57 protein-coding genes, 1 tRNA gene, 1 other RNA gene and 2 pseudogenes (1 of these 61 running past the window's edge) are annotated in these 57,671 nt (G+C 41.9%); 7 read left to right on the top strand and 54 right to left on the bottom strand.

From position 1 onward, the window contains the following. The 4 genes from HMPREF0850_RS03790 to HMPREF0850_RS03775 form a co-directional block, all read right to left on the bottom strand. Positions 1-46, bottom strand: the start of a protein-coding gene (locus HMPREF0850_RS03790; RefSeq protein WP_000388666.1) for a prolyl-tRNA synthetase associated domain-containing protein. The gene continues 443 nt to the left of window position 1, outside the view; 46 of the gene's 489 nt are visible here — the first part of the coding sequence; it begins with the start codon at positions 44-46; its stop codon lies beyond the left edge, outside the window. Positions 47-187: 141 nt separating this feature from the next. After that, on the bottom strand, positions 188-457 hold the full coding sequence (locus HMPREF0850_RS03785; protein WP_000144781.1) for a hypothetical protein: 270 nt from the start codon (positions 455-457) through the stop codon (positions 188-190). A 31-nt stretch (positions 458-488) separates the two neighbouring features. After that, on the bottom strand, positions 489-1,802 hold the full coding sequence (locus HMPREF0850_RS03780) for a DUF6630 family protein (RefSeq protein ID WP_000159361.1): 1,314 nt from the start codon (positions 1,800-1,802) through the stop codon (positions 489-491). Positions 1,803-1,854: 52 nt separating this feature from the next. Beyond that, complete coding sequence (locus tag HMPREF0850_RS03775; protein ID WP_000185156.1) at positions 1,855-2,112, bottom strand: metal-sensitive transcriptional regulator; 258 nt, start codon at positions 2,110-2,112, stop codon at positions 1,855-1,857. Between the two features lie 182 nt (positions 2,113-2,294). Between HMPREF0850_RS03775 and HMPREF0850_RS03770 the strand changes: the two genes are divergently transcribed. Genes HMPREF0850_RS03770 through HMPREF0850_RS03760 form a run of 3 tightly spaced genes read left to right on the top strand, consistent with a single transcriptional unit; the run spans position 2,295 to position 4,832 of the window. Beyond that, complete coding sequence (locus tag HMPREF0850_RS03770) at positions 2,295-2,915, top strand: GTP pyrophosphokinase (RefSeq protein ID WP_025168361.1); 621 nt, start codon at positions 2,295-2,297, stop codon at positions 2,913-2,915. Between the two features lie 9 nt (positions 2,916-2,924). Continuing rightward, positions 2,925-3,599, top strand: coding sequence for a response regulator transcription factor (locus HMPREF0850_RS03765; RefSeq protein ID WP_000698157.1), 675 nt, complete (start codon positions 2,925-2,927; stop codon positions 3,597-3,599). Continuing rightward, positions 3,600-4,832 (top strand): sensor histidine kinase, encoded by a 1,233-nt coding sequence (locus HMPREF0850_RS03760; protein ID WP_000488866.1) that lies wholly within the window; start codon positions 3,600-3,602, stop codon positions 4,830-4,832. It begins immediately after the preceding gene. A gap of 106 nt (positions 4,833-4,938) precedes the next feature. Here HMPREF0850_RS03760 and HMPREF0850_RS03755 read toward each other — a convergent pair whose 3' ends face one another. The 9 genes from HMPREF0850_RS03755 to HMPREF0850_RS03715 all read right to left on the bottom strand — a co-directional run bounded on the left by HMPREF0850_RS03755 (position 4,939) and on the right by HMPREF0850_RS03715 (position 13,878). Continuing rightward, the gene (locus HMPREF0850_RS03755; RefSeq protein ID WP_000220454.1) at positions 4,939-5,793 is read right to left on the bottom strand and encodes a VOC family protein; all 855 of its coding nucleotides are present in this window, start codon (positions 5,791-5,793) and stop codon (positions 4,939-4,941) included. A 110-nt stretch (positions 5,794-5,903) separates the two neighbouring features. Continuing rightward, positions 5,904-6,941 carry an aldose epimerase family protein gene (locus HMPREF0850_RS03750; RefSeq protein WP_000649398.1) on the bottom strand — a complete coding sequence of 346 codons (1,038 nt, stop codon included), beginning with the start codon at positions 6,939-6,941 and terminating at the stop codon, positions 5,904-5,906. A 145-nt stretch (positions 6,942-7,086) separates the two neighbouring features. Further along, positions 7,087-8,082 carry a tagatose-bisphosphate aldolase gene (gene lacD / locus HMPREF0850_RS03745; protein WP_009013801.1) on the bottom strand — a complete coding sequence of 332 codons (996 nt, stop codon included), beginning with the start codon at positions 8,080-8,082 and terminating at the stop codon, positions 7,087-7,089. Between the two features lie 10 nt (positions 8,083-8,092). After that, positions 8,093-9,259 carry an SIS domain-containing protein gene (locus HMPREF0850_RS03740; RefSeq protein ID WP_000936005.1) on the bottom strand — a complete coding sequence of 389 codons (1,167 nt, stop codon included), beginning with the start codon at positions 9,257-9,259 and terminating at the stop codon, positions 8,093-8,095. Between the two features lie 210 nt (positions 9,260-9,469). Beyond that, a complete protein-coding gene (locus HMPREF0850_RS03735) occupies positions 9,470-9,874 on the bottom strand; it encodes a PTS sugar transporter subunit IIA (RefSeq protein WP_000045700.1) in 405 nt (134 codons plus the stop codon). Between the two features lie 3 nt (positions 9,875-9,877). Then, positions 9,878-10,699 (bottom strand): PTS system mannose/fructose/sorbose family transporter subunit IID, encoded by an 822-nt coding sequence (locus tag HMPREF0850_RS03730; protein WP_000185288.1) that lies wholly within the window; start codon positions 10,697-10,699, stop codon positions 9,878-9,880. Then, entirely contained in the window at positions 10,686-11,591 is a 906-nt protein-coding gene (locus tag HMPREF0850_RS03725) for a PTS mannose/fructose/sorbose/N-acetylgalactosamine transporter subunit IIC (RefSeq protein ID WP_000616994.1), read from the bottom strand. The genes HMPREF0850_RS03730 and HMPREF0850_RS03725 overlap by 14 nt, the downstream gene beginning before the upstream one ends. Positions 11,592-11,617: 26 nt before the next feature. Further along, positions 11,618-12,094, bottom strand: coding sequence for a PTS sugar transporter subunit IIB (locus HMPREF0850_RS03720; RefSeq protein WP_000156968.1), 477 nt, complete (start codon positions 12,092-12,094; stop codon positions 11,618-11,620). Then, a complete protein-coding gene (locus tag HMPREF0850_RS03715) occupies positions 12,091-13,878 on the bottom strand; it encodes a glycoside hydrolase family 35 protein (protein WP_000196630.1) in 1,788 nt (595 codons plus the stop codon). Before HMPREF0850_RS03715 ends, HMPREF0850_RS03720 begins: the two co-directional genes overlap by 4 nt. Positions 13,879-14,194: 316 nt before the next feature. Here HMPREF0850_RS03715 and HMPREF0850_RS03710 point away from each other — a divergent pair, with 316 nt between their 5' ends. Together HMPREF0850_RS03710 and strH are read left to right on the top strand one after the other, a co-directional pair. Beyond that, positions 14,195-14,911, top strand: a complete 717-nt coding sequence (locus tag HMPREF0850_RS03710) for a GntR family transcriptional regulator (protein ID WP_001007184.1) — start codon at positions 14,195-14,197, stop codon at positions 14,909-14,911. A gap of 300 nt (positions 14,912-15,211) precedes the next feature. Next, positions 15,212-19,222, top strand: a complete 4,011-nt coding sequence (gene strH / locus HMPREF0850_RS03705; protein WP_000764164.1) for an LPXTG-anchored beta-N-acetylhexosaminidase StrH — start codon at positions 15,212-15,214, stop codon at positions 19,220-19,222. 57 nt (positions 19,223-19,279) lie between these two features. On the opposite strand, the gene purB is transcribed toward strH, so the two are convergent. The 29 genes and pseudogenes from purB to HMPREF0850_RS03575 form a co-directional block, all read right to left on the bottom strand. Then, positions 19,280-20,578: an adenylosuccinate lyase gene (gene purB / locus HMPREF0850_RS03700; protein ID WP_000610729.1), complete on the bottom strand. Its 1,299-nt coding sequence runs from the start codon at positions 20,576-20,578 to the stop codon at positions 19,280-19,282. 250 nt (positions 20,579-20,828) lie between these two features. Then, entirely contained in the window at positions 20,829-21,563 is a 735-nt protein-coding gene (locus HMPREF0850_RS03695; RefSeq protein ID WP_000888883.1) for a hypothetical protein, read from the bottom strand. Continuing rightward, complete coding sequence (locus HMPREF0850_RS12645; RefSeq protein WP_083791279.1) at positions 21,563-21,814, bottom strand: AAA family ATPase; 252 nt, start codon at positions 21,812-21,814, stop codon at positions 21,563-21,565. The genes HMPREF0850_RS03695 and HMPREF0850_RS12645 overlap by 1 nt, the downstream gene beginning before the upstream one ends. After that, positions 21,781-22,758 carry a hypothetical protein gene (locus HMPREF0850_RS03690; protein WP_000057530.1) on the bottom strand — a complete coding sequence of 326 codons (978 nt, stop codon included), beginning with the start codon at positions 22,756-22,758 and terminating at the stop codon, positions 21,781-21,783. The genes HMPREF0850_RS12645 and HMPREF0850_RS03690 overlap by 34 nt, the downstream gene beginning before the upstream one ends. Before the next feature lie 56 nt (positions 22,759-22,814). Continuing rightward, the gene (locus HMPREF0850_RS03685; RefSeq protein WP_000590469.1) at positions 22,815-23,042 is read right to left on the bottom strand and encodes a hypothetical protein; all 228 of its coding nucleotides are present in this window, start codon (positions 23,040-23,042) and stop codon (positions 22,815-22,817) included. A 9-nt stretch (positions 23,043-23,051) separates the two neighbouring features. After that, positions 23,052-24,143: a 5-(carboxyamino)imidazole ribonucleotide synthase gene (purK, locus tag HMPREF0850_RS03680; RefSeq protein ID WP_000099051.1), complete on the bottom strand. Its 1,092-nt coding sequence runs from the start codon at positions 24,141-24,143 to the stop codon at positions 23,052-23,054. Beyond that, positions 24,130-24,621, bottom strand: coding sequence for a 5-(carboxyamino)imidazole ribonucleotide mutase (gene purE, locus HMPREF0850_RS03675; RefSeq protein WP_000165485.1), 492 nt, complete (start codon positions 24,619-24,621; stop codon positions 24,130-24,132). Before purE ends, purK begins: the two co-directional genes overlap by 14 nt. A gap of 22 nt (positions 24,622-24,643) precedes the next feature. Next, positions 24,644-24,763 (bottom strand): phosphoribosylaminoimidazole carboxylase, encoded by a 120-nt coding sequence (locus HMPREF0850_RS13075; RefSeq protein WP_083791278.1) that lies wholly within the window; start codon positions 24,761-24,763, stop codon positions 24,644-24,646. Between the two features lie 89 nt (positions 24,764-24,852). Next, the gene (gene purD / locus HMPREF0850_RS03670; protein ID WP_000772243.1) at positions 24,853-26,115 is read right to left on the bottom strand and encodes a phosphoribosylamine--glycine ligase; all 1,263 of its coding nucleotides are present in this window, start codon (positions 26,113-26,115) and stop codon (positions 24,853-24,855) included. Positions 26,116-26,632: 517 nt separating this feature from the next. Beyond that, a complete protein-coding gene (locus HMPREF0850_RS03660) occupies positions 26,633-27,277 on the bottom strand; it encodes a DUF4435 domain-containing protein (protein WP_009013799.1) in 645 nt (214 codons plus the stop codon). Positions 27,278-27,293: 16 nt separating this feature from the next. Next, entirely contained in the window at positions 27,294-28,766 is a 1,473-nt protein-coding gene (locus HMPREF0850_RS03655; RefSeq protein ID WP_001128286.1) for an AAA family ATPase, read from the bottom strand. Positions 28,767-28,882: 116 nt separating this feature from the next. Further along, the gene (gene purH / locus HMPREF0850_RS03650; RefSeq protein WP_000166542.1) at positions 28,883-30,430 is read right to left on the bottom strand and encodes a bifunctional phosphoribosylaminoimidazolecarboxamide formyltransferase/IMP cyclohydrolase; all 1,548 of its coding nucleotides are present in this window, start codon (positions 30,428-30,430) and stop codon (positions 28,883-28,885) included. Positions 30,431-30,456: 26 nt separating this feature from the next. Further along, complete coding sequence (locus tag HMPREF0850_RS13000) at positions 30,457-30,630, bottom strand: hypothetical protein (protein ID WP_164496992.1); 174 nt, start codon at positions 30,628-30,630, stop codon at positions 30,457-30,459. Beyond that, entirely contained in the window at positions 30,631-31,176 is a 546-nt protein-coding gene (gene purN / locus HMPREF0850_RS03645; RefSeq protein WP_000717496.1) for a phosphoribosylglycinamide formyltransferase, read from the bottom strand. Next, entirely contained in the window at positions 31,173-32,195 is a 1,023-nt protein-coding gene (purM, locus tag HMPREF0850_RS03640) for a phosphoribosylformylglycinamidine cyclo-ligase (RefSeq protein ID WP_000182566.1), read from the bottom strand. Before purM ends, purN begins: the two co-directional genes overlap by 4 nt. 44 nt (positions 32,196-32,239) lie before the next feature. Then, positions 32,240-33,682: an amidophosphoribosyltransferase gene (purF, locus tag HMPREF0850_RS03635; RefSeq protein WP_000220609.1), complete on the bottom strand. Its 1,443-nt coding sequence runs from the start codon at positions 33,680-33,682 to the stop codon at positions 32,240-32,242. 12 nt (positions 33,683-33,694) lie between these two features. Beyond that, positions 33,695-37,420, bottom strand: a complete 3,726-nt coding sequence (locus HMPREF0850_RS03630; RefSeq protein WP_000361226.1) for a phosphoribosylformylglycinamidine synthase — start codon at positions 37,418-37,420, stop codon at positions 33,695-33,697. A gap of 37 nt (positions 37,421-37,457) precedes the next feature. Next, positions 37,458-38,165, bottom strand: a complete 708-nt coding sequence (purC, locus tag HMPREF0850_RS03625) for a phosphoribosylaminoimidazolesuccinocarboxamide synthase (protein WP_000038498.1) — start codon at positions 38,163-38,165, stop codon at positions 37,458-37,460. 167 nt (positions 38,166-38,332) lie between these two features. Continuing rightward, positions 38,333-39,682 carry a competence pheromone export protein ComB gene (comB, locus tag HMPREF0850_RS03620; protein ID WP_000801571.1) on the bottom strand — a complete coding sequence of 450 codons (1,350 nt, stop codon included), beginning with the start codon at positions 39,680-39,682 and terminating at the stop codon, positions 38,333-38,335. Between the two features lie 12 nt (positions 39,683-39,694). After that, positions 39,695-41,848 carry a peptide cleavage/export ABC transporter ComA gene (comA, locus tag HMPREF0850_RS03615; RefSeq protein WP_000668326.1) on the bottom strand — a complete coding sequence of 718 codons (2,154 nt, stop codon included), beginning with the start codon at positions 41,846-41,848 and terminating at the stop codon, positions 39,695-39,697. 165 nt (positions 41,849-42,013) lie between these two features. Beyond that, positions 42,014-42,208: a hypothetical protein gene (locus tag HMPREF0850_RS13070; RefSeq protein WP_000756557.1), complete on the bottom strand. Its 195-nt coding sequence runs from the start codon at positions 42,206-42,208 to the stop codon at positions 42,014-42,016. A 397-nt stretch (positions 42,209-42,605) separates the two neighbouring features. After that, positions 42,606-42,785 (bottom strand): annotated as a pseudogene (locus HMPREF0850_RS13065) (hypothetical protein). 80 nt (positions 42,786-42,865) lie between these two features. Further along, a complete protein-coding gene (locus HMPREF0850_RS13240; RefSeq protein WP_009013797.1) occupies positions 42,866-43,081 on the bottom strand; it encodes a hypothetical protein in 216 nt (71 codons plus the stop codon). Between the two features lie 3 nt (positions 43,082-43,084). After that, the gene (locus HMPREF0850_RS03605) at positions 43,085-43,258 is read right to left on the bottom strand and encodes a hypothetical protein (protein ID WP_001056923.1); all 174 of its coding nucleotides are present in this window, start codon (positions 43,256-43,258) and stop codon (positions 43,085-43,087) included. Positions 43,259-43,488: 230 nt separating this feature from the next. Continuing rightward, positions 43,489-43,683: a class IIb bacteriocin, lactobin A/cerein 7B family gene (locus HMPREF0850_RS03595; protein WP_000180816.1), complete on the bottom strand. Its 195-nt coding sequence runs from the start codon at positions 43,681-43,683 to the stop codon at positions 43,489-43,491. 452 nt (positions 43,684-44,135) lie between these two features. After that, on the bottom strand, positions 44,136-44,372 hold the full coding sequence (locus HMPREF0850_RS03590; RefSeq protein WP_000136453.1) for an acyl carrier protein: 237 nt from the start codon (positions 44,370-44,372) through the stop codon (positions 44,136-44,138). Positions 44,373-44,376: 4 nt separating this feature from the next. Then, complete coding sequence (gene plsX / locus HMPREF0850_RS03585; RefSeq protein ID WP_000717430.1) at positions 44,377-45,369, bottom strand: phosphate acyltransferase PlsX; 993 nt, start codon at positions 45,367-45,369, stop codon at positions 44,377-44,379. After that, positions 45,366-46,136, bottom strand: a complete 771-nt coding sequence (gene recO, locus HMPREF0850_RS03580; RefSeq protein WP_000616139.1) for a DNA repair protein RecO — start codon at positions 46,134-46,136, stop codon at positions 45,366-45,368. The genes plsX and recO overlap by 4 nt, the downstream gene beginning before the upstream one ends. Next, positions 46,133-47,302 carry a pyridoxal phosphate-dependent aminotransferase gene (locus HMPREF0850_RS03575; protein WP_000366331.1) on the bottom strand — a complete coding sequence of 390 codons (1,170 nt, stop codon included), beginning with the start codon at positions 47,300-47,302 and terminating at the stop codon, positions 46,133-46,135. Before HMPREF0850_RS03575 ends, recO begins: the two co-directional genes overlap by 4 nt. 151 nt (positions 47,303-47,453) lie before the next feature. Between HMPREF0850_RS03575 and HMPREF0850_RS03570 the strand changes: the two genes are divergently transcribed. Next, positions 47,454-48,464 carry a YeiH family protein gene (locus HMPREF0850_RS03570; protein ID WP_000009122.1) on the top strand — a complete coding sequence of 337 codons (1,011 nt, stop codon included), beginning with the start codon at positions 47,454-47,456 and terminating at the stop codon, positions 48,462-48,464. Between the two features lie 28 nt (positions 48,465-48,492). Here the strand turns inward: HMPREF0850_RS03570 and HMPREF0850_RS03565 are convergent, their stop codons facing one another. From HMPREF0850_RS03565 to tadA, 8 genes are all read right to left on the bottom strand, one after another. Then, the gene (locus HMPREF0850_RS03565; protein WP_000076498.1) at positions 48,493-48,930 is read right to left on the bottom strand and encodes a CoA-binding protein; all 438 of its coding nucleotides are present in this window, start codon (positions 48,928-48,930) and stop codon (positions 48,493-48,495) included. Positions 48,931-49,050: 120 nt separating this feature from the next. Next, positions 49,051-50,019 carry a ribose-phosphate diphosphokinase gene (locus tag HMPREF0850_RS03560; RefSeq protein WP_000010181.1) on the bottom strand — a complete coding sequence of 323 codons (969 nt, stop codon included), beginning with the start codon at positions 50,017-50,019 and terminating at the stop codon, positions 49,051-49,053. Between the two features lie 213 nt (positions 50,020-50,232). Beyond that, on the bottom strand, positions 50,233-50,727 hold the full coding sequence (locus tag HMPREF0850_RS03555) for a beta-class carbonic anhydrase (RefSeq protein WP_002876632.1): 495 nt from the start codon (positions 50,725-50,727) through the stop codon (positions 50,233-50,235). A gap of 72 nt (positions 50,728-50,799) precedes the next feature. Continuing rightward, positions 50,800-52,161 (bottom strand): DNA repair protein RadA, encoded by a 1,362-nt coding sequence (gene radA, locus HMPREF0850_RS03550; RefSeq protein WP_083791277.1) that lies wholly within the window; start codon positions 52,159-52,161, stop codon positions 50,800-50,802. A 13-nt stretch (positions 52,162-52,174) separates the two neighbouring features. After that, the gene (locus HMPREF0850_RS03545) at positions 52,175-52,690 is read right to left on the bottom strand and encodes a histidine phosphatase family protein (RefSeq protein ID WP_000691232.1); all 516 of its coding nucleotides are present in this window, start codon (positions 52,688-52,690) and stop codon (positions 52,175-52,177) included. A 1-nt stretch (position 52,691) separates the two neighbouring features. Then, complete coding sequence (locus HMPREF0850_RS03540) at positions 52,692-53,135, bottom strand: dUTP diphosphatase (protein WP_000701981.1); 444 nt, start codon at positions 53,133-53,135, stop codon at positions 52,692-52,694. Between the two features lie 59 nt (positions 53,136-53,194). Next, positions 53,195-53,288, bottom strand: an RNA gene (gene ffs, locus HMPREF0850_RS12625) — signal recognition particle sRNA small type. Between the two features lie 32 nt (positions 53,289-53,320). After that, on the bottom strand, positions 53,321-53,788 hold the full coding sequence (gene tadA, locus HMPREF0850_RS03535) for a tRNA adenosine(34) deaminase TadA (RefSeq protein WP_000386762.1): 468 nt from the start codon (positions 53,786-53,788) through the stop codon (positions 53,321-53,323). A 265-nt stretch (positions 53,789-54,053) separates the two neighbouring features. Here tadA and HMPREF0850_RS03530 point away from each other — a divergent pair, with 265 nt between their 5' ends. Then, complete coding sequence (locus HMPREF0850_RS03530) at positions 54,054-54,599, top strand: hypothetical protein (protein ID WP_000976886.1); 546 nt, start codon at positions 54,054-54,056, stop codon at positions 54,597-54,599. 483 nt (positions 54,600-55,082) lie between these two features. Here HMPREF0850_RS03530 and HMPREF0850_RS03525 read toward each other — a convergent pair whose 3' ends face one another. The 4 genes and pseudogenes from HMPREF0850_RS03525 to HMPREF0850_RS03515 all read right to left on the bottom strand — a co-directional run bounded on the left by HMPREF0850_RS03525 (position 55,083) and on the right by HMPREF0850_RS03515 (position 57,666). Beyond that, positions 55,083-56,369, bottom strand: a complete 1,287-nt coding sequence (locus HMPREF0850_RS03525; protein ID WP_025168358.1) for an adenylosuccinate synthase — start codon at positions 56,367-56,369, stop codon at positions 55,083-55,085. Between the two features lie 237 nt (positions 56,370-56,606). Continuing rightward, a complete protein-coding gene (gene comW, locus HMPREF0850_RS13060; RefSeq protein ID WP_000939517.1) occupies positions 56,607-56,840 on the bottom strand; it encodes a sigma(X)-activator ComW in 234 nt (77 codons plus the stop codon). 264 nt (positions 56,841-57,104) lie between these two features. Next, positions 57,105-57,408, bottom strand: a pseudogene (gene tnpA / locus HMPREF0850_RS03520) (IS200/IS605 family transposase); the annotation flags it as partial. 184 nt (positions 57,409-57,592) lie between these two features. Continuing rightward, positions 57,593-57,666, bottom strand: a tRNA-Asn gene (locus tag HMPREF0850_RS03515). Positions 57,667-57,671: the final 5 nt, after the last annotated feature.

Below are 57,671 nucleotides of genomic sequence, written 5' to 3'. Positions count from 1 at the left end.
TATCTAGCCCATTTAGCATTTCTACTACTTTTTCGTATGCTTCCATTTGCTGGCCTCCTTTAACTTGTCTTGCTACCTTTAATTATACCATTGGAATGCATTTTCTTCCAATTTCCATCTAAGCCTCTCTAGGTTTCTTTAATTTTCATACAAGTTATCTTAGACAGAACTCCAACTGTTAGGAAGGTCATGATTTCCAGCCAGCAAGCCCATCTTTTCTTTCCACCGCGTAGCCACAAGGCATATCCGCGACTTGTCCGATAGATGCATCTAGTTTAAATGCTTCAGCTAGGGAAATGAGGCGTGCGTCCTCTCTACTGTGGTCTTCTGAACATAGAAATTGCCACATACCGTCTTCTTCATCGTGGGAGATAAAGGTAATCGGATTTTTCCCAGTCAAGACATGGTGACAAACGATACAGGCTGTGTTGGGTGCATCCTTAAACACAAAAGTCATCTTGAATTACCTCCTTAAAATACACTAGCAATTACATATTTTTTGCATGGCCGAAACGCTGATTGATTGTGTGACTCAAGGTGACTAATTTTTCCAGAATATCCCTCTTGCAGATAAATAGCACATAACTATCGCTATTAATATCCATACAAGCAAGACAGAAATCGTGTCCAACCCATCTTTCATCCAAAATCTTACACCAAGTAGGGATGTCATCATCCTCGTCGAACCAATTCTCCTCCAAATCAAGAGTTTGTTTAGCTGCCAGAGGCTCTAGTTGGTACAAGAATTCTTCCTTATCTGTCTTCCAGTCTAACTCAATGACTGCATCCACAGCGAGCAGTTCATCAGCAATAGCAAGCCATTTTATCGTAGCTTCATTGACTTCTTCGCCTATGCCCCGCTCGTCATATCTCTCTGCATACTGCTTGAAATAGGCTTTCGGTGATTCAAAACAGGAGGTCAAACGAGATCGTACCTCACTATCATCTGTTAGCAGTTGGGTTATTTCCTGATAGATTGCGATATTTTTCTGCTCATCTGTCCGCATATCTAGTACAATTTCCCAGTCTTCTAGCTCTGATGTGACTCTGTTCTCCAAATATGTCCGAAGCATGTCTTGAGTTTCTTTCTCGCTCAGACCATTTTTTTCGTAGATTACATTCTCGTCGATCCGTTCAGCATCGGCAACACTGATTTCAAAATGAAGACCGTCCGAATCTTCATCCTGACAAACCTGTACAAAATCCGATACAAGCTGACTCCCCTTTAGTTTAACTGGTTGCTGAGGTATTAAAGTGAGAAAATCCCTATCACCATCTTGGACAGCTGCCAGTTGCTGCCATACTTCCTCAAGTTCAAAGCCATTTTGTTCCTTCTCACCATCATCTAGCACCCAATCCGCAAAGATTCTTCCTGAAATGCTCGCAAAATCTGCTCCCTCATCTCCATCTAGATAAGGCTGATCACTTGTAACAGGGGGCATCACTTTGACTACCTTTTCAGCTTCTTTTTGAATCCAACCTTGTCTAAAGAAATGGGCAACAACACTAGGAAAGATCAAGACAGGCAGACAAATAAGAGTCCCTGCAAGTGCGAGACCCTTATATCGATTTTTTGTGGGGCTCCCTTCTGATAGCTGATTTAGAAAGTCCGCTACTTGATTGAACAGTTCGCCCCCAGTGAACCAGAATAGGAACAAACATTCCACACCAAGTAGGCCAAGCCAGATAAACGCCATTCGCTTCGCTGCCTGACTACAGATCTCCATTTTAGTTTGTATAGGAATAGCTTCTGCCTCAGGAACACTCTGAAACCATTTTTCTGCTCGTTCTTCTTTTGTCATCTTTCCCACCTGTGATCTACTTTCTTATCTTGTTCTATCACATAGAGAACTACTATTTTCGTTTGATTAGGTACTGAACAGCCTTTTCTAAGCGCTCTTTTTGAGCCTCAGGGTCGTCTAGGGGTTGGTTGATGCAGGCTGTGAGATTCTCGGTAATGATCATCTCAATCACGCGCTCCACACTCGAACGAACCGCTGTCAACTGGGTAATGATATCTGCACAATCACGATCTTCATCGATCATCTTTTGAATTCCACGCAACTGCCCCTCTGAACGTTTCAGGCGTGTAATATACTTTGAGTTTGTCATCTTCTTATCCTTGGTCGATTTTTCTTCATTATATCTCGAATGGACTCCTTTGTCAAAATTCTCGTTCCCTCTTTATCAATAGAATCTCACCCTGCTATCGCTTTCATGGTATAATAGAATGACAAATACTATTAGAATCTATGCTCGTAGCAATACGAGTCATTCTTAGAATGGACCAGCCTATGAACTCTATCTATGGCCCTTGCGAAGTCTACTTACCCACTATCTTGCAGACCTTTATTGAAGATATGGAAGAGGTCGCAGCTAATTACAAAAAAGAAACCTCCCTCAAACTATATGAGCATTTGCATGCACGCATCAAAACAGAAAAAAGTATGCGTGAGAAATGCCAACGCAAAGGCCTTCCTCAGACAAGTCAATCCGCTCTTAAAGAAATCCGTGATGCTATCGGTGTTCGGATCATCACAGGCTTTACAGATGATATCTACCGCATCGTAGAGTATATTCGTCAGATGCCAAGCATCCATATTTTCAAAGAGAAAGACTATATCCGTCAGGTCAAACCTAATGGCTATCGTTCTTACCATCTGATTCTAGAGGTGGCTACCCCCTACCCAGACTGTCTGGGGAATGACCAGGGTACCTACTTTATCGAAATCCAGCTACGCACGATTGCCATGGATTCCTGGGCCAGCCTTGAACACCAGATGAAGTACAAGAAAAACATCCAAAATCCTGAACGAATCACACGCGAGCTCAAACGCTGTGCCGATGAGCTTGCTTCATGCGACTTGACCATGCAGACCATCCGTGATTTGATTCAGCGATCTGACCAAGACTAAGGAGAACCTATGAAAATCCTACTTGCCGAAGATGAAACCCAACTAAACCGCGTCATTACCGTAGCCTTAGAACGCGAAGGCTATACCGTTGACTCGGTTTTTAACGGACAAGATGCTGTCAAAAAGGCTACAACTAACCACTATCACCTCATGATTTTTGACATCATGATGCCGATTAAGACAGGAATAGAAGCCCTCAAAGAAATTCGCCAGTTGGGCAATACGACCCACGTTATCATGCTGACAGCTATGGCGGAAGTAGATGACCGTGTAACCGGACTCGATGCAGGTGCTGACGACTACTTGACCAAACCCTTCTCTCTCAAAGAACTATTGGCCAGACTTCGTTCTACTGCCCGCCGTCTGGAGGACTATACCCCAGATACGGTCCAATTAGGTAACACCTGCTTAGATATTGATGAGCAAGAACTAGTGGCTGCAAACAGCATTCGCTTGGGAAAGAAGGAAACCCAACTCTTGACCCTCCTCATCCAGCATGCTAACCAAGCCCTCAGTTGTCAACAACTACTAGAGCAAATCTGGCCAGATGAGTTGGAAGAAAGTGATCACGATCTCGTTTTTCTCTATATTTCCTACCTACGTCAAAAGCTTCAAAGTGTTCAGTCCAATCTGCAAATCTTAGGATCTGCAGAAGGGCCTTTCCAACTGATAGGAGGAGACTAGATGTTTCGAAAACTACGTATCAAGTTCATTGTTACAGCCACTGCTGCTATCGCTCTAATTCTTGCATTCTTTCTGGTCTTGATGAATAGCATCGTCTATACTCAGACAGAGGATAATATCCAAACCGTCCTATCCATCTTGTCTAAAAATGAAGGCGAACTCCCAATCACAGACGAAATCAAGGAAAGTTTCACCAAAAAGAACATCCAAGAAGGGATTATTTACAATTTTCAGTACTTCTCTGTCAGAGAAAAGGGAGATGACTACGCGATTTCTCTAGGCAATGTCCAATCACTGACCGAAGCAGACGTTAGAGACTTTATCCAAAAAATCCTCAAAAAAAAGGAAACCCATGGCACGATTACTCGCAACGGGCGCTACTTCACCTACCAGATTAGTCAGACAGCTTCGGGCAAGCTCCTAGTCTTCTTTGAAGCGACCAACTACATTCGCGAACGGGACACCCTCTTTCAAGTCTCTATCTGGTTATCACTGGCTAGCCTATTTCTCCTTGCTCTGCTCTTCACCTTGATTTCTGGGATTGTTATCCGTCCCTTCGTCAAAAACTATGAAAAACAACGGATGTTTATCACCAATGCAGGGCATGAACTCAAAACACCGCTGGCTATCATCTCGGCCAATACCGAGCTGCAGGAGTTGATGGAAGGAGAAACTGAGTGGAGCGTCAGCACCAAGGAACAGACCGAGCGTCTCAACCATCTGATTGGAAGACTGATCCGACTTGCCCGACTCGAGGAACAAGAGGATATCAAACTAGCCCCTCAAAATATCTCCGTCATCGCTGAAAAGGTCGCCTCAGACTTTGCTCCTCTCTTTACCAAAGAGGATCAAAAATTTGAAAGTCTGATTGAAGCAGACGTTATGGAAAAAGTAGCCCAAGAGGAATTTTATGAGCTTCTTAGCATTCTTCTTGACAATGCCCGCAAATATTGCGATCCCGCTGGAACGATTCGCTTGACGCTTCAACGAAAAAATTATCTCCTACGCAAACGCACCTGTATCACTGTGTCTAACGATTACAAGGATGGGCAAGCAGCTAATATTAAACGTTTCTTTGATCGTTTTTATCGTGCGGAGACCTCTCACAACAACCAAACCATATCTGGACATGGAATTGGTCTCTCCATGGCTCAGCATCTCGTCAGCTTGTTTAGAGGCAAGATCTTTGTCAGCTACAAAAAGCAGGTGATTACCTTTACAGTTTGGATATAATGGCTTCACTCTTTATCATTTCATACAAAAGCGAACAAGTCCGCATTCTAAAAACAGTATGCGAGCCTGTTCGCTTTTTCTATGTCTATGATATGTTTTCCTCGTCTCATCGTTCCAAGCGAATGCGGGTCACAATCCCGTCTGGGTCTAGAAGATCCACTTCACTCAAATGTAGCCATTTAATCGGTGCTTCTAGCTCTTGTGCTTGCTTAACGATGACTAGGAGTTCTTCCTTGCTTTCGACTTCAAGGACATAGTAAGCCAAACCTGGCAAGCCTTGCTCACGCGGAGCTAGCCCTTTCCCAGCCCATTCGTTGAGAGCCAGGTGGTGATGGTACTGACCAGCCGCTATCCAACTAGCACTAGGAATGTTAAATTTATCTTCTAGTCCTAACACCTTTTGATAAAACTGGCTCGCCGCACGACTATCCTTCACCGATAGATGGATATGCCCCATTCTCGTCCCTTCAGCTAGGATAAAGGGATCTACCTTTTCTCCTAACTCATAGATGTCCTGTGCCGCAAGGGCTTCGGTCACACCAATAATACGGCCGTCTTCTCGAATATCCCATGAAGAAACTGGCTTATCACGGTAGAGTTCAATGCCATTTCCTTCCAAATCCTCTAGATAAATAGCCTCGCTGTATCCATGATCTGCTCCCCCGACCAGAGGAGTCCGCAAGTCACTTAGGTGTTTCAAGACATCTGCCAAAGCTTTTCGTGTTGGCAACAAAATCGCCAGATGGTAGAGCCCATAATGCTCCCTTACTTCCCCGGCCTTTTCTGCCTGAATCAAGTGGACCAAGGCTTTTCGACCAAGTCCCAAAATCACTTCTGTCTCCGTTTGAGATAAAATCTCCAAGCCAATAATCTGGTGATAAAAAGCCGTTTGACTCGTCAAATCCTTGACATTTAAAACCGCCTCTGCTAGGTAAATGTGGCTTTGGTATGCATAAGTCATAGGGTGTCTCCTTTTGTTTGTTGTAACTTTGTTAATTACATCAATTATACACTATTGAGATAAAATGTCAACGAAGACAACTCAAAAGAGCTGGAAACCAGCTCTTCTTTTTATTTTACAACAAGCTCGTAGCGAGTTTTGCTAGTGAAAGTTTCCCCTGCTTTGAGAATGACCTGGTCTTTGAGGTCACTGTGAATGGCATCTGGTAAAGCTTGCGCTTCAAGGGCAATCCCATTGTGCTGTACCATTGGTTGGCCTCCGATGAGCACACTCTCATCCACAAAGTTTGCTGTGTAGACCACAAAGCAAGGGGCCTCTGTCTTGAAAAGTAGGAAGCGACCTGAGTTTTGGTCATAAAGGAAACCAGCATTGTCATGACCGGCGGGAAGAGCAAATGGGTGATCCAAACCAGATACCAACTGGATTTGCTCATCTTCCTCTGCAAAGATGTCCTTCAACAAAGCACCATTGTAGATATGTTTAACCACATCACGAGTAGCGTCTGGAGTCTTAGCTGGGACACCGTCGGGAGCGATTGGGTAAATGCCCTCTGTGTTTAGTTGGAATACATGACGGTCAACCGTCTGCGTGAAATCACCAGACAAGTTAAAATAGCTGTGGTTGGTTGGATTGACAAGCGTATCCTGATCTGTCGTCACCTTATAGCTGACTTCGTAGGCACCAGTTTCTTCCAAGTGATAGCTGATCCAGATCTTGAGGTTACCAGGGAACCCTCCTGTCCCGTCTGTACGCTCTGTGTAGAGGGTCAAGCCATGGTCGCTCACCTCGACCAATTCAAACAAGCTCGAATCCCAACCTGTTGAACCACTGTGGTTACAGTTGCTAGCATTGTTGACTTCAAGGTCATAGGTCTTGCCATTGAGCTCAAATGTCGCACCTGCAATACGGCCCGCTACAGGACCTACACTTGCTCCATGCTTGGGACTATTGCCTACATAGCTATCAAAATCATCAAATCCCAAGATAACATTGGCAAAATTTCCAGCCTTGTCAGGTGTGACATAGCGCAAGATGGTTGCACCATAAGTCATAACTTCAAGCTGGTAACCACCATCAGTCTCAAAGCGATAGGCCAAGACATCCTTGCCCTCATGATTTCCAAATACACGCTCTGTGTATGCTTTCATTCTTCTCTCCTTTGATTCATTTCTCTTAAGTAAACAAACCATAGAGAGTGTCTCACCATCTATGGTTGTAGTTTCTATTTTCAGAATCCTTTGTCAGAAAACCTTAAGTATTTTCTTAACAAAAGGGGATTCTTCTATTCTTGTTTTATGCTTCTACACGTTCAGTCCATGAAGTCGCTGTTGTTTGAAGAACCTTGTTGAGTTCGTCAATGTTCTCAAATCCAGTTGTACGTAGCCATTCACGAGCTGCTGCTTCACCATCTTTGATGTAAGCTTCAACTGATCCAGCCCATGTAGCACGGCCACAAAGAACACCATTGAAGTTTGCGCCTGATTCGTGGGCAAATACAAGAGTATCTTGGAAGAGTTTGGCTGATACTCCCGCACTCAAGTAGATGTATGGCAAGTTAGTTGCTTCATCTTGTGCTTTGAAGAAGGCTGCAGCTTCTTCGCGAGTATGGACGATTTCACCATCGCCAAAGCCTTCAACGTATTTGACGTTGACTGGAACTTCCACTTTCAAGACATCGATGTTGAAACGTGGGTCTGAGAAGACCTTCATGGCACCGATAACCTTGTGTGGTTTTACTTTTGCGTATTCTGCAGAACCTGCGTCAGAGATTTTTTCATCATAGGCAAGAATTTCAAGGAAGAAAGGAATGTCTTCTGCCACACACTCTGAACCGATGCGTTCGATATAGGCTTGTTTTTGTTGGTTGAGTTCATCAGAGCTGTCTACGTCATAGTAAAGCAAGAACTTGACAGCATCTGCACCTTGTTCTTTGATACGTTTGGCAGACCAAACATCCAAGCAGTCAGGCAAGCGTTTAGTGCTAGTTGTGTCATAACCCGTTTTCTCATAAGCAAGGAGAAGACCAGCATTGGCATCAAGCGCTTTTGTAGCTGGAAGACCATACTCTGGGTCAAGAAGCATAGAGGATGCGTATTTAGTCAATTCATCTGCTACCAATACTTTGAGTTCTTCCATTTGAGCCACTGTTGGCTCTTCTGCTTGGTATTGAGCCATGAGGCGTTTCAAAGCACCACGTTGGTCAAAGGCAAGAGCTGAGATAATGCCGTTCTCGTCAGAGAGTTTTTGCAAGCAAGCTACTTTATTGGGACTTAATTGTAATTTACTCATAGATACTTCCTTATTTTTGATAGTCATGAATGATCACACCTTGTACCACACGGTTTACTGTACCTGTAGGAGACGGTGTATCTGGTTTATTTTCTACCTTGAGTGAAGTCAATAGGGCAAAGAGTTGAGCATAAACGATGTAAGGGAAGACACGGTAAATATCGTTCAAAACACCGCCACAGCCAAGGGCTACTTCTTTGACATTTTCAAGACCAAAGGCTTGATCACTCAAAAGCACAACACGACGAGCAATGTGATCACCAGCCACTTCACGAACCAAGTCCAAGTCGTACTTGCGAGTGTAGTCTGTCGTTGTGCCAAATACCAAAACAACTGTATCTTCGTTGATCAATGATTTTGGACCGTGACGGAAGCCAACTGGGCTTTCATACATGGTCGCCACTTGACCAGCTGTTAATTCCAAAATCTTCAACTGAGCTTCATGAGCAAGTCCAAAGAAAGGACCAGCGCCTAGGTAGATAACACGGTTAAAGTCGAGGTCAACCAACTCTTTGACATCTTTTGCATTGTCTAGAACTTTGCGGACAAGTCTAGACACAACTTCAAAACGTTGAGCTTTCACAGCAAATTCTGTAGGATCAAAGACCAAGAGAGCTGTTAGCAGCATAGATGTAAAGCTAGAAGTCATGGCAAATCCAGCGTCATTAGAAGCAGCTGGTTGCAAAAGCAAGAGATTGCGGTCATCTCCATGAGCTTGAAGAGCCAATTTACCATCTGCAGCACATGTAATGGTCACTTGATAGAGGTCATCCACCAAGGCCTTAGCCAAATCAACCGTCGCCACACTTTCAGGTGAATTCCCACTACGAGCAAAGGAAACAAGGACAGTCGCCACATCTTTTTTCAAATAAGTTTCTGGATTGGCAACAATATCAGTTGTCGCAATAGCATTGAAATTCCATTTGCGTTCGTCATAGACTTCCTTAAAGTAAGGCACCAAGGTATCTCCCACATAAGCAGAAGTACCAGCACCCGTCAAGATGACCTTGATATAGTCATGTTTATCCGCAATCCCTTGTAGGAAGGCTGCAATTTCTTCACGTTTTGCTTGATAGGCTTCAAAAGCTTCTTTCCATACATCAGGCTGTTGGTAGATCTCACGAGTCGTGATTTCTGCACCCAGTTCAAGTAATTCTTCTTTTGTGTAATTTAGCATAGAGTTCCTCTAATCTATTATTATTTCATTCCTATTGAAAATATGGGAACGGGAGTGACTCCCATTCCCATGTATATTCTATATAAGATGCTCTAAGTTACATCTTATACTCAATGAAAATCAAAGAGCAAACTAGGAAGCTAGCCGCAGGCTGTACTTGAGTACGGCAAGGCGACGCTGACGTAGTTTGAATTTGATTTTCGAAGAGTATTATTCATCTTCGTCATCATCGAAGCCCGCTAACAGGTCGTTGACTTTTACGATGCTTTCTGCAGCACGGCTCTTATAATCCGCATCTGCACCTGTAAGGCTGGCATTGATAAATTCAATCACCATTGGAAGATTCATCCCTGCGTAGAGTTCAATGTCGCGACCTTCCATGATCAAACGGCTTACCACGTTACATGGTGTACCACCGAGAAGGTCCGCAAAGACTAGGAAATCATCCAATCCTTCGATAGCAGCTTCAAATTTTGCAGTAAATTCTTCTGGACCATCTTCTGGAAGAAGAGCCACTGCATGAATGTTGTCCTGTGGACCCATGATCATTTCTGTGCTACCTTTAAGTTCTTCACAGAAACGACCATGACTCACCAAAATTAATGATTTACTCATAAATTATGCGCCCATTCCAAGCAAGAATTTACCGATGAATGAAAGACTTACTGCAAGAACGATAATGATACCGATCGCTTTAGTAGAGTTCATACCTTTCTTACCAAGCAACCAGAAGATAAAGGCAGTAAAGATTGCTGGAAGCAAGCGTGGGAAGATTGAGTTCAAGATGTCTTGGAAGTCAATCATCTTTTCACCGATTGGCAATTTGTAAGAAATCTCAAAGTTGATCATTGTTGCTACAAGAGCACCCATCATGAAGACACCAAGTACAGATGCAGCATCAATCAAAGCTGTCAAAGTACTTTGCATGTTGTTGATAAGGTTAACCCCTTCTTTGTAGGCAAATTCCAATTGTTTCCAACGGAAGATGTCATAAGCAACTGCAACTGCGATCCAAAGGAAGATACCCCATGGTTGGCCAGCGATCGCCATAGTTGCTGCGATAGATCCCATGATAGCAGGCACAAGTGAACCAAAGATAGTATCTCCAAGAGGAGCGAATGGTCCCATCAAACCTGTCTTGATACCGTTAACGGCATCTTTTGAACCCACACCATCTTTTTCTTCCATGGCAAGGTCAAAACCAGCGATAATAGTGTGGAAGAATGGTGAAGTATTGAAGAATTGAGTATGAACTTTCATCATTTCTTTCAATTCAGGAGTTCCATCCCCATACATTTTACGTAATTGTGGCAAGATCATGTAAAGGTAACCAGAAGCTTGCATACGTTCGTAGTTCCAACCTAATTGGAAAGTAAACAAGCTACGTTTGTTGATTTGATTAAAATCTTCTTTTGTTAGTTTGTAATTAGAATTCGTCATCTTCGATTTCCCCACTTTCTGATGGTGTAGAAGGTGCTGCTACAGCAACTTTTTGGCTGTTCTTGAAGTGAACAACTGCAAGGAAGATACCCACGATAGAGATACCGATCATAGACAATCCTTTGAAGTTGTTAACAAAGCCAATTTTTTCAGCAACTTCAGCAGGAAGAGTGCCAATGATTCCAGCAACTGCTCCACCAAGACTTGTTACGTTTGAGTAAAGAACAGTCAACATAGCTGTCAAACCGAATCCCATAGCAAGGTAGTGAAGGTTACGTTTAACTGGAAGGTAACGAAGCAAGATAGCGAATCCAAGACCTGGAAGCATACGACCTGCAAGAGTCAAACCGTCTGCAACCCATTGGTATTCTTTAACAAGGTTTACAACACCTTGTACGAATTCTCCACCGAAAGCAAGGGCGAAGAATACTGGAAGGGCACGAGAAAGAGCCCAAGGAACTGCACCAAGAAGATAGTTACGTTCGATTCCCTTGTAGTCAAAGCGTTCGATCGCAGCATCAATACGGTGTGCAAAGAAAGTAGTTGTCATACGTCCAAGAACGTCGAAGTATGTCAAAAGTGCTGCTACTGGTACAGCGATTGTTGTGATCGCAAGATCTGTATCAATACCTTGGGAGATAGAGAATGCTGTTGCAAGAACCGCACCAGAAGTTGCGTCGATACGAGAAGCACCACCGAAGGTACCAACCCCGAGAACGAACAACTGCAAGCTACCACCGATAAACAAACCAGTTGTCACATCTCCCATGATCAAACCGGTAATGAAACCAGCGAATACAGGGGAACCTGCAGATGAAACGATTGTCAACTCATCACAGATTTGATAAGCTGAGTACAAAGTGAGAAGTAAAATTTGCCACCATTGTATCATAACAATGACCTCCTAAAAATTTTTTCCTATTTTAATAAGCTCAAAAAGTCTGAAACTGGATCATTTGGAACCATTTGAGCAGTGAGTTTCACACCTTTTTCTGCTAGTTTGTGGAAATCTTCCACATCCTTATCTACCACATTGATAGAACGTGTGATAGAGCGAGTTTCTGGTGTTTGAGACATATTGCCGACATTGAGTGTTTCAAGCGGAACACCTGCTTCAACCAAACCAAGGAAACGGTCTGGTTTACGTGCAACGATAAAGAGACGTTGGCTATCGTATTTACCAGCAAGGATATTCGCTGCTGCTTTCTCAACCGGCAAGATACTAAGTTTTACACCTGGTGGTGTAGCAAGTTTCAAGCCACTCTTTTCAATATCGTTGTTAACGACTTCATCGTCTACAACCATAATGCGCGAAACGTTTAGTTTCCCTGCCCAAAGATTGGCTACTTGACCGTGGATCAAACGTCCATCGATACGGCATCCTACAATTGTCATAAGTTTTCCCCCTTTATGTGTTTTAGTGTAGGTTTACGAGTTAAATGAATCTCTTCTTTATATTCGCCCTCAGTTTCAAAGATGACGATGCGGTTATCACCTTCCTTGAGATAGCTATGAGGGATATAAAGTGAGAGGGTCGGGCCGACATTCCAGAAACGTCCTAGGTGACGCCCGTTGACAAAGGCAACTCCCTTACCAAACTCAGATAAATCTAAGTAGGTATCCTTAGGCTCTTCAACGGTGAAGTCGAAAGCGTAAAAGGCTGGTTGTCCTTCTGTCCATCCTTTTGAAAAATCAATTTTCTCAGGATTATCCAATGGAAGTGGATATTGTTTCCAATTTAACATGAAATGTAGATCCTTGCAGACACCTGTCCGAATTCCTTTACGTTGCGTATCTGCCAAGAACTTATGTCCGTAGTTGACACGCCCCATATTTTCGACCAAGATGTCAATCTCTGAAAAGCCTTCTCTGTTGCCCTGACAGTAGATATCTTGACCAATTTCTGTCTGGTATTGAGTGGCGATCCATTGACCATCTACATAGAGTTGAGCTCGGTCACGTCCATCGATAATACGGAGACGTTCCTCTTCTGCATCCCAACTTGCTTCGGTACGATAAAGAAGGTAACCATAACTTTGACCAAGTTCTTCCATCGCTTTTGGATAGAGGCTTTCAGTTGGACTTGCCAGACTATCCAGGGTTTCAAACAAGGAAACTTTTTCGACTAGTGGAATGGATTCCATTTCCATGCTTTCCTTGTAAAGCGGTTCCAACTGTGGATACTCCGGGAAGTGTGTTGCCATCATCTTCTTAACTGCTAGGTATTTAGCAGTTGGATTTCCTTCTTCATCAAGAAGGGCATCGTAATCATAAGACGTAACTTGTGGCAGGTCTAAAGTTCCTCTAGCCGAGCAGCCATTCATGAAACCAAAGTTTGTTCCGCCATGGAACATATAAAGGTTGATGGATCCTTGCTCTAACACCTCTCGAACAGCTTCTGCCAACTCTTTTGGATCACGCGTGATGATAGGTTCTTTCCAACGGTTGAACCAGCCATCCCAGAATTCCATGCACATGAGGGGCCATTTCTTACCATGCTCATCAAAGAATTCCTGCATCTGTGAAAAGTTGTAAGGAGCCTTAGAACCAAAATTCCCTGTCACAAAGAGATCATCTTCGATCAATGTTCCGGCTTTCAGAGTCGCTCTCCAAGGACCGTCTGAAGTAAAGAGTGGGCAATCAATCCCTCGATCTTCCATCAATTTCCGAATCGCTCTCAGATAAGACTTATCTTCTCCATAAGAGCCATACTCGTTTTCAACTTGCATCATGAGAATGTTTCCGCCATTTTCCAACAAGCGAGGCACAAGCCTTGGCAATAATTGGTCATAATAGCGAGCAACTGCCTCAATGTAGGCCGGGTCGGACGAGCGGATTCGCATGGGCTTGGTCAAGAGCCAAGCTGGTAAGCCACCGAACTCCCACTCTGCACAGATAAATGGAGACGGACGCACAATAGCATAAAGTCCCAAATCTTGTGCAATTTGAAGAAATCTCTCCAAATTTCTGGCACCTTCAAAATCAAACTCCCCTTCAACAGGTTCGTGTAAATTCCAAGCCACATAGGTCTCAACTGTATTAAAGCCAAGCGCCTTTAAGTTGTAGAGAGAATGATACCAATCCTCTTCTGGAATCCTAAAATAATGAATGGCGCCGGACAAAATCTTGAACGGTTTTTCGTTTAAATAGAAATCGTCCTCAATTTTAAATCTTGTCATGTTATTACCTCTGACAAATTAAGTTTGCGCTTTCATTTGTTATAATATTAACTATAATCAAATCTCGTGCATTTGTCAATAGGTTTTAGAAAATTATTTAAAATTTTTCTATTTTTTTACTTCTTTTTTACCAAAATTATCTAAAAAATGGCATAAGATGAGGGCTTTTGCACGACCTCTGTTTAGATGACACTTTTATATATGTGCAAAATAATATTTTTAATGTATTATGTTATTTTTTCATCTAAATGCTACTATTTTCTTTGTGTTTGTGGTAAAATCAAAGAAGGAGAAAGAAAAAAATTGAGGTGCAATTATGGCTATTCCAAAATACCAATATATTAAAGACGAACTCAAGAATAAAATCATTTCAGGTCAATTTGCGAGTGGAGACAAGTTTTATACTGAAGCAGAGTTGATCGCCATGTATGATGTCAGTTCTATCACAGTTGTTCGTGCTTTGAACGACCTTGCCAAAGATGGCTATATTGTCCGCCAGCAAGGAAAAGGAACTTTTGTTTCACGCGCTCGTAAGCACAAACTCGTTGAGTTTTCAGACGTAGAAATTTTTGAAACAAAAGACGATAAGGTAACTGTCCTTTCTATCGAACGTGGAAATAAGCTTGAATATTTGGAAAAACTTGGTTTGCGTGGAGACCAGTTCTACTACAAGATTGAACGGACACGTCAAACAAACGATGTGACCTATATCTACCACACTTCTTATATTCCTGAGCAATACATCAATGCCAACTATCCAAATCTTGACTATTATAGTTCTATCTATAAACGTTTCAAGCTGGATTACCGCATTCACATGACTGATGAGCATTTTGAGGAAATCAACGAGATTGCCTTTCCAACACCAGAGCACGCTGCTTCTGTACTTGGAATCGATACACAATTCCCAACTGTCTTCCAAACCAAGACTACAAAACTTGAGGCCACTGGCCAAGTCCTTGCCTATAGCGAAACTTATAAGCGAGCAGACTACTACAAAATCAAATTCATCTCATGTAACCGAGGTCATTAAGAAAAAGCCTGAGCCTAGCTCGGCTTTTTCTATTTCATTATAGCACGCTTGATTTGCAATGAACAGGCGAGAAAGGGTGAATCTTTAATTAGTAGCGCTTTTACTAAAAACAAGTTAAATAGAAACTACTGGTTTTCCACAAAAACAAACGAATCAAAAAACAGCTTCCTAATCTTATGATTTTCTCCATTTATTATAGTTCTTTCATAAAGCCGCTTGACTTTTTATATCTTAGATAATAAAATAAAAACAGTTTTGTGAAAACGTTATCATACAATATAATAATAGGGAGGTTTTATCATGAAACTAGAAAAGAAACAGCGCTTCTCCATTCGTAAGTACGCGATTGGGGCAGCTTCTGTACTCATAGGATTTGCCTTTGGTACCCAAGTCGCGTCTGCCGACAGCGTCACTCCAACACCAGAAAATCCAAGCACAGCTCAAACTGCTCAGGGACAGCCACAGGATGCTGAGACATCGGTTGAAAGCAAGCTTGAAGAAAGGGGTGAAGCAAAAAACAAGGAGGAGAAGGATGCTTCAGCTACACTCGCTCCAACAGTCGAAAAAACTGAATCCCCAGTAGTTGCAGAGAAAGCTGACGAGACTCCAGTCGCTGAAAAAGTTACTCCTGTTTCAAAAGAACAATCAGAACCAGTTAAAATTGACGAAGAAAAGAAAAATGAACCAGCAACGCCTGCTGCAGTTGCTCCGAGCACTGAACGAGCAAGTCAGGTAAATGAAAAACTGGCCAAAAGAAAAATGATCTCAATCGACGCTGGACGCAAGTACTTTTCTCCAGATCAACTCAAGGAAATCATCGACAAGGCTAAACACTACGGCTATACTGACCTCCATCTATTAGTTGGAAATGATGGCATGCGTTTCATGCTAGATGATATGACCATCAAAGCCAATGGCAAAACCTATGCAAGTGACGATGTTAAACGTGCACTCGAAAACGGAACTGATGCCTACTACAAGGATCCAAATGGCAACCACTTAACAGAGAGTCAGATGACTGACTTGATTAATTATGCCAAAGATAAAGGTATTGGCCTCATCCCAACTGTAAACAGCCCTGGCCACATGGATGCTATTTTGCATGCCATGAAAGAACTAGGTATCCAAAAGCCGAATTTCAACTACTTTGGTAAGGAATCTGCTCGTACCGTTGACCTTGATAACAAAGAAGCTGTTGAATTTACCAAAGCTTTAATCGACAAGTATGCCGCATACTTCGCTGGCAAATCTGATATCTTCAACATCGGACTAGATGAATACGCCAACGATGCTACAGATGCCAAAGGTTGGAGCGTTCTTCAAGCCTACAAGTGGTATCCAGAAGATGGTTTCCCAGATAAGGGTTACGACAAATTTATCGCCTACGCCAATGACCTTGCTCGCATCGTCAAATCTCACGGCCTCAAGCCAATGGCCTTCAATGACGGTATCTACTATAATAGCGACACTAGCTTTGGAACTTTTGACAAAGACATCATCGTTTCTATGTGGACTGGTGGATGGGGCGGATACGACGTCGCTTCTTCTAAACTTCTAGTTGAAAAAGGTCACCAAATTCTAAACACCAACGATGCTTGGTACTACGTTCTCGGACGAAATGCAGATGGCCAAGGCTGGTACAACCTGGACCAAGGACTCAATGGTATCAAGAACACTCCAATCACTTCGGTGCCAAAATCTGAAGGGGCAGATATTCCATTTATCGGCGGTATGGTAGCTGCTTGGGCAGATACCCCATCTGCACGCTATTCACCATCACGCCTCTTCAAACTCATGCGTAGCTTCGCAAATGCTAACGCTGAGTACTTTGCTGCTGACTATGAGTCTGCTGAGCAAGCTCTGAAAGAAGTTCCAACAGCCCTTAACCGCTATACTGCAGAAAGTGTCGCAGCTGTCAAAGAAGCTGAAAAGGCCATTCGCTCACTCGACAGCAATCTCAGCCGTGCCCAGCAAGACACCATTGACCAAGCAATTGCAAAACTTCAAGAAGCTGTTAGCAACCTAACCTTCACACCAGAAGCTCAAAAAGAAGAAGACGCGAAACGCGAAGTTGAAAAACTTGCCAAGAACAAGGTAATCTCTATCGACGCTGGACGCAAGTACTTCTCAGCTGAGCAACTCAAACGTATCATTGATAAAGCTAGCGAACTTGGATATTCTGACATTCATCTCCTCCTAGGAAATGACGGACTTCGCTTCCTACTTGATGACATGACTATCACTGCTAACGGTAAAACCTATGCAAGTGACGATGTCAAAAAGGCCATTATCGAAGGAACAAAAGCTTACTACGATGATCCAAACGGAACCACTCTTAGTCAAGCAGAAATCACTGAATTAATCGAGTACGCAAAATCAAAAGGTCTCGGACTCATCCCAGCGATTAACAGCCCAGGGCACATGGATGCCATGCTCGTCGCTATGGAAAAACTTGGAATCAAGAATCCTCAAGCCAACTTCGACAAGGTCTCCAAAACAACCATGGACCTCGAAAACGAAGAAGCGATGAACTTTGTCAAAGCTCTTATCGGCAAGTATATGGACTTCTTTGCAGGCAAGACTAAGATCTTCAACTACGGTACAGACGAGTACGCTAATGACGCTACCAACGCTCAAGGCTGGTACTACCTCAAATGGTACGGGCTCTATGGCAAGTTTGCTGAATACTCTAACACCCTTGCTGCTATGGCCAAAGAAAGAGGCCTTCAACCAATGGCCTTCAACGATGGTTTCTACTACGAGGACAAGGATGATGTTGAGTTTGACAAGGATGTCATCATCTCTTACTGGTCTAAAGGATGGTGGGGCTACAACCTTGCATCTCCTCAGTACCTTGCAAGCAAAGGCTATAAACTCCTCAATACAAACGGAGACTGGTACTACGTGCTAGGTAATCACAAACCAGACGAAGCCTACCCACTATCAAAGGCACTTGAAAACTCTGGCAAAGTGCCATTTAACCAGCTTGCTTCTACCAAATATCCTGATGTAGACCTTCCAACCGTCGGAAGCATGCTTGCCATCTGGGCAGACAAACCAAGTGCTGAGTACAAGGAAGAAGAAATCTTTGAACTCATGACTGCCTTTGCAGACAATAACAAAGACTACTTCCACGCTAACTACAACGCACTCCGTGAAGAACTTGCTCAAATCCCTGCAAACTTGGATGGATACAGTAAGGAAAGCTTGGATGCTCTAAATGCAGCTAAAGAAGCTCTCAACTACAACCTTAACCGTAACAAACAAGCCGAGTTAGACGCTCTCGTAACCAAACTCAAGGCAGCCCGCCTAGGCCTCAAACCAGCAGCAACTCACTCAGGAAGCCTCGATGAAAACGAACTAGCTGCCAACGTTGAAACCAAACCGGAACTCATCACAAGAGCAGAAAAGATTCCATTTGAAGTTATCAAGAAGGAAAATCCGAACCTCCCAACCGGTCAGGAAAAGATCATCACACCAGGTGTAGAGGGCGAACGCACTCATTACATCTCTGTCCTTACTGAAAATGGAAAACAAACAGAAACGGTTCTAGATAGCCAAATAACCAAAAAACCTGTGACCCAAGTGGTTGAAATCGGTGCCCCTATTACCCACAAAGGGGATGAAAGTGGCCTTGCTCCAGCTGTCGAAGCGAAACCAAGACTGGACATCCAAGAGGAAGAGATTCCGTTCACTACCGTAACACGTGAAAATCCACTCTTGCTCAAGGGGAAGACTCAAATCCTTACCAAAGGTGTTAACGGTCGTCGCAGTCATTACTACTCTGTGAGTACTAGTGCTGATGGCAAAGAAGTGAAGACTCTTGTCGATAGCCTTGTAACGCAAGAAGCAGTGACACAAATCATTGAAGTCGGAACCCTTGTAACCCATGTAGGGGACGAACACGGTCTTGCTCCAGCCGCAGAAACAAAACCGAGACTGGACATTCAAGAGGAAGAAATTCCATTCACTACTGTGACACGTGAAAATCCTCAATTACCAAAAGGACAAACACAAGTTGTTACTAAAGGAGCTAACGGCTACCGTACTGCCTTCTACTCTGTGAGCACTACTGCTGATGGAAAAGAAGAAAGAACCCTTGTCAATAGTGCGGTATCGCAGGAAGCGGTAGCTCAGGTTGTCGAAGTCGGAACTGCCGTTGAGAAAGCTGAGCAAGCTGAAACAACTACTAGCAAAGCAGATGAAAAACAACTCCCTGCAACAGGAAGTCAAGACTCTGCAGGCTTGGTCGCAGCAGGACTCATGGCCACACTAGCAGCCTACGGACTCACTAAGAGAAAAGAAGATTAAACCCCTTCGATAAGCATACAAAAAAGCGAGATTGAATCTCGCTTTTTATTGTTATGATTAGTCACCGAGTCCGATACGTTCAAAGATATCATCCACTCGTTTAGTGTAGTATGCAGGGTTGAAGATTTCATCGATTTCCTCTTGAGTCAGGCGCGAAGTCACTTCTGGATCTGCTTCAAGAAGTGGTTTGAAGTCCACTTGATTGTCCCAAGAGTAGGCTGTTTTTGGTTGCACCAAGTCATAGGCTTGCTCACGCGTCATGCCTTTTTCAATCAAAGTCAACATAGCACGTTGGCTAAAGATAAGACCAAACGTAGAGTTCATGTTGCGGATCATGTTTTCTGGGAAGACTGTCAAATTCTTGACGATATTTCCGAAACGATTGAGCATGTAGTCAATCAAAATGGTTGTATCTGGTGTGATAATGCGCTCAGCTGATGAGTGCGAGATATCACGTTCGTGCCAGAGAGCAACATTTTCATAAGCCGTCACCATGTGACCACGAATAACACGTGCCAGACCTGTCATGTTTTCAGAACCGATAGGGTTGCGTTTGTGAGGCATCGCAGATGAACCTTTTTGTCCTTTGGCAAAGAATTCCTCTACTTCGCGTTGCTCAGACTTTTGCAAACCACGAATCTCAGTCGCCATACGTTCGATTGAAGTCGCGATGCTAGCAAGAACTGCAAAATACTCAGCGTGAAGGTCACGAGGAAGCACCTGTGTAGAGATTTCTTGAGCACGGATACCCAGTTTGTCACAGACGTATTGCTCTACAAATGGTGGGATGTTGGCAAAGTTACCAACCGCACCCGAAATCTTACCAGCTTCCACACCAGCAGCTGCATGCTCGAAACGCTCGATATTACGCTTCATTTCACTGTACCAAGTCGCCAATTTAAGACCAAAAGTTGTCGGCTCAGCGTGCACACCGTGGGTACGCCCCATCATGATGGTGAACTTGTGCTCCTTAGCCTTATCAGCGATGATGTTGGTGAAGTTTTCAAGGTCACGACGGATGATGTCGTTGGCCTGCTTGTAGAGGTAACCGTAGGCTGTATCCACCACGTCGGTAGAAGTCAACCCATAGTGAACCCACTTGCGCTCCTCACCAAGCGTCTCAGAAACCGCACGTGTGAAAGCCACCACATCGTGACGCGTCTCCTGCTCAATCTCCAAAATACGGTCGATGTCAAAATCCGCCTTCTCGCGAATCAAAGCCACATCTTCCTTAGGGATTTCTCCCAACTCAGCCCATGCCTCATCAGCCAAGATTTCCACCTCAAGCCAAGCACGGTATTTATTTTCTTCACTCCAAATGTTCGCCATCTCAGGGCGAGAGTAACGGTTGATCATGATTAAGATACCAAGGGCGACTAGAAAGCGACTGAATTTTAGGAAACCAACGACGGACGCTTACGTCCTAGGAGGTTTATCTAAATTCCGAGCTTTCCGCCCGGATTCAGTTCTGCAAACTAGATGCCCATTCCCTTTCTTTGTTTACAATTAGGAAGTCCGTAGCCCGTATTCAGTTAAGAGGATACAGACCCTTGTTACTTTCTATTATAATAGATCTTACAGGAGGAGGGACGCTTTTAGTCCGAATTCAAATACTTGAACTGCCCCTCTTCTCCCGTTTTTGTTTATTTATCGAGTTATCAATAGAAATAAAATTTTGAAACTCTTTACTATCTAGAATATACTTAAGTGATCTATTCTCAAAATATTTATGTAGATCAGTAATATATGCTATTTTAATTTTTAGTTTCATCTTTAAATATTTGCTAGTACTATCAACGACCACTTTTAAATTCTTATATTTTATTAAAGAATCTAATTCTTGAATTTTATCTTCAACATACTCAATTCTATCTGGACTATTATATTGTCTACATAGTATAATAGAAAATTCTAGATTATCTCTTTCTTTTGGAAAATACTTTACCTTCAAATCATGACTACGTAAATTTTCTATACCAATTTTGGGGTCGTCACTTTTATTTTGTAATTCTTTGACTATTATCTTAAAATCTGGAATTCGTTCTAATGCAATATTCTCAATAGAATAATAATCTATTTTCACTATATTCTTAAACTCATTTTCCCCTAATCTATAATCACCATCTATAATACCAATCGTGTTTTTAGTGCCCGCTTCTTCAAGTTTTTTTATAATATCAATACAATTTCCTCCATCTTGTACATCATAAGAGTATAGCTCTTCAATTTGTTGATAAAAAAATTTATTATTTCCTTCTACTAAACAAACTGGCCTATAACTTATCTCAGCTCCAATCTCATCGTATATCTCTAATACTTCTTCTAATTCTTCCTCTAACATTATCTTTCTATCTTCACTACCTTGTTTTCTTCACTATACGCTTTAAAATCTTTATATATATATGGCGCATGAGTAGCTATTATAACTTTTTTATCACCAACAACATCAAATATATCTCCGATTATTCGCTTCTGAAATGACAAAGATAAAGAAACTTCCGGCTCATCTATTAAATAAATATCAGTATCTGTAAAAATTAGTTTTAAAAATAAAAATATTACATTACGTTCACCAGATGAGAACTTTGAAATATCAAGTTCATTATCCGATTTATAAAAATGAAATTCCCCTTTTTATCTAATTCAATTTTTAAATCAAAATACCTTTTTATGACACTGTTAAATTGCTCAACATTGGATTGTAACTTATTAATCTTATTAACAATTTCTAACTGCTGGCCACTACTTTCCCAAACTGCACCAAAAATTTCTGCTTGTAGATCATGGCTTTGTTTTCTAATTTCTGTAAAAAATATTTCAAAATCTTTCTCATTTGTTGAAATTACCATTGAAGACCAGCTTGCTAGCTCATTCCTCAATCTTCTTTTTTGATCTTTAAGAAGTCTTGGTTTTCTATAGTACTCAAGATCATCGAAATTATGAAAATAGTTATTAATAATTTGAAAAATTATTCTCTCATATTCTTTAAGATCAACACCTACTCTAGTAGCCATAATTAGAGAATCATCTTTTAATTCACTAATAGATACCCTACTCACATCCCGAATCCATTTTCTAATTAAATTTGGACGAAAATTATAAGGAAAATCACTATTCACAAAATAATCAAGTGCTGTCCTAGTATTACGGATATCAGAATTAGAAAAATTATCTAAAACAAGCCCAGAAGAAATAAACTCTAATTTTAATTCAACATATGATTCAAAAATATCTTTATACGATTTAAAATAATCAATAAAGTTTTCATTTTCTTTATTGATTATTTCATCTTTGACCTGAAATATTTCATCATACCCAATATTATTGATTTTAAAATTTTTGATATTCAAATCTTTTAGTATATTCCTCAATTTTACATCAGAGTTAGCCTTAGACAACTCAATAATTGAATTAATAGTTTTTAATACTCGAGTTTTCCCAGTCCCATTCTCACCAAATAATACAACATTATTTCCTAACGGTAGCTCAATAGTCGACAACGTATCTTCAAAATCTATAAGTAATTTTTGTGCCATAAAATTCTCCTATTGAAAATAAATTTTAAATTCATTTCTCATTATTTTGTCGAATATCACTCAACCTCCTCTTTCCCAATCCATACAGATGGGTAGTGATCTAGTGTATTCAAATCTGTATCAAGTGGTAAATCGTAAATTGCTAGATAGTTTTCTGGATTTCGAGCAACTAGTTCTTCATACTTAGCTTTCACTTTTTCTTGATTACTACTAGCATATAAAACTTCGACAACTGCTCCCTTCTTATCCTTTTCAACAAATGCATTTACGATTATTTTAATCATAGATTTCTCCTAAAAATCAATCCCTTCCCCAAACTCTTCCACCTCATTCGGCGTATCACTAAACAAAGTCACGTGTCCCATCTTGCGGTTGTGCTTCGCTTCTATTTTACCATACATGTGGAGGTGGGCGCTTGGATTTTCTGCGACATACTTTTCAGCAGCCTCGACGTGCTGGCCGAGAACATTGAGCATCACAGCAGGCGCATGGAGTTTGATGACTGGCAATGGTGCTCCGAGAACGCCTAAGATATGGGTATCAAACTGGGAGAAGTCGCAGGCTTCGATTGAGTAGTGCCCTGAGTTGTGTGGACGTGGCGCAATCTCGTTGACGATAATATCATCAGCCGTCGCAAACATTTCCACGCAGAGAGTTCCAGACAAGTTGAGTTGCTCAGCGATTCTCACTGCCATAGCTTTGGCTTTTTCAGCTAGACTTTCTGAAATGCGAGCTGGGACAATGGTCTTAGATAAGATGTTGTTGCGGTGGATATTTTCCTGAACTGGGAAAACCGTCACATCCTTGCCATTTCCTGACACGATGACAGAAATCTCAAGGTCGAAATTGACGAATTCTTCTAAAACGCAATCTGCTGAATCGGCTAGCGCATGAGCTTCTTCCAAGTCTGCTTCTGAACGAATAACCTTTTGTCCGTGTCCATCGTAGCCACCAGTCGCAGTCTTTAGGACATAGTTTTTCGATAGGTCAATCTCCGCCAAATCTTGGCTTGAAGTCACAACCTTGTAGGGTGCCACAGTGACTTGAGCCTTATTTGAAAGAAAGTCCTTTTCAAAAATACGATTTTGCGAAATACGAAGCAGGTCTGTACCTTGTGGAAGCTGACCGTCTTTGATAACAGCGTCCAAACCGTCAGCATCGACATTTTCAAACTCATAGGTGAGGACATCGCAACGCTCAGCCAGCTGACGGAGGGCACCCACATCGTTATAGGGAGCCACGATGATTTCCGCCACACGAGAGGCAGGGCAATCCGCCGCAGGATCCAGCGCGATGACCTTGTGCCCCATGTAGATAGCAGAAATGGCCATCATCTGACCCAGCTGACCGCCACCGATAATTCCGATTGTTTTAGATGAGCTCATTGGTAGACTCCTCTGCGATTTTTCCTTGCTCTTCTGCGAAATCTGCTAACGCTATTGCAATAGCCTGATCCTCTACTGACAGGAGACGGAGGGCAAAGAGTGCCGCATTGGTCGCACCCGCTTCACCAATAGCCATGGTTGCGACTGGTACTCCGCCCGGCATCTGTACGATAGAGTAGAGTGAGTCCACGCCACTAAGCGCGCGTGATTTGACTGGTACACCAATGACTGGAAGGGTTGTTTTGGCAGCTACCATACCTGGCAAATGGGCTGCGCCACCAGCACCAGCGATGATAACCTTGATGCCACGACTACGTGCTTCCTCAGCATGTTTGAACATGAGGTCTGGTGTACGGTGGGCAGAGACAACCTTCTTTTCGTAGGCTACACCGAAACGGTCTAGGACTTCGGCAGTTTTTTGCATGGTTGCCCAGTCGGATTTTGAGCCCATGATGATGGAAATTATTGGTTTAGTCATAATTTTTCTTTCCTTTCAACAATCACCTTAGGTTGTGAGGGACGGCAGCAGCCACCACCAAAGGTGTCTCATGCCTAAATCGGAAGCCCAAGGTCTTCCGATTTCCCTGAACGATTGGCTTATAATCCAATCGTTCTTTCACAACGGCGGTGATTGCTCTATATTAGCTCGCTAATGCTCGCAAATCAAACGACCATTATCGTATTTGGCGACTTCGTCGCTTTTACACCCTTATTTGTTTGCCTTGCTTCCGATATCTGTTCGGTAGAAAAGGCCTTCTGTTTTTTGTTGGGATAGTTCTTGGTAGATGGTATCTTGGGCTTCTTTGACAGTGTTGGCTGTGGTGACTAGCATATAGACACGGCCGCCATTTGAGAGCAGTGCTCTGCTACTTTCCGCAAACTTAGCCCCTGCATAATAGGTGATGATGTCACCATCGGTTTTAGCTGGCAACTCAACGCCCTTTTCATAATCTAGCGGATAGCCATTTGACGCGACAACCACACCCAGAGTCACGCCCTTGTCGGTCCAAGTGATGCTCGGCTCCTTACCATCGAGAATATCAGTGATATTTTGTGCAAAGTCAGAAGTCAGGCGGGGCAGGATAATCTGAGTTTCAGGATCTCCAAAGCGAGCGTTGAACTCAATGACCTTAGGCCCGTCTGCTGTCAAGATAAGCCCTGCATAAAGAACACCAAGATACGGGCGACCTTCCTGGATCATGCCCTCAAGGACTGGCTTGACAATAGTGTCAACCGCTGTGTCAACCACACTCTGTGACAAGTGAGGGACTGGCGCATAGGCACCCATCCCACCAGTATTAGGACCCTTGTCACCATCGTAGGCACGCTTGTGATCCTGAGCGGTCGGCATAATGTAGAACTTGTCACCATTGGCAAAGGCAAAGAGGGAGAACTCCTCACCGTCTAGGAACTCTTCGATAACCACACGCGCACCTGAGTCACCGAATTTATTGTCCAAGAGCATCTCATGAGCGGCTTCGACCGCTTGATCAACCGTCTCAGCAACGACGACGCCTTTCCCGAGCGCCAAGCCGTCTGCCTTGACGACGATAGGAGCACCCTGCCTTTCGATATAGGCCTTAGCCTCCTCAAAGTCGGAAAATGTGCCATAGGCTGCTGTCGGCACACCGTATTTAACCATGATTTCCTTGGCAAAATCCTTGGACCACTCCAGCTCCGCTGCTAAACGAGATGGGCCGAAAGCCTTGAGCCCAGCTTGGTTAAAATCATCCACGATTCCAGCAGCAAGGGCGTCATCTGGACCAATGAAGGACCAAGCAATATCGTTGGCTTTTGCAAACTCAATCAATTTAGAATGTTCGGAAATATAAATGTCCACCAATTCCAACCCATCCAGTGTCATACCGTCATTCCCAGGAGCAACAAAAATCTTTTCAACGCTTTTTGACTCCAGTAACTTTTTAGCAATCGCATGTTCACGACCACCCGAACCGACAACAAGCAGTTTCATTCCTTAACCTCTTTTGCGAATTATTTAACATCATTATACCATAAACGTTCGTTTTAATCTCGTTTCGTTAAGCATTTTTAAGCAAAAAAGGGAAAGAAACTATTTTCTTCCCCTTTTTTGCTTAATGTCTAAAAATTTACTCAAAATGTCATCTAATCTTATATAATTTCCACATATAATAAAGACTAGTTGAATGTCAAACAACATTTTCTTTTCAAGTAGTCATTCAAGCAATCAGGCGTATCTGCACAATTAGTAAACACTGTCATTATAGCTCTATCATCAATAAAAAATTGTCTTTTCAGAATACCACCATTTTTATTCTCTACGGATAATATAAATTCTTTTAAAAACCATAACAACTGTTTACCTCTAGAATAATCCTCTATGTGAACACGGTATTCCTCTATATCATTTTCGAAAGTGTAGTGTATGTGTTCTCGTCTATCTCTATAAATAGATAACTCCGAGACATAATCTCTGCCATTCTTTTCACTACCTTTTTTAATTTTCTCACTTAGCATTTTCTCATACATACTTTCAAAAAATTAAAACTTATATCTTTCACTGATAATTCTAACTTTTCATGCTTAATTTTAACTATATTATCTGCATTATTTTTTAACCCCAACAAATCAAAGTCTATTTTGACCTCATTTAATTGGCAACAAATTGCCCATAGATTCATATTCGTCAGATGTTGAATAAATTCTTTATATCTTTTGTTAAAACAATCTAATACTATGCTAAATTCTTGATCATCTTCATTTATCCCATAATGTATTTTCAGTATTCTCTCGATTGCAGTTTGGCTTACGTAAAAGCTTTCAACTGCATATTTTGGAGTCATATATACATCAGAATCTAGTCGGCGTTTTTCATAGTCTTTATCTATAAAAAATAATTTATTCTTTAATTTATAACCCTTCTCATGAGTAAATTTATCGACTAATTCCAACACCTTACTCTTACCACCAACCCCATATGCGTTATAATTTTTAGTAAAATTTTGTATTCGGCAATCATAATACTGCCTATCTTTTCCTTCATAAAACACAAAATATCTATTGGGGTTAGCCTTAGCATCTCTCGTATACCTTTCCCAAATAACTGAGGATTCTGTCAAACTTTCTAGGTGATTTTCTATTGTTACTGATTTCAAATTATATCCCCCTTATTTAAAAAGGCAATTCATCATCATTGTCATCATCTAAAAAGATAAATGAAAATTTATTATCACTATTTTGTAAAGTTTCTTTAATACAATTATCAATCTGTTCTGCATAAGGTAAAAGATTGGTATATATAAACGGAGAATGAGTTACTGTTAATAAAAATCTACACTTGTTTGCTTGAGAAATATCATAAATAAATTCCTCTTGCCATGGAACGGATAAAGATAACTCCGGCTCATCAAACAGAATAACAAGTTCTTTTTCATCTTCTAAAAATATCTTGGAAAAGGTTGAAATTAACTGTTTTTCACCCGATGAAAGATTACTTAAATCAATAATATCTTCAACTCTTTCTCCATCCTGACTTTTCTTAAAAATAGTCTCCCCGTTACTATCAATCCTCTTGATATCTAACCTTAACGACTGTGGATTATAATAAAATTTTTTCCTAAACAAATATTTATTTACTCTTTGATTAAAATCATTAATCCTACTATCAATATCTGCCAAAGTTCTATAATTTTCAAGAATACTTGAAACAAGATAGTCCAAATATTTATCTTCGTGCAAAACACCTTGACGTATCTTACTTAAAATTATAGATTTAGTTTCATCAGTTATTTTATCACCTAATCTAGACAGAGCGATATCTACTTCTTCAGGATCAAAATTCTCACCAGAAATTTTAATACTTTCCCCATTAGAAAAAGTATTTAATAAACCACTAGTCATATTATTGTAACTTTCGTTGGTTTCCTTACTAATCTTATTTAATAGTTCTTTTATCCTATGGTCGACATCTTCCATACCAAAATGAATTAATTCTCCACTAAATTTACTATTTAATATCTCTTCTCCAGGAGCAACATTTTTAGGACCTATATTTAATTTACGTAAATCTTCCTCAATTCTTCTATAAGTTGGGAAGTATAAAATTTTATATTTATTTTTTATATTTTCTATCTCATTGATTACTTTTACATACCCTTCCGGATTAATTCTATAAAGAACCTCATTAATTGCTTTTGAAGCTAGAGGGAAAGGATATTCTCTAAATAATTCATATTTTCTGTACAATTCTTGAACATTTATATCAAAATCTGAATCCTTTGTTTTACATAATTCCAATAACTCTCCCATCAAATTTTCATCATGTTTTATTCCCGTGAGTAAATCATCAACTACAAATCTAGGAACCAGTCTTCTATGACTCCTCTTATCTATATTAATTTGTCTAATATCTTTTTTAGTAATCTTTAAAAGCTCTCTACTCTCTAATTTAATCTCAATGCTTTCAAAAACAAAACTCAATAATTTCTCATAATTTAAATCAAGCAAATAATAAAGTATTGAAAGAATAGTCGTCTTACCAATACCATTTTCTCCAATGTAAATTGTCTTATCATTCTTAAAATTCAACTCAACATCATAATAATTATGAAGATTATTAATTTTAAATTTCTCAATTAAAGGCATGCATATACTCCTTGATAGTTTTATTTATTACAATTATACCAAAAAGCAAGCCTTACGGCTTACTTTTTACAAATGTTATTATAATCAATTTTTATTTATATTGAAACTTTGTCTGCTTAATGTCTAAAATGTCTCACACCTGTGAAGACCATAGTCAAGCCATATTTATCCGCAGCTTCGATGGATTCTTGGTCACGGACAGAGCCACCCGGCTGGATGATGGCCTTGATACCTGCTTTGGCAATTTCTTCCACGTTATCGGCAAAAGGGAAGAAGGCATCTGAAGCAAGAACAGCGCCGTCAAGGCGGTCTTTGGCTTGGTCAATGGCAATACGGACTGAAGCCACACGGTTGGTTTGACCTGGCCCAACGCCAAGTGTCATGTGGTCGTTAGTTACGATGATTCCGTTTGATTTGACGTACTTGATAGCTTTCCAAGCGAACTCAAGAGCAGTTGCTTCTGTCTCAGTTGGTTGGCGTTTGGTCACCACTTGCCAGTCAGCTGGGCTTTCCTTGACCACGTCTTGATTTTGAACAAGGAGACCACCAACCACGCCTGTGTACTCTGCTTCCACTTCGCTGGCATCCTGAGCGTCGAATGGCAAGGCAAGGATACGCAAGTTTTTCTTTTTGTTGGTCAAAATGGCTAGCGCTTCATCCGTATAGCTTGGTGCGATGATGATTTCAAGGAAGACATCGTGCATCTTCCCAGCTGTCGCAGCATCCACCTCACGGTTAAGGACGACAATTCCACCAAAGATAGACACTGGGTCAGACTCATAAGCATAATCCCAAGCAGTTTCGATGTCATCAGCTTGACCAATTCCACATGGGTTCATGTGTTTCAAAGCCACAACTGTTGGACGGTCTTTGAAATCACGAATGATACGGATAGCCGCATCAGCGTCACGAATGTTATTGAAGGACAATTCCTTACCGTTGAGCTGTTTCGCTGATGCAATTGAGTAGTCTGTCGGCAAAGCTTTTTGGTAGAAGTCCGCATCCTGCTGAGGGTTTTCCCCATAACGCATTGGTTGCTTGAGATCATAAGTCAAAGTGAGTTTTTCAGGTTTTGTTTCACCTACTTGATCTGTGAAGTATTCCGCAATCAAGGCATCATAAGCCGCTGTGTGACGGAAAACCTTGGCCGCCAAACGTTGGCGAGTTTCGTAAGTCGTTTCACCATCGGCTGATAACTCGTCCAAAACCACTGCATAGTCCGCAGGGTCTACTACAACCGTCACGCTGGCATGGTTTTTAGCTGCTGAACGAAGCATAGATGGCCCGCCGATATCGATGTTTTCAACTGCGTCAGCGTAGGTCACATCTGGTTTGAGAATCGTTTCCTTGAATGGATAAAGGTTGACCACTACAAGGTCGATAAGTTCAATTTGATTGTCCTTGGCTGCTTCTAAGTGACTATCCAAGTCACGACGAGCGAGGAGCCCACCATGGATATTTGGGTGAAGGGTCTTGACACGACCATCCATCATTTCTGGGAAGCCCGTCACATCATCAATTGCAATGGTCTCCACCTCAGCATTATCAAGGGTAACCTTTGTCCCACCTGTTGAGATGATATCCCAACCAAGTTTTTTAAGTTCTTGGGCAAATTCAACAATGCCCGCTTTGTCTGAGACGCTGATTAAGGCGCGTTTAGTCATGTTACTTCCTTTCATTTTCAAACTCTCTACTTAGGCAATTTTCTTTTCATAAAGTATAGGGAGACGATTACCAAGACTCCTAAAATCACTGTCAGTAAAAATCTCCCCCAATAGGGAAACTCTGGGAAGAAGAAATTTACCAGTAAACGTAGAACGATTACCAAGCTAATCAAAGCAAATGTTTCCAACCATTTTTTCATTTATTTGTCCAACAATTCTCTAATAACCTCTGGATACAACTTATACTCTGCCTCATGAATGCGAGCTTCAAAGCTTTCGATGGTATCATCAGCCAGTCTTGGCACCCGAACTTGTTTGATAACCTTGCCTGTATCCACACCCGAATCCACCCAGTGAATGGTCACGCCGCTCTCAGTAACCCCAGCATTCCAAGCGTCCTCAATCCCATGTGCTCCTGGAAATTCTGGCAGGTAGGCTGGATGGATATTGATGATTCGACCTTCATAAGCCGCCAATAAGGTTGGCCCAACGATTTTCATGTAGCCTGCTAGACAAACCAAGTCAATCTGGTGTTCTTCCAAGAGTTCGACAAGAGCTGCTTCGTAGTCCGCCTTGCTCTCAAACTCCTTGAGTTCAAAAGCATAGGACAGGACGCCGAGCTTTTCTGCACGCTCCAGCACATAGGCGTCACGATGGTCTGAAAAGACAAACTCCACTGGAAATTCTTCGGCAATCACCTGAAAATTTGAGCCATTACCAGAGGCAAAAACCGCTATTTTTTTCATTTGATGATGACACTTTCGTTTTCTTTCTTGACTATGCGACCAATTTCATAGACTGGCTCATCCAGTAATTCCTTGATACGGTCTACATTTTCAGGCTTGACTGCCAGCATGAGTCCCACACCCATATTGAAGATTTCAAACATTTCTTCGTGCTTGATTTCACCGTATTTTTCAAGAACTTTGAAAATCGGAAGCACTGGAACCTTGCTTTCCTCAATCTCAGCAGCTAAGTCAGCCGCAAACATACGAGGGACATTCTCGATAAATCCACCGCCTGTGATGTGGGCAATGCCGTTGACCAACCCTTCCTTGATGAGTGGCAAGACAGCCTTGACATAGATACGAGTTGGTTCAAGAAGAACTTCCTTAAGTTGCTTGCCTTCCAATTCTGGCAAGACTTCCTCACCTGTATAGTCGGCAAAGACACGACGAACGAGTGAGTAACCATTTGAGTGAATCCCACTCGAAGCAAGTCCGAGAAGAATATCTCCTTCTGCCACCTTTGATCCATCGATGATTTGAGATTTTTCAGCCACACCGACCGCAAAACCAGCCAAGTCATAGTCATCTTCACCATACATACCAGGCATTTCAGCCGTTTCCCCACCGATGAGAGCAGCACCAGCCTGCACACAGCCCTCTGCCACTCCAGCAACGACTTGTTCCAGTTTAGCTGGTTCATTCTTCCCTGTCGCCACATAGTCGAGGAAATAGAGGGGCTCCGCACCTGCAGCGATGATATCATTGACACACATGGCCACACAGTCCTGCCCAATCGTGTCATGCTTATCATACTTGATAGCCAACATGAGCTTGGTTCCGACACCGTCAGTTCCTGAGATCAAGACGGGCTCCTTGACACCTGTTTTTGAAAGGTCAAACATGCCACCGAAACCACCTAGAGCTCCCATAACACCTGCACGCTCCGTACGAGCCACGTGCTTTTTGATCCGTTCAACAACTTCATAACCCGCTTCAACATCCACACCAGACTGAGCGTATGCATTTTTATTTGTCATTTTTGTCTCCTCTTCCTTTCCTTTAACGGAGAGTCTTTATCCGTCTATTTGTAAAAACTGGTCTTATCCCCCAAGCTTCTACGATATTCTTCTTCATAGTCGTAGAGAGGAGTTGGGTAATCACCGTCAAAGTAAGCGACACAGAGACCGCCATTCGGTGCATCTGTTTCAATCCCGATAGAATCAATCAAGCCATCAATCGAAAGATAGGTCAGGCTATCCGCACCAATGATTTGACAGGTTTCTTCGACCGTATGATTGGCCGCAATCAGCTCCTGACGAGTCTGGATATCAATCCCGTAGAAACATGGATAAGCTAGCGCAGGACTTCCAATAGCAACGTGAACCTCAGACGCACCTGCTTCTTTCAATAGCTGAACGATGCGACGAGAGGTTGTCCCACGAACAATGGAATCATCAATCATGACGACACGTTTGCCTTTGACAACGCCTGAAACAGCAGACAGTTTCATCCGTACTCCTTGCTCCCGCAACTCTTGAGTCGGTTGGATAAAGGTCCGTTGGGTGTATTGGTTTTTGATCAGACCCATTTCATTTGGCAGACCAGATTCTTCTGCAAATCCCATAGCTGCGCTCAGCGAGGAATTTGGCACACCGACCACGATATCCGCCTCATGCTTAAATTCACGCGCCAATTGGGCACCCATACGTTTCCGTGCCGTATGAACATTGACACCGTGGATATTGGAGTCAGGGCGGGCAAAGTAGATATACTCCATAGAGCAAATCGCGAGCTGAGTATCATTCGTATAGCTATCATACTGGATGCCATTGTCATCAATAATGACAATCTCGCCTGGTTTCACATCGCGAATCCACTCCGCACCGATTACTTCAAAAGCACAGGTTTCAGAGGAAACAACCACCGCTCCGTTTGCCATTTTCCCGATAGAAAGCGGACGGAAACCATTAGGATCAAGGGCCGCAATCAATTTATCCTCAAACAGCAAGATATAAGCAAAACCGCCTTTGACAAGACTAAGCGCCTCCTTGATTTTGCCCATCAGACTTGGATTGTGACTACGGCGAATGAGGTGGGCCAAGATTTCCGAATCGGAAGTCGAGCTGAAAATAGCACCTCTTTGTTCCAGTTCTTTCTTGAGCGACGATGCGTTGGTCAGGTTCCCATTATGGGCCAGCCCGAACTGCATGTCATGAAAACGAAAGAGAAAGGGTTGGATGTTATCCGCAGAAGCTTCCCCTGCAGTCGCATAACGCACATGCCCAATGGCAGCCGTTCCTGTCAGTTTGTCCAATTTGGTAGGATTTTTGAAAACTTCTGATAGAAGCCCCATATCACGATGGCGCTTCAATTTCCCTTGGTCATTGGAGAGGATCCCTGCCCCCTCCTGACCACGGTGCTGAAGACTATGGAGCCCAAAATAGGTCAATTTGGCAGCATCTGGATGTCCCCAGATACCGAAAACACCACATTCTTCATTAAGAGATTTTACTTCGTATGTCATTTTTTATACCTTTTATTTCCCTGTGAAATAACGCACAGCTGACGCGAACAGGTGCTGGTCTTTATTTCCTGGGATGTTTTGGAAGAGACCGTCTTCATAACGTTCTGAGTGGCCCATCTTACCGATGATTTGACCGTTCTTGCTGGTAATTCCTTCGATGGCATTGACTGAACCGTTCGGATTGTACTTAGAGTCCATACTTGGTTTGCCGTCAAAGTCAACGTATTGGCTAAAGATTTGACCATTGTCACGGAGCTCTGCAAATTCCTCAGCCGTCACAACAAACTTCCCTTCACCGTGCGAAACAGGAATAGCATGGATATCGCCCACTTGCACTCCATTCAACCATGGTGAGTTGGTATTGGCAATCCGAGTTTCCACCATCTTGGCCACGTGTTGGTTGGCATCATTGTAGAAGAGGGTTGGGCTAGTACTGCTGGCATCCTCAAAGTTTCCATATGGAAGCAGACCTGATTTTACAAGGGCTTGGAATCCATTACAGATACCGATAATCAAGCCACCACGAGCAATAAAGCTATCAATTGCTGCACGTACTTTTTCATTGAGCAAGATGTTGACAATAAACTTAGCTGATCCATCTGGTTCGTCCGCAGCTGAGAAGCCACCTGCAAAGAAGAGGATATTGGCCTTGCCGATGTTGTCAACCATGGTCTCAACTGACTTGACAATAGCTTCTTCATTCAAGGTCACGAATGGCACCAAGTTGACCTCTGCACCTTCTTTTTCAAATGCCTTGGCTGAATCATATTCCGAGTTGGTTCCTGGGAAGACTGGGATGTAAACCACAGGTTTTTCAATAGTTTCCTTGGCTTTGATGACTGCGTCAGAAGCGACAGCTGGAACTTCGTCCAGTTCTTTGGCTTGTGCAAATTCTGTTGGGTAAACTTCTTCCAGTTTCCCTTGGAAGGCACTGTCAAGTTTGTGTCCATCTAGCTTCACACCGTTGACAAGGAGTGTAAAGTCTGCGCTTGTTTGTCCAATCTTCTCTACTCCAGCAATTTCTTCAGGAGATGTGAAGACAAATCCGCCCAATTGAGCTGTCAAAGCTGTTTCAAGTTCAGGCAAGATCACCTCTGCACCGATATGGTTCCCAAAGGTAGCAAGAGCCAAGCTTTCAACGACACCACCATATTTGACAGCTGATGCAGATGTTACTTTGTGAGCCTTTTGAATGGCTTCAAACTGAGCAAAATTAGACTTAATAAGTTCAAAATCAATCTCTGCAGAGAGTGCTTGACCTGGAATGTAGTAGATGTTTTCACCAGCAGATTTGAACTCAGGAGAGAGCACCTTACGGCTATCTGCCGTCGTCACCCCAAAGGCAACCAAGGTTGGTGGTACGGTTAATTCTTCAAAGGTACCAGACATAGAGTCCTTACCACCGATAGATGGCAAGCCAAGTTGGATTTGTGCTTCGATAGAGCCTAGGAGAGCTGCTACTGGCTGACCGAAACGCTCTGCTTGCTTGTCCATGCGTTCGAAATACTCTTGGTAAGAGAAGCGAGCCTTGGACCAGTTTGCACCAGCAGCAACCAAACGAGCGGTTGCTTCGATAACCGCATAGGCGGCACCGTGGTATGGAGACCATTCTGCCACATAAGGGTTGAAACCTTGTGCCATGACAGACGCAGTATGCGTCACACCGTGCTGAACTGGCAATTTTTGCACAGATGCCTCAGTTGGTGTGAGTTGGTAGCGACCACCAAGTGGGTGATTGACCGTTGAACGACCGACCGAACAGTCAAAGATAGTTTGTAAACCTTTTTGACTCGCATGGTTGAGATCAGATAGAACCGCAAGGGTATCAGCTTCAAGTGTTTCAGCAGATGTTTGACGTTCTTCTGGGAGTTTGACATCCTTGTCCACAACCTTGGCATCGACAACAACACGCACACCGTTTGTATCAAGGAAACGACGTTCCAAGTCAACAATGATTTCACCATTCCAGTGCATGACTAGATTTGGTTTTTCAGTCACTGTCGCCACAACAACCGCGTCAATATTTTCTTTATTACATTCGGCAACGAAGGCATCCACATCTTCAGGACGAACCACGACCGCCATCCGTTCTTGTGATTCAGAGATAGCAATTTCTGTACCGTTCAATCCTTGGTATTTAAGAGGAACCTTGTTGAGGTCGATTTCAAGACCATCTGCCAATTCACCAATGGCCACACAGACACCACCTGCTCCAAAGTCATTAGACTTCTTGATAAGACGAGTGACATCGCCATTACGGAAAAGGCGTTGGATCTTGCGCTCTTCGATGGCATTCCCTTTTTGAACCTCAGCACCGGCAGTCTCTACAGACTCAACTGTTTGAACCTTAGAAGATCCCGTTGCACCACCGACACCATCACGTCCAGTCTTACCACCGAGCAAGATAATCACATCGCCGGCTTCCGGTTTTTCACGGACTACATTTTCCTTAGGAGCAGCACCGACAACGGCACCCAACTCCATGCGTTTAGCTACAAAGCCTGGGTGGAAATACTCACGAACGTAGGTCGTTGCAAGACCAATCTGGTTACCATACGAAGAATAACCGTGAGCCGCTGTTTTAGAAATGACCTGTTGTGGCAATTTCCCAGCACGCGTTTCTGAAATCGGCGCTGTAATGTCACCAGCACCTGAGATACGCATGGCTTGGTAAACGTAGGAACGACCTGACAATGGGTCACGAATAGCCCCACCGATACAAGTAGCCGCGCCACCAAATGGTTCAATTTCCGTTGGGTGATTGTGGGTTTCGTTTTTGAACATAAGAAGCCAAGGTTCCTTGACACCATCAACGTCCACTTCGATTTCAACCGAGCATGCATTGATTTCGTCAGACACTTCCATATCGTCCAAACGACCATTAGCACGCTCATAACGACCGAAAATAGTTGCCATATCCATCAAGGTTTGTGGCTTTTCAGACCGACCTAGTTCCTCACGCATGGCAATATACTTGTCATAAGTCGCTTGCAATTGCTTTTGGAATTTAGAAGCTGAGAAATCAATGTGTTTCAACTCGGTCTCAAAAGTCGTGTGACGGCAGTGGTCAGACCAGTAAGTGTCCAAAACCTTGAGTTCCGTCTCAGTCGGCACGCGCCCGATTGATTTGAAATAGTCTTGGATAAAGAGCAAATCATCCACTTCCATGGCCATCCCTTGCTCGGCCTTGTAGCGAGCAAAGTCGTCTGCTGTATAGCTTTCAAAGAAAGTCAATTTAGGAATGGTCTTGTCTGACTCTGAGAATTCCTGCTTGGCAATCCCTGTCGTGATGTCCTTGAAACGAGAATCAACTGGATTGAGCAAGTAGTTCTTGACCGCCTCTAACTCAGTCGCATCAATATCTTTATTGACCAGATAAAGTTGGGCTGTATTGACCGTCACATCACTCGAACTCCCCAGCAAAAGCAAGGCTTCCTGTGACGAAGCTGCACGCTGGTCAAACTGCCCTGGCAGGCTTTCAATGGCAAAGAAAGCATAGTTAGCAAGATCCGCTTGCACAACCGCTTCGTCCAAAACATGGTCTGTCACCTGCTCAGAGAAGATGTGTTTCTCTGCAGGTGCAAACAAGTCCTCTGCCAAATCAAAGACATCATAAACTTGCACAATGCGAATACTTTTCAAAGTTGACAGTCCCAAGTTGTGCTGGAGCTCCCTTACCAAACTCTCTGACTTGACCTGAAAATCAGCCTTTTTTTCAACAAAAATACGTTTATCCATCAATTCTTATTCCTTTATTTCAGCTCTTGCAAACAGATTATTTCAATTCCTGCAATTTCTCCCAGACAACTTCATAAACATCTGTCAATTCTCCGAGACCTCTACGGAAAACATCCTTGTCCATGTGGTTGCCGTCAGCGTCCCAAAGTCGACAGTTATCTGGTGAAAATTCGTCTGCCAAGATAATCTTACCATCCTTGTCAAAACCGAACTCTAGCTTAAAGTCAATCAATTTAAGCCCAATCTCAGCAAACCAAGCCTTCAAAAGTTCATTGATACGACGCGTTTCTTCCTTCAAGTAAGCAATCTGTTGGTCATCCGCAATTTTAAGGAATTTCACATGCTCATCATTGATAAATGGATCATCCAAATCATCATTTTTATAGTAAAATTCGACAATTGGAGTCTCAAATGCGATACCTTCATCAACGCCAAAACGTTTTGAAAAGGAACCAGCCGTGTAGTTGCGGAGCACAACTTCCAAAGGAATAATCTCAACCTTTTTATTGAGCTGTTCCGTGTCCGAAAGTTTCTCCACAAAGTGAGTCGCTACACCAGCAGCATTTAACTTTTCAAAAATAAAAGATGAAATCTGATTATTCAAGACTCCCTTGCCCGCAATCTGCTCCTTCTTGACACCGTTGAAAGCAGTCGCCTGGTCTTTGTAAGTCGAAATAATGAGATTTTCATCCTCAGTTGTATAGATATCCTTGGCTTTTCCCGAATAGATCAGTTTTTTTGACATTTTAAAGTTCGCCTTTCGTATTTCTTTACTTCATTCTACTACAAAATAACGGAAATAGCAAGAATTTGCGAACGACGTCGGAGGTAGCTCTTTTTAATATTAAGAAAAACCGTAAAACCAAAACATTTTACAGTTTTAAAAGTATAATATTGCGTTAAAGACAAACATTATGCTCTGTTCAAAAATTGATCTAAGTAATATCGCAGATAACTTTTCTTTCCTGTGATTAGTGTCAAACGTCCTTCTGAACCGTAGCGAAGCTCTTCTGCTTGTTCAGGAGTCAGACTTGTCTCCGCCTCTATTTTAAAGAAATTTCCCTTTTCAGTCTTGGTGGCTGTCGCATCTATGCTGGTAATCGTAGAATCCAGGAAAATTTGGTTCTTCGCATCATTAGTTGTAGTATAGCGGACAGAGTCACCAATTTTGATTCTAGCAACATCTTTTGAACTGAGATAGGCTGTGAGTTTGGTTTTCCCTTCTTTCTCCAAGGATGGGTAGAGTTGGGCTAGCAGGGTTCCTTCTGCGACCATGGTAGAATCACTGGTCTCAGGATTGAGGTGAAGCACCCCATCCTCACTTGCTGTGATTTTCCCCTTATCTAGGAGACCTCCCTGGACTTTCTTACCCGAATCTGCTTCTAAAATTTTCTGATCCAAAAGGGTTAACTCCTGACCAACTTTGACTAGGTGCTGGGACTTGAGGGATTCAAGCTGACTAGCCAGTCCCGTTGCGTAGGCTTGTTGAGCTCCAGATCCCGCATACTGCACACGATAAGTAGCTAGACTAGACTCTAGCTGGCTAATTTGGGCATCCACCTGTGCAATAACTTGCGATTTAGCTTGCGGATCTTCTCCAGCTTGGTTTTTATAGGTCTGATAAAAAGAGTAGGCTGGATTCTGACGATCCAGTTGAGCCCCTGTTTCAATAGCCGACTTAGCTGTATTGTAGTCTCGGATTTTATCCTCTGTTTGGCTGATAAGATTGCCAATCTCGGCCTGACTCTGACTTGCTGCTGCATTTTGAGAGGAGATGCTGGCATTTTGCTGAGAAACATTACTCCTCAGACTACTAGCTTGGCTGAGATAGTCTAGAAACATCTCCTGATAACCAAACTTATCCGCCTCTGGAAATTGATCACTCCCCTCTTTCAAACTGGATTGCAAATACCCTAACTGTTTTTTTTGATCCTTAAACATCTCCAACTGATTGGCATATGCTTCAGCTTGAACAGCCTCCGCCCCTTGCTGGTACTGAACGAGGAGATCCCCTTGCTTGACTAGTTTGTTTTCTTCCAGATAATTGGCCACAATGCGTTGATTACTAGTCGACTGGATATTGGCAATAATCCGACTAGGTTCGACAGTAGCTCGGGTAGACAAACTAATCTCCTTCTCTGCAAAGACTGAAAATCCCAGTAGAAACACGAGTAGAAGAAACATGGGTAAAATCACTCGACTGGAAAAATTATGGTAACGACGATGGTAAAACTCCGCACTTTCTAAAAATTCTGGTTTCATCTTCTCCTCTTTCTAACTATTCACCAAATGGGCGTAAAAGCCATCTCGAGCCAGCAAATCAGCATGATTGCCTTCTTCGACAATCTTACCCTGATCCAAGACAACAACCTTCTCTGTCCGCTCAGCAATGGTCAAGCGGTGGGCGATGAAAATCAGGGTCTTGTCTAAAGCCATGAGATTATCGACAATTCGCTTCTCCGTCAAAATATCCAGACTGCTGGTCGCCTCGTCCAATATCAGAACAGGCGCATCCGTTAAAAGAGCACGCGCCAAAGCGATTCGTTGTCGTTGCCCCCCAGAAATACCAGCTCCGTCCGAAGTCAACTCTGTCTGGTAATTCAATGGCATCCGCTCAATATCTTCCCGAATCTCAGCTAACTCGACTGCTCGCAGAACATCCTCCTGTGTCGTCCCTTCTTTGGCTCCAAGGAGAAGATTCTCCAAAATCGTTCCGTTAAAGACATAGGGCTGTTGAGGCAGATAGTTGATGTACTGGCGCAAGGCTTTTTTATCAATCTGATTGAGATTGACACCACCCAGACTAATCTCTCCCTGACTTGGATCGTAGAAATTAACCATCATCTTGGCCAATGTGGTCTTTCCTGACCCCGAAACCCCCACAAAAGCCACCTTAGAACCTTGCGGAATCGTCAAATTGATATCCGACAAGACGTCACGACCATAGCCATACTTATAGTGGACTTTCTTAAAGGTCATATCCCCTTTCATCATGCTCAAATCTTCGACTGTTTTCTTCTCCTCAAACTCCGAAGCTACCAGATAGACCTCGTTCAGACGGTTATTGGCAACCTGCGCTGTCTGAAGTTTGGTTTGCAGATTGATGATATTTTCCAAAGGATTGGTAAAGTAAACAAGCAAAGTATTATAGGTAATCAACTGTCCCAAACTCATTTTCCCATCCATGACGAGCACTGCTCCCATCCAGAGAACGGCAACATTGAGCAGGAGCTGGGCAACTTTTTTCAGAGCCTTTTGCTGGCTTTCTGCCCGACTATAGGTAAAAGATTTTTTCAAATAAGTTACAAATTCCTTATCAATCTTTTGATAGCGCGAACTCTCACTGGTCAACGACTTAATGGTCTCAATACCGTTGATGTCCTCGATGATAGAAGAAGACAGGACCGCATTGGCTTCCATAGTATCCAGATTCATCTTTTCAAAAGGCTTCATAAAGGCAAAGATAATCACTGTATAGATGGGAAGCGCAAGTAGACTAATGAAAAAGAGCGTTATATTTTGTGAAAACAAGACAAGCGAGATAATCAAAATCGTCGACACATCTAGGAAAATCGAAAGAATGGTCGAAGCTAGCGCGTCAATGATACTGTTAGCATCCGTGAAACGAGACACGATTTCCCCTGTCCTGCGTGTCGCAAAAAAGGACATTGGCAGCTGAAAAACATGCTTGATGTAGGACAAAATCACATCAATTGACAGGCGTTGCCCAAGGATTAGTAGGAGGTACTCCTGGGCATAGGACAAAATCTGCTGGAGGATATAGACGATGACCAAACCAATAGAGATGATACCCAGCGTCGAACGCATCTGATCTGGCACATAGGTATCAATGATAGACTGCAGATAATAAGAACCCACAATGTTAATCAGGGTTACCAAGAGTGTCGCTAGTACGATATTGGTAATTAACCCACGCTGTTTGAATAAGATGGGCAAGAAGGATAGGAGCCCCTGTTTTTTCTCCTTATGAGGTTTATAGTCTGGAGATGGCGCCATAAAGAGACTGACCCCTGTCCACTCTTGCGCAAATCGCTCACGGGAAATCTTGGTCAGCTTGACACCAGGATCTGGATCAGCGATATGGATGGTCTTCTTATCCTGACCTGTCACCACATAGTAGTGGAGCAATTTCCCTTCCTTGAGCACATGCGCTACAAAAGGAAAGGTCAAATCTGGCAAGTCAAAGAGCGTCATATCCGCCTTGATAGCCCGTGTTTCAAAACTAAGTTCCTCTGCTACCTTTACAAGACCCAAAGCAGTCGTCCCATCCATGGTCGTTTTGGCCAACTCTCGTAGATGAGCCAAGGAGTAATAACTACCGTAGTAGCCAAATACCATAGCCAAGGAAGCCACGCCGCAATCCATCTGATCCACCTGAGGGCGATAGTGTCTTTTCCCAAATTTCATATCCATCTCCTTTTTTCTAACAATCTCTTAAAAACTTTGTAAGATTATTTTAACCAAACGAAGAAGAAATCGGAAAATTATTTCTGAAAAAACAATATTCATACCTGAACAGCACTTTTTGTCAAAGAAAATAGGCAGAACAAGAGTCCTGCCTAGAACATTCAATTACACAGATTTCTTACCTTTCCCACTTCTTTTGTGAATGGTGTATAAAACGATAAAAGCAAACACAGGGGGCACGAGATAACTACTTTCACTCATTGTTACCTGAAATCCAAGAGTTGCTAGTATCGTAAAGACGAAAATATTCATTAAAAATAGAAAAACAAATACTAAACAATAGCCTAAAACCTTCTTCATTTCTTTTCTCCAACTTTCCTAATTTCTATACCTATTTTATCAAAAAATACATGTAAAACTCCAAATAAACACCTCAACTGGCACCTTTTGGGCAAAAAATAGGCAGAACAAGTGTCCTACCTACTAAAAATATGGTATAAAAGGAAATTGACTTTTTACTGTCACCCTGGGCAAGTTTGGAACAAATAAATCATTGATAGTAACATTTACGACATCCTATTTATTACTACAATTTCTAATGTCCCTACTATTTCTAAGCCACCTCTGGTGTTATCTATTCCTAGTCAGAATAGATAACACCATTCTAAATTACGATTTTTTTAAACTCCAATGTGATGCATTCTTAAATCTTACCTTACCCATTTTTAGCGCAGAATAATAAGTCATTCTTAATCTCTCACTCTACTTGCTTTTTATTAACCTTATATCCTACATAAAACAACCCAAGCAGAATCGGATAGGTTTCTGGATAAAACAAGGTATTGATCGGATTTTTCAAAATCAAATACGTGGCGATGTAGATAATGAGTTATACAGTAAAATATCCCTCAGCAAATCCTAATAAGATTTTTTTCATGGTGGACTCCTATTTACCTGATAAGAAAGGCGGAAAAACTCCGCCATTTACATGCATAAAATCCTTTTCATTCAGATTCATCATTTATAGTTTTGATTATCTTTTGACAAATCTTTGCAAAAAATACCAAAATAGCCCGAAGCAAGTAAACCAACTACAGTCCATTGCCAATCAAAGGATACTAATGAACCTGTACGAATCACATGAAACGCGAGATTAAGAGCTATTGCCAACAAAGGAAGTATAGTGGCTAGTTTAGGTAACAATGTATTGAGATTAAGGTTGTGACTGTTCATAATCTAACGCCCACGACGAGCCAAATCTGAACCAAATTTGTAACCAGCGTTAAAAATTTGTACGGCAGCGTTCAATACTCCTGCAATCCCAACTGCTTCAGCAAGGCCAAATCCTCCTTTTGTTCCGATTAATTCATCATCAGATAATTGATAAAATTGCTCCAAGTTCATATTCATAGTTACTCCTTTGTGTTATATTTTACTGCTATGTAAATAATTAAAATGAGTATTGGATAGGTAAATACTTCTGAAATCTCCATAAAATTCACACTATACTTTCCTGACAATATTTTATAGTCAATTAAAATTTGAATGATAGTGAAAATAATACGTAGAGATAAAAATATCCCTAATAATATCACTTCTTTTTTTAAAAACATACGAATGCCTCTCCAGCTACAATCTGACTAAGGTCTATTCGCGTAATACCCCAGTGCTGCTCCACCAGCAAAAAGCGCTGTCGCTCCACCTACCACTGCTGCACCTACTTTCCAAATAGACACTCCAGCGATTACAAGAGGAAGTGCTCCCCCATCCACATCCATCAACTCTTCTTCTGTAAGAGCTACAAAGTTTTGTTCCATTTTGTCAAAATTTGTCATCTTTTTCCTCCTTTATTTCTATTTTTTAGTTTACGACTTCTAGCTCTTAAACCATTTTAAAAACCAGATTGGGTAAATTACTGAAATCATTTTCTTCTCTCCTTCCTTTTCTTCTCACTTATCTATTCGAGCAGTGATTTAAAATGAACAGGTAAATTTCATTTATTTTAAATACCATTTGATAAACCATGGCAATAAGATTGGTAAATACATCGCGTAGTCTCCTTTCTTTTCTTCTTACCTATCTATTCGAAAAACAATTCGAAAATGAACAACTATTTTATTTTTATTTTAAAAACCACTTAATGAACCATGGATACAAGATTGGCATGTACATGAACTATCCTCCTTTTTTCTGTCTCATCTCTATATTCGCAATTTCTACAAAAAAGTTTAACGTTTTTCTTTTTTCTGCAAACAAAAAAACAACATGACTTGCATGTTGCTTTTTGCTATATCTTACCTTTAATAGTTCCGACCACATCTGCCACACTTTGAAGTTGGTCAATTTCCTCATCGCTGATCTCGATACCAAATTCATCTTCTAACGTCAGGACGAACTCCATCAAGTCTACTGAGTCTGCATCTAGGTCGTCTTTCAAACTCAAGGCTTCTGTCACGACAAAGTCTTCTCCCTGTCGCTCTTGGATAATGGTTACAACACGGTCAAAAATTTCTTTTTCTGTCATCTTTTTATTCTCCTGAAAATTCACGCGCAGTTTGAGCAACTACGTCTGTTTCGAGCATGGTACGAATCTGGCGAATCGTACTGTACACAGCTTTGGCATCACTTGAGCCATGGGTCTTTACAACTGGCGCTTTGACACCAAACAAGACCGCTCCACCAACATCTGAATAGTTGAGTTGCTTTTTCAAACCTTTGAGGCTATCTTTGAGAAGGAGAGCACCAAGTTTTGCTCGAAGTCCACCACCTGTGATAGCTGTCTTAAGCAAGTCCATGATACCCATGGCTGTCCCTTCAATGGATTTGAGAACAGCGTTTCCCGTGAAACCATCTGTTACGACAACATCCGCAACGCCATTCATCAGATCACGCGCTTCCACGTTTCCGACAAAGTTCAAACTTTCATCAGCTACTAGCAAGTCGTATGTTTCCTTACGAAGCGGATCTCCCTTGCTGCTTTCTGTTCCATTGTTGAGCAAACCAACACGTGGTTTCGAAATCCCACGAACATTTTTCGCATAGAAGGAACCTAGGACAGCGTATTGGTGCAGATGATGGGCTGTATTTTCTGCATTGGCTCCAAGGTCTAGCATGTCAAACCCTTTTCCATCAATGGTCGGCAAGGTCGACATGAGTCCTGGACGATCGATATTTTTGATACGACCCACAATAAAGAATCCTGCAGCCAACAAGGCACCTGTGTTCCCAGCTGAGAGGACAGCGTCTGCTTCTCCCTCTTTAACTGCCTTGGCTGCTAATACCATGCTGGCATTTTTCTTCTTACGGATTGCTTTTGTCGGCTCATCGTCTGAGTTGATTTTCTCATCCGTATGGATAATGCTGACGCGCTCTGTCGCCGTTAGATATTGCTTAATCTTGCTTTCATCTCCGTAGAGTTGAATCTCAATATCTGAAAAGTCAGCAAGGGCTTGATTGACCCCCTCAACGATGGCTTGAGGTGCGTAATCGCCCCCCATAGCATCTACTGCGATTTTTTTCATTTGTCTTCCTCTTTTAGTAATTGTCCCCAGTCTGCTAGGGAATCAATAAATTTCTTTGATTTTAGGTGAATCCCAACATACTCTTCGTAGATTTGGTCTATAAACTTGCGCAAGTCTTGCTTGATTTCAGGCTTGAGCGAAATGGTCTCTAAGGTCTCAAAATCAATGGCTTGAAATTGATTGAGCAGATAAGGGATATTGGGATTTAGATGACAACGTCTCTCATCTTCATGATAATGCTCTGGGCAAAGGCAGGCTCCGTATTTGAAAGAAAAATCAAAGGCCTGACCGACCCGATGGCAAAAGACACACTCGTTAAAATTAAGGCTAAGCCCAAATCGAGTCAAGATTTGAATTTCAAAAATATTGGTCAATACTTGATAATCCAAGCCCTCTTCCATCAACTCCAAAGTCTTTTGCAAAAAAGCAAACAAGGGAGCATCCTGCTGATTATCCTGTAAACTAGCATCTGCAAGAGCAGCCACATAGGTTGCATAAGCCATGACAAAAAGATCACTATTAATCTTGGGAAAGGTCATCACCTCATGGTAGTCCTCGATGTAGCTAAGGCCGTCATCATTGATTCGCAAGAGAAATCGTGCTAACACCAAGGGCTGAATAACCGGAGCTAGTTTGGACTGGCCAGCGTGTTTGACGAAAAACATGCGCTTGCCTGCCTGCTCGGTAAAAATTTTGACTAGCTTGTCATCTTCACGAAAGTTACGATTGTAGAGCACCAAGCCTTGACTCGTGATAGACTGAATCATGCTTCTCTCATGTACTCCTCAAGTCGTTTCATGGCCTCTCTGATCGTTTCTATGCTGGCTGCATAGGACAGACGCACATAGCCTTCTCCGTAGCGTCCAAAGGCTGCACCAGGGATAAAGGCAACGGCCTTCTTATAGGCAAAATCCTTCAGAAAAGCAAAGGAATCTTGATTGTAACCCGCTGGAATCTTAGCAAAGATATAGAAGGCACCATCTGGTTTGATAATCTCAAAACCAAGAGCAGTCATCTTTTCGATGATATAATCTCGACGCTGGATGTATTCCTTCTTCATAGGCTCCGAATCGTTTTTACCAGCGGTCAAGGCTTCCACTGCAGCATGTTGAGCCATGGTATTTGCGGCAGTGACCAAGTACTGGTGACTCTTGATCAACTGAGCTGTGAAAGTTGCAGGAGCAAAGATAAAGCCTAAACGCCAACCTGTCATAGCATGCGATTTAGACAAGCCATTGATAATAATAGCCTGGTCTCTCAGCATAGTTCCCAGAGATACATGGGCTTCGCCTGTATAGGTTAATTCTGAGTAAACCTCATCACAGATAACAAAAATCTCATACTTGCGTAAAACAGCTGCCAAAGCCTCCAACTGCTCTCGACTATAAGTAATCCCTGTCGGATTGGCTGGATAATTAAGAATGACTGCTTTGAGCTTGTCGCCTTGCTCCAAAATTGCCTTTCCCAACATTTCAGGAGTCAAGACAAAACCATTTTCAGTTGTATCAATCTCGACAATCTCTGCCCCAACTAGATTGACAATCGGCTCATATCCTGGATAGGCAGGAGCTGGCAAGAGAACCTTATCCCCCTCTTCCAAAATAGCCGTCAAAGTAGCAGATAAAGCCTCTGTCGCCCCAATTGTAACCAAAATTTCATTTTCAGGATTATAATCTAGCTGGTATTTTTCTTTTACAAAGTCGCTAGCAGCCTGGCGCAAGGTCAGTAAACCGCTCATCCCTGTATAGTAGGATTGGTTCTGATCAATGGCTCGCTTGGCTGCCTCCTTGATATGATCTGGCGTTGTAAAATCAGGTTCCCCCAAGGTCAAACGCAAGACCCCAGGAATCTCTGAAATTGCCTGGTCAAACTGGCGAATCAAGGAAACTTGAATCTTGTCTAACTGTTTATTAAAGCGCTTGGTTAAGTCCATAGATATCCCCCTTGCTTACAGAACATAGTACTATTATACTACAAAAGCTCCCTGACCGCAAAATCCATCTGAAACCCGCATTTTTCACTTTCTGTTTTACTTTTCTTCTCGACAGGAGTATAATAATAAATGCTTATTTTCGGAGGTTTATATGTCATTTTTATCAAAAAATGGAGCAGGCATCTTTGCCTGCCTTCTCATTTCTATCGTATCTTGGTTCCTGGGAGGATTTTTCCCCGTCGTGGGTGCACCTGTCTTTGCAATTTTTGCTGGAATGCTCCTCCACCCCTGGCTCTCACCCTACCAACAACTAGACGCAGGTTTGACCTTTAGTTCCAAGAAATTACTTCAATATGCCGTTATTTTGCTCGGTTTTGGTCTCAATATCTCGCAAGTCTTCGCAGTTGGGCAATCTTCACTCCCTGTTATCCTCTCCACCATTTCAATAGCCCTGATTATTGCCTACCTCTTCCAGCGCTTCTTTGCACTGGATACAAAACTGGCTATCTTGGTTGGAGTGGGATCTTCTATCTGTGGTGGCTCTGCCATTGCTGCGACAGCACCCGTTATCCATGCCAAGGAAAAAGAAGTTGCCCAAGCCATTTCCGTTATCTTTTTCTTCAATGTCTTGGCTGCGCTCATCTTTCCAACTCTAGGAACCTGGCTTCACCTATCCAATGAAGGATTCGCCCTCTTTGCAGGAACCGCAGTCAACGATACTTCTTCTGTAACGGCCACCGCCAGCGCCTGGGACAGTCTTTATCAGACCAATACCCTTGAGTCTGCAACTATTGTTAAACTCACGCGCACCCTTGCCATTATTCCTATCACGCTCTTTCTCTCCTATTGGCAAAGCCGCCAACAAAAAAATAGCCAAGATTTCCAACTAAAAAAGGTCTTCCCACTTTTTATCCTTTACTTTATCCTGGCTTCTCTCTTAACGACTTTTCTCACCTCTCTCGGTGTGTCTAGTAGTTTCTTCACCCCTCTCAAACAACTCTCCAAATTTCTCATTATCATGGCTATGAGTGCCATTGGTCTCAAAACCAATCTCATTGCCATGGTTAGATCCAGTGGCAAATCCATTCTTCTTGGAGCCCTTTGCTGGATTGCCATCATCCTCACCAGCCTTGGGATGCAGGCATTGATTGGTATTTTCTAACACAAAAGGTAGCCTACTGGCTACCTTTTTATTTTTCAAGAATTAAACGTGTATGTTCTCTCTTAATACAGCGATTCATCACGATGTCATCGCATCCTCCAGCACGCAAGATTTCTTCCGCTTCTAGGCTTTCAAGTCCCAGTTGTGCCCAGAAAATCTTAGCATCAGCCTTGAGAAAATCACGCGCCACATCTGGTAAAAACTCGCTACGTCGGTATACATTGACAATGTCCACAGGAAAAGGAATCTCAGCTAGGCTTGCATAGGCCTTTTCTCCCAAGATTTCCCCACCTGCAGCCTTGGGATTAACTGGAATGATTTTATAGCCCCGAGCCTGCATTTCCTTAGTCACTCGATTACTAGTTGTTTCTTCACGATCGGACAAGCCCACTACTGCTAACGTTTTACTGGTTGTAAGATACTGACGAATCACACCATCACTTGGATTGATAAATTCTTGGCTCATAGAAATCCTCCTTTATCATCAGTATAGCATATTTTGAAAAGGCTTGCAGATTTTGACTACAAAAAATCTCCTATCAAGAAAAGAAACCTGCTAGGAGAACGATCTATTTCAAGTGAAAGTTTAGATTTTTTTCTCAATACTAAATAATGGAGAAAGAGGACGTTTTTCGTGGATACGAATAATAGCATCGCCCAGAAGATGAGCAATCGAAATTTGTTCAATCTTATCAATCAAACGCTCTTCTGGTAGGTAGATAGTATCCAAAACAACCAATTTCTTAATAGCTGATTTTTGAATATTATCCATAGCTGGCCCTGAAAGAACTGGGTGCGTACAGCTTGCATAAACTTCAACAGCACCTGCTTCAGCAAGAGCGTCTGCCGCATGACAAATAGTTCCAGCTGTATCGATCATATCGTCAATCAAGATACAAGTCTTACCTTCTACCTTACCAATGATGTTCATCACTTCACTGGTATTCATCTTGTCTACACTACGGCGTTTGTCAATAATCGCAATCGGAGTTTTCAAAAACTCTGCCAACTTACGAGCACGAGTCACCCCACCATGGTCTGGACTGACAACCACGTAGTCAGAGCCAACCATGCCACGGCGTTCAAAATAGTCCGCAATCAATGGAGCACCCATCAAGTGATCTACAGGAATATCAAAGAATCCCTGAATCTGTGCAGCGTGCAAATCAATCGTCAACAAACGATCCACTCCGGCCACTTCTAGCATATTTGCAACGAGTTTTGAAGTGATTGGCTCACGCGCGCGCGCCTTTCTATCCTGACGTGCATATCCATAGTAAGGCATGACAACGTTGACAGATTCTGCACTAGCACGCTTCAATGCGTCCACCATAATCAAAATTTCAAGTAAATTATCATTTACAGGTGAACTAGTTGATTGTAGGATAAAGACGTGTTTTCCACGGATTGATTCTTCGATGTTGACCTGAATCTCCCCATCTGAAAATTGGCGAACAGTCGATTTCCCCAACTCTATCCCAATTTCTTGCGCCACACGCTCTGCCAATTCTCTATTAGAAGAAAGGGCAAACAGCTTTAAATCAGAAAAAGACATGATTTCCTCCGGTATTTATGTATCACTTGTTTTTTACACAACATTTTCCATTTACCATTGTAGCGCTTTTTCCTTTATTTTTCAATCAAAAATAAAACAAGGGCAAACATTTATACCCTTGTTTTTACTATTTTATATTAGCTATATTAAAATTAAAATCACTACATTTTAACAATCGATTTTATGCTAGGATGAAATTTTTTCGAGACAAAGTTAGTATACTTCTCTCATACTTCCTGTATCCACATCATAGACAGCACCTGAAATAACCACATCATCAGGAATCAGTGGAGATTCTCGAAGCAATTGCATATCCTCTCTCACACTCTCTTCAACATCCTGGAATGGTAAAAAATCTTGATCAGACACATCAACTCCGAGCTCGTGTTTCAAATGTTCATGAAAACTTTCATTTTGAAAGGTTTGAGCTCCACAGTCTGTATGGTGAAGCACCACAATCTCTCTAGTCCCCATTTGTTGCTGGGAAATCACCAGCGAACGAATCATGTCCTCAGTTACTCGACCACCCGCATTCCGTAGGATATGGGCATCCCCAAGGGCCAAACCTAGAGCTTGCGCAACGTGCAGACGTGAGTCCATACAGGTCACGATAGCTACTCTGGTTTTGGGTTTAAGTGGCAGATTTAACTGCCCATGTAGAGCAACATAAGCCTGATTGGCTTGCATAAACTGTTCAAAATACGACACGATTCCCTCCTCAAAAATTTGATAATCAAATATTTCTCCTATCTTATCATTTTTAAGAGGATTTGTCACGGATTATGCAAAGACCTTTTTCAAAACTTCCTGAATCGTCGTCACACCAATGACTTCAATTTCCTTGGGTGGAGTAATTCCTGTCAAGGAATTCTTAGGTACATAAATCTTAGTAAAGCCTAGTTTTGCCGCTTCATTTATGCGTTGTTCGATACGATTCACGCGTCGAATCTCTCCCGTCAAGCCCAGTTCACCTACAAAACATTCCTGAGGATTGGTAGGCTTGTCTTTGTAGCTCGAAGCAATGGCAACCGCAACAGCCAAGTCAATCGCAGGTTCATCCAATTTGACGCCACCAGCAGATTTGAGATAAGCATCCTGATTTTGCAAGAGAAGCCCTGCTCGTTTTTCCAAAACAGCCATAATCAGACTCGCACGATTGAAGTCAAGACCTGTCGTAGTACGCTTGGCATTCCCAAACATGGTCGGTGTTACCAAAGCCTGTACCTCCGCCAAAATCGGACGGGTCCCTTCCATGGTCACAACGATTGACGAGCCAGTAGCCCCATCCAAACGCTCCTCTAGGAAAACTTGACTCGGATTGAGCACCTCAACCAATCCACCTGACTGCATCTCAAAGATGCCAATCTCATTAGTGGAACCAAAACGGTTTTTGACTGCTCTCAGGATACGGAAGGTATGGTGGCGCTCCCCTTCAAAGTAAAGTACCGTATCTACCATGTGCTCCAACATACGCGGACCAGCCAAGGTTCCTTCCTTAGTCACATGCCCTACGATAAAAATGGCAATGTTATTAGTCTTAGCCAGTTGCATAAGCTCAGCCGTCACCTCACGCACCTGAGACACAGACCCCTGCACCCCTGAAATCTCAGGAGACATAATAGTCTGGATGGAGTCAATAATGAGGAAGTCTGGCTGAATTCTTTCTACTTCTACGCGAACACTCTGCATATTGGTCTCTGCATAGAGATAAAACTCACTATCAATATCTCCCAAGCGCTCTGCCCGTAACTTAATCTGCTGAGCAGACTCCTCCCCACTGACATAGAGAACGGTCCCTACTTGAGACAACTGGGTCGAGACCTGTAGGAGAAGGGTTGATTTCCCAATCCCTGGATCCCCACCGATGAGAACAAGACTTCCGGGTACTACTCCGCCTCCAAGCACACGGTTGAATTCCTCCATCTCGGTCTTTGTTCGATTGACATTGATTGAAGTCACCTCAGCCAGTTTCATGGGCTTGGTTTTCTCCCCTGTCAAGGATACACGCGCATTCTTGACCTCGGCAACCTCAACCTCTTCTACAAAAGAAGACCAAGACCCACAGTTGGGACAACGTCCCAGATATTTAGGGGAATTATACCCACAATTTTGACATACAAATGTCGCTTTTTTCTTTGCGATAATAAACCTCTTTCTAAATCTCTATCTCACACTCAATCACTTGGCAAAAATCAATCTTCTCATTTGGCACAAATTGACGTATGAGCATTCGATGAGCGACAACTACCACAGTCTGATGTTCTCGATACTTAACCATGCATTCTAGAAAACGAGACTTCATCTCCGCAGCTGTCTCATATTGAATAGAACTATTAGGAAGCAACTCCCCCTTGCTTTCTAAAAACAGACATCTAGCTCTTTCAAAGTTCTCTATACCTGTTTCATAAACCTGCCATTCGTGTAACAAAGGCTCCACCCTCAAAGGAAGGCCAGTAGCACAAGATACATAAAAAGCCGTTTCTAAAGCTCTCGTTACTGCTGAGGTCACTAGTAGATTAGCCGATTGTAGCAAAGGATTTTGGCAAAGTTCCTGAGCTTGTTGTCGTCCCTTCTCAGATAAGGGGGCCAAGTCCATTCCAAAACCTGTATAAAAACGCTCTTCTAGTTCATGATAATCTGGCTCCCCGTGACGCACAAAGATGATTTTCATCCTAGTGTCCAGTCGATCCAAATCCACCAGTTCGCACGCCGTCTGCCTCATCTCCGTCTGCAATCAAAAATGGTGCAAAGACAGCCTGAACCACACGTTCCCCAACTTCAAGAACCACTTCCTGGTCCGTAATATTTTTCATCTGAGCAAAGATATGTCCCTCATTCCCAGGATTGCCATAATAATCCCCATCAATAACGCCAACTGAGTTGATCAAGACCAATCCCTTCTTACGAGGGTTTGAAGAACGGTCATAGAGATAGAGTACTTCTGTCGGCTGCATATAAGCCTTGACTCCTGTTGGGACGAGAACAATCTCTCCCGGAGCAATCACAGTGCGTTCCGCAACCTTTAAGTCATAGCCAGCTGCATGAGCTGTCTCACGCTTGGGTAATAAATTTTCATCTGTAAAACTCGAAACCAATTCAAAACCACGAATTTTCATATTTTTCTCTTTTCTATTATCATTTATTCTAGGCTATTTTATCTTATTTATTCGAAAAAAGCACGAAAAAAGAGCACACAATTCACATCGCTTAGGGCTGCTGGATTCCTCCCCTGACCCGCTTCACGCAGAACTGTTGCTCCACTATTTATTATACCACATTCCCCTCTGTTTTTAAAGAGAAATTATTTTTTCCGTCGATTTCGGAAAAAGTCCTGCATAATCGCTGCACACTCACTCTCCAAAACTCCCGTTTCTACCTCTACACGATGATTGAGACGCTCATCTGTCAAAATATCGTACAAACTACCAGCAGCACCAAATTTCTGGTTTTTAGCCCCATAAACTACATTTGGAATACGGGCAAGTCCAATCGCCCCACTACACATAACACAAGGCTCAATGGTCACAAACAACGTACAATCAAGCAGACGCCAACTCTCTTCACTTGCATTCGCATTTTCTATGGCCATGATTTCTGCATGCATAACCGCCCGTTGCAACTCCTCGCGCGCATTATGCCCCCGACCAATGATTTCTCCATTCTTGACAATGACACAACCAATTGGAATTTCATCGTGTTCTAGGGCAATCTCAGCCTCTCTCAAAGCCTCTCTCATAAAAGCTTCTTTTTCTTCAACTGTATAATCCATAGTTTCTCTCTTTTCCTGCTTATCAATTCTATCATTATAGCATGTTTTCCTAGACAAAAAAAGAGCTCTATAATATTTACACTGACTAACTTTAGATAGTATCAAATCGCTGGATTGTAGAAATAATGTTTTAAAAAGAGTATAATATTAACAAAATTGATAGAAAATCAGAAATCATGAACTTAAAATAATGGGGATAACTGACATAGAAAGTTCAAGAGATGAATATACTGATATTTATACAATAAACAATATGAAAGGGTAAATGATGAAATTAGAGTTATTACTGGATAAACCAAAATTTACCTTAATGTTTCCATATAAAAATCAATTTAATAGAGCAGGGGGACCATTCATGATATCTTTATCTGTTATGATTCTCTGGATTCTAAAGCATCTGATATCTTATAATACCGATTTTACAGACAAGATTATTATAGCAATTGTACTGATTTATGTTCCACTTTTTCTATGGTTTATGGGGTATTATCTCTTCATAAATGGAGTAAAATTAGAAGTTCATAAAAACAATACTGTTCAGTATTATACCTATAGTAGCAGAGGCCTCAGCGTATTACATTATCAATTTAAACTTCAAGATATCGAACAAATAACCATTAAAAAACGTCCCTTTAATTGTGCAAAGTTAACCATGAAAATTAGAAATCCTATTTTTTTAGAAGGATATGAGAAAAATCTAAATAAGCTAATAAGTGTCAGTATTATCACAGATAAACTGAAAGCAGATGTTTTTATGCACGAAATGAACCAAATTCAAAATGACAAATCAGGAAACCAAGTTATCAAATAAGCTAATTTACAAAAAATTTAATTTTATCTAACTTATAAACTCTAAAGAAAATAGTTCACTGAAGAGGCTGGGATCAAAAATCCCAACCTCATTTTTGCTTAGTTGTAAACCTATAATTTATTAGTAGATTGAACTGTTTGTTGGTATTTTAGAATTCAAAAAGCTACTTTTACCAAAACTTCTTTTCTCCATTCACAACATTAACCAATTTACTCAAATGTTGAAATCTTACAGATATAGGTTTACCAAATCGAGACTTGGTCTAGAGATTTCTATCCCACTGTTTTTTTTCTTTATCTTAAAAAGTCATGTAGAAGCCTATATAGGACTTATGAACTAAAAAAGCCACCGAATGCGGTGACTTAATAGGGAGATTATTATGAAAAAGAAAAGTTTAGGATATTTGTTACAACAAGTTAGGAGGTCTTCTTGTAACTGTCTATAGTATACCCGACCTGTCTTAAATAAATCTTAAAAATTTTCTTAAGACCAAACACTTTCTAAAATATTGGTTTGTTCACGACCAGGACCTACTGAGAATGTCGAAATACGAACGCCAACCAATTCACTCACACGACGAACATAGTTACGCGCATTCTCAGGAAGATCTTCCAAATTACGAACTCCTGTGATGTCTTCTGACCACCCTGGCAATTCTTCGTAGATAGGTTTGCAACGTTTCAACTGTTCAAGACTAGCTGGGTAGTGGTCGATACGTTGACCATCGAGATCATAGGCCACACAGATTTTCACAGTATCCAAACCGCTCAAAACATCGATAGAGTTCAATGAAAGATTGGTAATACCAGATACACGACGGCTGTGACGCATCACAACTGAGTCAAACCAACCCACACGACGTGGACGGCCAGTTGTTGTACCATACTCATGACCTACTTCACGAATGCGATCTCCCACTTCATCAAATAATTCAGTTGGGAAAGGTCCATCACCTACACGACTTGTATAGGCTTTACAAACACCTACAACCTTGTCAATCTTACTTGGACCAACACCAGACCCAATTGTCACACCACCAGCAACAGGGTTTGAAGAAGTAACAAATGGATAAGTACCTTGGTCAATATCCAACATGACACCTTGCGCACCTTCAAAAAGCACACGTTTGCCGTTATCAAGCGCATCGTTCAAAATAACAGATGTATCTGTCACATACTGCTTAATTTGTTGGCCATACTCATAGTACTCTTCAAAAATATCATCAATTGAAATAGGAGTACTGTCATACAATTTTTCAAACAGACGATTCTTCTCCGCAAGATTGCGTTCCAAGCGTTCACGGAAAATATCCTTATCCAAAAGATCTGCAATACGAATCCCGACACGAGCAGCTTTGTCCATATATGCTGGACCAATTCCCTTTATTGTAGTACCAATCTTATTATCACCCTTAGCTTCTTCTTGCAAGCGATCCAACTCAATGTGGTAAGGCAAAATAACATGCGCACGATCAGAGATACGTAGATTATCTGTTGTAACACCTTCTTCATGCAGATAAGACAATTCTTTCACAAGTGATTTAGGGTTTACAACCATACCGTTTCCAATAACTGAAATTTTTTCAGGGAAGAAAATTCCAGATGGAATCAAGTGCAACTTAAATTTCTTGCCATCAATCACAATTGTGTGACCAGCATTATCACCACCTTGGTAACGAGCAATCACCTCTGCATTAGCTGAAAGAAAATCTGTAATTTTCCCTTTACCTTCATCGCCCCATTGGGTACCTACAACAACAACTGAAGTCATAATCTTGTCTGAGCCGCTAGGCTCTTCCTTTCTCATATACATGGCAGGAGTCTCACCTGCAATTATATCTTACAATTTATTATAAGAAAAAAAGACCATTTTATCAAGAAGAAACACTGGAAAAGATTTGGAATTTCTGTAAATAACAAAATTCAAAACCTTAAAAATTAAACAAAATCCTACAAAATATAAAATCAATACAGATTATTGTTCGTGATAAATGATATATGAACGTCACTAGTTTAGAGTAGTACCTTCTAGCAAGAATTTATCTAGATACAAGCGATAGGCCGTCTGAAAATGATATAAACAAAACTCTTTATCGCTTTTAATTCTAAATCTTATCAAATAATAAAGTAAAAAACGAAGATGAAGTGATTCCCACTCAGCAGAACTCTGGCATAAAGAAGCATATTCTTGTTCAACTAGTTTCAAAAAGACAAATGCTCGTTCATAAAATTTTTGAAGCATATAAAAAATTCCTTTCTTATTATTAACACTAGTCTAACAGAAAAACGAACTAAAAAAGCTTCAAATCCTATAAAAGAAGAATTTAAAGCTAAACTAACTAAAAATAAAATATAAAGGTAATTATAGATGCCAAAATTAAGTTTTGAATTTTGAGAAGTTTACTTCATTTATAAAATCATGACCACCCGTCAAACGGATGGTTTGCACCAGGGCTATAAGCCTAAATTACCAGCCAGCGCCTAAAGACGCTGGATAATTTTTTTAATCTTGAATATATTTCTTAATTGTAGCTTCATTAAGTCCCACTGTACTCACGTAGTAACCTTCTGCCCAAAAATGCCGGTTGCCAAACTTATACTTGAGATTAGCGTGTTTGTCAAACATCATGAGTGCACTTTTGCCTTTTAAATAACCCATGAAACTTGAAACACTTATCCTTGATGGATATTTCTCCCAAACTACTTCGATATTAATTATAAATGATTTTTCGTCTATACTTAGGGGTGAACACAATGTGATATTTACACATCCACTTTGTGTGTGATAAACTATGTGCCTTTTGTGCCATATTTTCTCCTTTCGCTTTACAATTGGCTTGAACACCTTTATTGTATCGCGTTTGGAGTTTTTTTGTATAACCTTCGACGCGCACCCGCATAGCGGGTGGTTTATTTGTCTCGCACCTAACGGAGCGAGACGGACTAATAGTCACATAATAAAAAAGAACACCAGTGGTGTTCTTTTTTATCTGACTCCGCCAGTAGGACTCGAACCTACGACATCATGATTAACAGTCATGCGCTACTACCAACTGAGCTATGGCGGATAAAA

Source organism: Streptococcus sp. M143 (assembly GCF_000162495.1).
GTDB lineage: Bacteria > Bacillota > Bacilli > Lactobacillales > Streptococcaceae > Streptococcus > Streptococcus dentisani.
Note: the sequence above shows the minus strand (reverse complement) of the source record. Positions and strands in the feature narration are given on the sequence as shown.

Coding starts and splice junctions, on each gene's coding strand:
- HMPREF0850_RS03750 (WP_000649398.1), bottom strand. CDS start 6,941: ATGAAAGCATACACAGAGCGTGTATTTGGAAATCATGAGGGCAAGGAT.
- HMPREF0850_RS03590 (WP_000136453.1), bottom strand. CDS start 44,372: ATGACAGAAAAAGAAATTTTTGACCGTGTTGTAACCATTATCCAAGAG.
- HMPREF0850_RS03575 (WP_000366331.1), bottom strand. CDS start 47,302: ATGGACTTAACCAAGCGCTTTAATAAACAGTTAGACAAGATTCAAGTT.
- purE (WP_000165485.1), bottom strand. CDS start 24,621: ATGACTAAACCAATAATTTCCATCATCATGGGCTCAAAATCCGACTGG.
- purK (WP_000099051.1), bottom strand. CDS start 24,143: ATGAGCTCATCTAAAACAATCGGAATTATCGGTGGCGGTCAGCTGGGT.
- HMPREF0850_RS03720 (WP_000156968.1), bottom strand. CDS start 12,094: ATGACAATTGTAGGATGCCGTATCGATGGACGTTTGATCCACGGTCAA.
- HMPREF0850_RS03690 (WP_000057530.1), bottom strand. CDS start 22,758: ATGGCACAAAAATTACTTATAGATTTTGAAGATACGTTGTCGACTATT.
- HMPREF0850_RS03775 (WP_000185156.1), bottom strand. CDS start 2,112: ATGACAAACTCAAAGTATATTACACGCCTGAAACGTTCAGAGGGGCAG.
- HMPREF0850_RS03530 (WP_000976886.1), top strand. CDS start 54,054: ATGATGAAATTAGAGTTATTACTGGATAAACCAAAATTTACCTTAATG.
- HMPREF0850_RS03605 (WP_001056923.1), bottom strand. CDS start 43,258: ATGAATATGAACTTGGAGCAATTTTATCAATTATCTGATGATGAATTA.
- HMPREF0850_RS03710 (WP_001007184.1), top strand. CDS start 14,195: ATGGCTATTCCAAAATACCAATATATTAAAGACGAACTCAAGAATAAA.
- HMPREF0850_RS13070 (WP_000756557.1), bottom strand. CDS start 42,208: ATGAAGAAGGTTTTAGGCTATTGTTTAGTATTTGTTTTTCTATTTTTA.
- purH (WP_000166542.1), bottom strand. CDS start 30,430: ATGACTAAACGCGCCTTAATCAGCGTCTCAGACAAAGCGGGCATTGTT.
- HMPREF0850_RS03780 (WP_000159361.1), bottom strand. CDS start 1,802: ATGACAAAAGAAGAACGAGCAGAAAAATGGTTTCAGAGTGTTCCTGAG.
- lacD (WP_009013801.1), bottom strand. CDS start 8,082: ATGAGTAAATTACAATTAAGTCCCAATAAAGTAGCTTGCTTGCAAAAA.
- purN (WP_000717496.1), bottom strand. CDS start 31,176: ATGAAAAAAATAGCGGTTTTTGCCTCTGGTAATGGCTCAAATTTTCAG.
- purB (WP_000610729.1), bottom strand. CDS start 20,578: ATGATCAACCGTTACTCTCGCCCTGAGATGGCGAACATTTGGAGTGAA.
- HMPREF0850_RS03565 (WP_000076498.1), bottom strand. CDS start 48,930: ATGAGCCAAGAATTTATCAATCCAAGTGATGGTGTGATTCGTCAGTAT.
- HMPREF0850_RS03725 (WP_000616994.1), bottom strand. CDS start 11,591: ATGATACAATGGTGGCAAATTTTACTTCTCACTTTGTACTCAGCTTAT.
- purM (WP_000182566.1), bottom strand. CDS start 32,195: ATGACAAATAAAAATGCATACGCTCAGTCTGGTGTGGATGTTGAAGCG.
- purC (WP_000038498.1), bottom strand. CDS start 38,165: ATGTCAAAAAAACTGATCTATTCGGGAAAAGCCAAGGATATCTATACA.
- HMPREF0850_RS03765 (WP_000698157.1), top strand. CDS start 2,925: ATGAAAATCCTACTTGCCGAAGATGAAACCCAACTAAACCGCGTCATT.
- HMPREF0850_RS13240 (WP_009013797.1), bottom strand. CDS start 43,081: ATGAACAGTCACAACCTTAATCTCAATACATTGTTACCTAAACTAGCC.
- comA (WP_000668326.1), bottom strand. CDS start 41,848: ATGAAATTTGGGAAAAGACACTATCGCCCTCAGGTGGATCAGATGGAT.
- tadA (WP_000386762.1), bottom strand. CDS start 53,788: ATGGATTATACAGTTGAAGAAAAAGAAGCTTTTATGAGAGAGGCTTTG.
- HMPREF0850_RS03730 (WP_000185288.1), bottom strand. CDS start 10,699: ATGACGAATTCTAATTACAAACTAACAAAAGAAGATTTTAATCAAATC.
- HMPREF0850_RS03570 (WP_000009122.1), top strand. CDS start 47,454: ATGTCATTTTTATCAAAAAATGGAGCAGGCATCTTTGCCTGCCTTCTC.
- HMPREF0850_RS03770 (WP_025168361.1), top strand. CDS start 2,295: ATGAACTCTATCTATGGCCCTTGCGAAGTCTACTTACCCACTATCTTG.
- HMPREF0850_RS03695 (WP_000888883.1), bottom strand. CDS start 21,563: ATGTTAGAGGAAGAATTAGAAGAAGTATTAGAGATATACGATGAGATT.
- HMPREF0850_RS03760 (WP_000488866.1), top strand. CDS start 3,600: ATGTTTCGAAAACTACGTATCAAGTTCATTGTTACAGCCACTGCTGCT.
- HMPREF0850_RS03545 (WP_000691232.1), bottom strand. CDS start 52,690: ATGAAAATCATCTTTGTGCGTCACGGGGAGCCAGATTATCATGAACTA.
- HMPREF0850_RS03540 (WP_000701981.1), bottom strand. CDS start 53,135: ATGAAAATTCGTGGTTTTGAATTGGTTTCGAGTTTTACAGATGAAAAT.
- HMPREF0850_RS03740 (WP_000936005.1), bottom strand. CDS start 9,259: ATGCTAAATTACACAAAAGAAGAATTACTTGAACTGGGTGCAGAAATC.
- HMPREF0850_RS13000 (WP_164496992.1), bottom strand. CDS start 30,630: ATGAAAAAATGGTTGGAAACATTTGCTTTGATTAGCTTGGTAATCGTT.
- HMPREF0850_RS03525 (WP_025168358.1), bottom strand. CDS start 56,369: ATGACTTCAGTTGTTGTTGTAGGTACCCAATGGGGCGATGAAGGTAAA.
- comW (WP_000939517.1), bottom strand. CDS start 56,840: ATGCTTCAAAAATTTTATGAACGAGCATTTGTCTTTTTGAAACTAGTT.
- HMPREF0850_RS03785 (WP_000144781.1), bottom strand. CDS start 457: ATGACTTTTGTGTTTAAGGATGCACCCAACACAGCCTGTATCGTTTGT.
- HMPREF0850_RS03560 (WP_000010181.1), bottom strand. CDS start 50,019: ATGTCTTTTTCTGATTTAAAGCTGTTTGCCCTTTCTTCTAATAGAGAA.
- HMPREF0850_RS03755 (WP_000220454.1), bottom strand. CDS start 5,793: ATGACTTATGCATACCAAAGCCACATTTACCTAGCAGAGGCGGTTTTA.
- purF (WP_000220609.1), bottom strand. CDS start 33,682: ATGACATACGAAGTAAAATCTCTTAATGAAGAATGTGGTGTTTTCGGT.
- HMPREF0850_RS03595 (WP_000180816.1), bottom strand. CDS start 43,683: ATGACAAATTTTGACAAAATGGAACAAAACTTTGTAGCTCTTACAGAA.
- strH (WP_000764164.1), top strand. CDS start 15,212: ATGAAACTAGAAAAGAAACAGCGCTTCTCCATTCGTAAGTACGCGATT.
- recO (WP_000616139.1), bottom strand. CDS start 46,136: ATGATTCAGTCTATCACGAGTCAAGGCTTGGTGCTCTACAATCGTAAC.
- HMPREF0850_RS03685 (WP_000590469.1), bottom strand. CDS start 23,042: ATGATTAAAATAATCGTAAATGCATTTGTTGAAAAGGATAAGAAGGGA.
- HMPREF0850_RS03630 (WP_000361226.1), bottom strand. CDS start 37,420: ATGGATAAACGTATTTTTGTTGAAAAAAAGGCTGATTTTCAGGTCAAG.
- HMPREF0850_RS03735 (WP_000045700.1), bottom strand. CDS start 9,874: ATGAGTAAATCATTAATTTTGGTGAGTCATGGTCGTTTCTGTGAAGAA.
- purD (WP_000772243.1), bottom strand. CDS start 26,115: ATGAAACTGCTTGTTGTCGGTTCGGGTGGTCGTGAACATGCGATTGCT.
- comB (WP_000801571.1), bottom strand. CDS start 39,682: ATGAAACCAGAATTTTTAGAAAGTGCGGAGTTTTACCATCGTCGTTAC.
- HMPREF0850_RS03655 (WP_001128286.1), bottom strand. CDS start 28,766: ATGCCTTTAATTGAGAAATTTAAAATTAATAATCTTCATAATTATTAT.
- HMPREF0850_RS03715 (WP_000196630.1), bottom strand. CDS start 13,878: ATGACAAGATTTAAAATTGAGGACGATTTCTATTTAAACGAAAAACCG.
- plsX (WP_000717430.1), bottom strand. CDS start 45,369: ATGAAAAAAATCGCAGTAGATGCTATGGGGGGCGATTACGCACCTCAA.